The organism is Tateyamaria pelophila (genome assembly GCF_019966495.1).
GTDB lineage: Bacteria > Pseudomonadota > Alphaproteobacteria > Rhodobacterales > Rhodobacteraceae > Tateyamaria > Tateyamaria pelophila.
The window spans coordinates 1-56,766 of record NZ_JAIMIA010000001.1 but is presented as its reverse complement, the minus strand read 5'-3'; the positions used below and the strand labels follow the sequence as shown (position 1 = coordinate 56,766).

Genomic DNA, 56,766 nt, shown 5'->3' with positions numbered 1-56,766 from the left:
TTGCCCTGTCGGTTGCCCCACCTTCCCAGCGTTAGCCAGTGGCGCGGGGCCCCTCTCCGGTCACGGTCGCGGGGGCGGCTGCGGTTCCAAGATTATTCGTCGAATAATCTCGTCACACATTCCCTTTTCACCCGGAGTAGCCCCCGGGCACCAGCGCGACTGTAGTGCGCGTGGGGTGGATCGCTGTCAAGCGATTCATCTGCTCTGGCATCGCTCGGGATTGCATGGCACACCCTCAGGCGAATTGCACAACCGCCCGGAGGTCCCGATGGACGACGTCAACGCCCGCCACACTGCCAAGATGAAAAAGATCAAGGCCGCCCGCGACAAGATGATGGAAACAAAGACCGAAGAAAAAGGTTTGATCATGGTCCATACCGGGCCGGGCAAAGGCAAATCATCGTCCGGTTTCGGCATGATCATGCGCTGCATTTCGCACGGGATGCCCTGTGCCGTGGTGCAATTCATCAAGGGCAATTGGGCGACAGGCGAAAAAACCTTCCTGCGCGAACGCTTTGCGGATGAATGCCGCTTTTTCGTATCCGGCGAGGGGTTTACCTGGGAAACTCAGGATCGCGAGCGCGATGTGGCCGCCGCCCAAAACGGATGGAAAATCGCCAAGGAACAGATCTTGGACCCCGACATTCAGTTCGTACTGCTGGACGAGATCAACATTGCGCTGCGCTATGACTATCTGGATATCGACGAAGTGGTCGATTTCCTACTGAACGAAAAGCCTGCGATGACTCATGTCGTTCTGACGGGCCGGAATGCAAAGCCCGAACTCATCGAGGCCGCAGATCTGGTCACAGAGATGACTTTGCTCAAGCATCCCTTCAAAGAGGGCGTAAAGGCGCAGAAGGGTGTGGAGTTCTAGGATGGATGCCTCTGCTTGGTAGCCAATTTGTTCTCAGGTGGTCGCGCCGGTTCCGTATAAGGCCATCGGCTTGACGATCGTCAGTGTTTTCCAAGACTTTGGAATAGCTTTCCCGAGCAATCCGTTTACGATCAGACGATATGTAGGGGGGAACATCGATATGGCATTGAAAGTAATTGGTTCTGGGTTCGGTCGAACAGGTACCAAGTCAATTAAGGATGCTCTCGAATTTTTGGGCTTTGGTCCTTGCCATCACATGTATGAAATTGTCGAAAACCTCGATCAATTGCCAAGCTGGCAGGCGTTGGTAAAAGGGCAAAGGCGAGATTTGGAAAACATTTTTGAGGGTTACACCAGTCAGGTTGATTGGCCGGGGGCTCATTTTTGGCAGCAATCAATGACAGCTTTTCCAGATGCAAAGGTTCTTCATTCCGTACGCCCTCCTGAAAAATGGTGGGCAAGTTTTGACAAGACAATTGGTAAGCTGTTGGACACTTACCCCTCGATGGACATCCCTCCGCCGATGCGTGAATTACTCGACATGAGCCGGGATTTCATCGGCGCGCAAACCTTTGGCGGAAATTATCGAGACCGCGAAGCCGCAATCGCGGCATTTGAGCAGAGAACGGCGGACGTGCGTGCGACGGTCCCCTCCGAAAGACTGTTGGTCTTTGATGTAGCTGAGGGCTGGGAGCCTTTGTGTGCCTTTCTTGGCGTTGCTGTTCCGGACGTCCCGTTTCCTCACCACAACCTGAGAGCGGACTTCTGGGAAGTTTTAGGTGGAGAACCAACTTAGCCCTGCAAGCTGCCTCGGGTCTTGCAACGCTCAGGTTTGGTAAGAAGCAGTTGCTGGTGGAATAAACAGGGACGAGCGCAACACTGTCCGGCAGGCCGACAGTCCATTTCACCAGGTAAAAGTTGAAGCAGTGTAGCACCCGAGGCGACGGTTGCCGTGCGCGCGGAGGCGCCAGACGCGGGGGGTGTTCTCCCTTTTCCGTCTAGTCCCAGCATGAAAACTGAATTACCCCCCAAATGAAGAAAACTGCGGAAATGATCCTGAACGGCGTCAAGGCGGGTTGATGAGCAAATCTCTTATGGTCCAGGGCACTGGCTCCAATGTCGGGAAATCGATGCTTGTGGCGGGCCTGTGTCGCGCGGCGGTTCGGCGCGGCGTGTCGGTTGCCCCGTTCAAGCCTCAGAACATGTCCAACAATGCTGCGGTCACGGCAGACGGGGGCGAGATTGGCCGCGCACAGGCGCTGCAGGCGATGGCCTGTGGGCTGGCTCCGCACACGGATATGAATCCTGTGCTTCTCAAGCCGGAAACCGATGTCGGCTCTCAGGTGGTGGTGCAGGGCAAGCGCATTGCGACCGTCAAGGCGCGCGACTACGCCCGGATGAAACCGCAGTTGATGGCTTCTGTCCTCGACAGCTTCAACCGATTGAAATCCCGATACGATCTGGTTCTGGTCGAGGGGGCGGGCAGCCCGGCAGAGGTCAATCTGCGCCCGGGTGACATCGCCAATATGGGCTTTGCCCGCGCCGCTGACGTCCCGGTCATCCTTACCGGCGACATCGACAGGGGCGGCGTGATCGCGCAGATCGTGGGCACGCAGGCCGTGATCGACCCGGCCGACGCTGCGATGATTTCAGGCTTTATCATCAATCGGTTCCGGGGCGATCCGACGCTCTTTGACGATGGATACCGCATGATCGAGGACCAGACGGGGTGGCGTGGGTTTGGCGTGGTGCCTTGGTTCAACGATGCGTGGAAACTGCCGGCCGAGGATGCGCTGGACATCTCAACGCCGAACCGCAACGATGGCCTCCACGTCGTCTGCCTGAAACTGTCGCGGATCTCCAATTTCGATGATCTGGACCCGCTTGCACAAGAACCGGGCGTGCGCCTGACCATGTTGCATGCGGGCCAACCCCTGCCTGCCGATACGGATGTGGTGATCTTGCCGGGCAGCAAATCGACCCGGGGCGATCTGGCGTTCATCCGGGCGCAAGGTTGGGACGAGGATATGCGCGCGCACCACCGGCGTGGCGGGCATGTGCTCGGCATTTGTGGCGGTTTTCAAATGCTGGGCCACATGGTGTCGGATCCCGACGGCATCGAAGGACCCGCTGGCACGGCGCGTGGCCTTGGACTGCTCGACATTGCGACGGTGATGACCGCCGATAAACGGCTGTCCGAAACAACCGCAGTGCATGTGCCCACAGGCTGCGGAATCACCGGATATGAGATGCACAAGGGGTTCAGCGAAGGCGCAGATCGAGCGCGCCCTTTTGCCCGGATCGGTGGCCAGAACGAAGGCGCATTATCTGAGGATGGCCGGGTGGCGGGCACCTACCTGCACGGGATGTTTCGCAGTGACGCCTTTCGGCGCGCCTGGCTTGCCGGGTTCGGGACAGAAGCCGCAGATACTGCCTATGACAAGGCTGTTGAAGACGTCCTTGAGAATTTGGCCGATTGGCTGGAGCAACACTTGAACGTCGACGATCTGCTGGCCAGCGCCCGTTGACCTGTAGCGGGCACGCGAGCCTTCGGCAGCACGCGGCAAAACTCAGATCGCGCGGCGTGTCCCTTCTCTGTTCCAAAAAATCCCGGGGGAGGGCGCAGGCCGGGGGCAGAGCCCCCAAAAAACCAACCAACTGGAAACGGGCGTCGGCCTATTGCTGCTGTACCTGCAACGACACCGTCATGTCCTCGACCGCATTGCCATAGCGCATGCCGGAAATCGGCGCAGCGCCGCGATAATCCAGTCCGGTCGCCACGCGGACATAGCGACCGTCAGGCGATATGCCGTTCGATATGTCAAAGCCGACCCAGCCGAGGCCGGGCAAATTCGCTTCGGCCCACGCATGGCTGGCATCTTGTTCGGCGCGATCGTCCATCATCAAATAACCCGAGACATAACGCGCAGGAAAACCCAGTGCGCGGGCCACCGTGATGAAGACATGCGCATGGTCCTGACACACCCCACGACCTTCGCGCAGAACGTCCTCGGCGGAGAGTTCCGATGAAGACTGTGCCGTGGAGTAGGGCACGCGGTTCAGGATCTGGTCCGACAATCCATGCAGTGTTTCCAGAGCGTTGTCGCTGCGGGTCACGTCGTCAATCAGGCTCTGCACCAGTGGGCCGGTTTTTGTCAGGGCCGTGCTCCGCTGGAAGAGCCACATCGGAACATACCCGCTTTGATGGCCAACCACGCCTGCCATGTTTTCTACATCGACCGTACCGCGGCAGGTGATTTGAATCTCTGTCTGATTGGGCGCGAAACTGACCAGATCGACGGTATTGGCGTGTTCGTCCTCAAACGTGACTTCGACTTGCCCACCAACAACGTCAATCGCCCAGTCCTCGACAATCTGGCCGGGGCGCGACTTCGGACGCAAGCGGATTTGCTGCAGGCCGTAAGGCACCGGAGCGTCATAGGTGTAGTGGGTGCGGTGAGATACCGTCAGGCGCATGTGTTTACTCGCTAAACCTGTAGTCAATTTCAATCTGGCGGCCGAGTGAGGCACTGTCGCGCAGGAAATCGCCAATGAATTCATGCAACCCATATTCAAAAATGGCGTTCATGTCATCCGCTTTGAATTTTTCACAAATGTTAGACACAAGCTCATGGCATATGTGGCGCGTGCCATATTCATGTTCGAGGTAGCCGAGATTTTCGGATATCTTGCCGTAACAAAAGGCAAGACTGCGGGGCAGGCGGCGGTCGAGCAGCAGGAACCGTGCGATGGCGCGCGGATCGTTTTCGCCTTCGTGCAGCGTCTGGTAGGCACGGGTGGATGACGTTGCCCGCAGGATCGTTTCCCATTGCACGTTGTCCGAGGGACTGCCTACGAAACGAACAGACGGCAGCAGGATGTAGTATTTCTGATCCAGGATCCGTGCCGTATTGTCGGCCCGTTCGAAAAACGTGCCGATCCGGGCGAAGTTGTACATATCATTGCGCACCATCGTGCCGTGCGATGCACCGCGGACATAGGCGCTGCGCTGGCGAATGATCTGAAGAACGCGCGGCAGGTCGCGATCATCAATGGGGTGCGCGAGGGTCGTTTTAAGCACCATGTAGCATTCGTTCACCGCCTCCCACACCTCGCGGGTCAGGGCGGTGCGCACAAGGCGGGCGTTTTCACGGGCGGTTTCGATACCCGCCAGTATGCTGCCGGGATTGGCCGGATCACGCAGCAGAAAGTTGATGATTTGCGGCCCGTCAATGGTGCCATGGGTGGCATGATAGGCCGCCCGCAAGCCCGTCGAGGACAGGATCGAGGTCCATTCGCTTTCAGCAGCACTCGACCGCGTCAGCGAAATGCGCAACCCGGCATCGATCATCCGTGCGGTGTTTTCAGCCCGTTCAAGATAGCGGAACATCCAGAAAAGACCGCCTGCGGTTTTGCCCAGCATCGCGCTACTCCTCCAGCACCCAAGTGTCCTTGGTGCCTCCGCCTTGCGACGAGTTGACGACCAGTGATCCTTCGGACAACGCAACACGGGTGAGCCCGCCGGGGGTAACTTCGATCCCCTGGGGGGACACCAGAACGAAGGGGCGCAAGTCGACGTGGCGCGGCGCAAGGCCCGCTTCCGTCAGGATCGGCACCGTCGACAGCGCCAGCGTGGGTTGCGCGATATAGTTGTCAGGGTTCGACTCCAGCTTCTTGCGGAAGTCCGAGATTTCCTTCTTCGACGCGGCCGGACCCACCAGCATGCCATAGCCACCGGAGCCGTGGACTTCCTTGACCACGAGCTCTGCAAGATTGTCCAACACGTATTTCAAGGCGTCGGGCTCGGAACAGCGATGGGTCGGCACGTTGTTCAGGATTGCCTTTTCGCCGGTGTAGAATTCGACGATATCGGGCATGTAGCTGTAAATCGCCTTGTCGTCCGCAATGCCCGTTCCCGGCGCGTTTGCGATCGTGATGCCACCGGCCCGGTACACATCCATAATGCCCGGCACGCCCAGCATGCTGTCGGGGTTGAACGTCAGCGGATCAAGAAAATCATCATCCACCCGACGGTACAGAACGTCGATGGGATGGTATCCTTGTGTCGTCCGCATGGCCACGCGCCCGTCCACCACGCGCAAGTCATGTCCCTCGACCAGTTCCGCACTCATCTGATCGGCCAGAAAGGCGTGTTCGTAATAGGCAGAGTTATGGATGCCGGGCGTCAGCACGGCGAGCGTTGGCCGGCCACTGCACGCATCCGGCACGCAGCCGGACAAGGACCGCCGCAAACTACGTGGATACTGGCTGACCGGCTGAACTCTGATCTTGGAGAACAGTTCGGGAAACATGTGCAGCATCGTCTCGCGGTTTTCGAGCATGTAGCTGACGCCTGACGGCGTGCGGGCGTTGTCCTCCAGTACGTAGAATTCATTGTCATCGGTGCGCACCAGATCAGTACCGACGATATGGGTGTAGATGCCACCGGGGGGTGACATGCCGATCATCTCGGGCAGGAAGGCGTCGTTGAGCGCCAGCATCTCGGCAGGCAGTCGGCCTGCGCGCACGATTTCCTGCCGGTGATATATGTCGTGCAAAAAGGCGTTCAGCGCCCGCACCCGTTGTTCGATGCCCCGCGCGACTTTTGCCCACTCCTGCGCCGCAATGATGCGCGGCACAAGATCGAACGGGATCAACCGTTCGGACGCATCAGGATCGCCATAAACATTGAACGTCACGCCAATCAGTCGAAACAGGGCCTCGGCCTCGGCGGATTTCTCCAGAAGCCGGGCGTTGTTTTCGCCTCCGAACCATTTGGCATAGGCTTCGTATGGCGCGCGCGGCTCTGTGCCGCGTCCATACATCTCGTCAAAAAAATCGGGCAATTTGGCCATGGGACCAAACGTGCACATTCTCGCGCCCACCGCAACCGATTGGCGACCAGGAAAACGCGTTATCTGTGTTTTTGCACACAGATCAGGCGGTTGAGGGTTTGGATACGGGTGCGGATCGAAGGATTGCGGCTGTTCTGTCAGGTGTTCGGCGACTGGAAAGCCGACTCTGGCGGCGTTTTAGCCTGGACGCTGATCCGGTGCGGTCCGGTATTTTCCAAATGCTACGTGATGACGGCAATGAAACGCGCCGCAGCCCATCAGCATCCGGTGGACACTTGTTGCGTTTCGCGCCACGCTGCTGGAAATCAGTGAGGATGTGAGATGGACAAGAGCTTTATGGATATGAGCTTCGGCATGCGCGCGGAAAACCGCGACCTGCTGGAACGGGTTGCGACAATGATCCGAGATGACATCATGCCCGTGGAAGAAGACTATGCCGCAGAAGTCGGCAAAGGCGACCGCTGGCAATATACCGAACGCCAGACAGAGATCCTGGAAGGATTGAAATCAAAGGCAAAAGCAGCGGGTCTTTGGAATTTCTGGCTGACGGACAGCGACAAGGGCTTTGGCCTGAGCACCGTGGAATATGCCCATTTCGCCGAAGAAATGGGAAAGACGCCGCTGGGTGCGGAAACGTTCAATTGCTCCGCCCCTGATACGGGCAACATGGAAGTGTTCGAGCGCTATGGCACCGCGACCATGAAGCAAGATTGGCTGGCGCCTCTGCTCGAAGGCAAAATCCGTTCGGCCTATCTGATGACCGAACCGGATGTGGCCTCTTCGGATGCGACCAACATTGCAATGTCCTGCGTGCGTGACGGTGATGAATACGTGCTGAACGGAGAGAAATACTGGGCTTCGGGTGCCGGTGATCCGCGCTGCAAAGTGTATATCGTTATGGTCAAGACGGGCGGTGACGAGTTGCCCAAACACAAGCGGCAATCGATGATCGTTGTGCCTGCGGGCAGTGACGGCATTGAAGTTCTGCGCCCCATGCTGGTTTACGGCCATGATGATGCGCCGCATGGGCACATGCACCTTCGTTTTACCGACGTGCGGGTGCCTGTCGAAAACATTCTGCTTGGTGAAGGGCGTGGGTTCGAGATTTCGCAGGGTCGGCTTGGGCCGGGACGGATCCACCATTGCATGCGCGCGATCGGTCAGGCCGAGGCTGCACTCGAACTGATGTGTCGGCGGTCGCTCTCGAAGGAAGCGTTCGGCAAGCCCCTTGCTCAGCTTGGCGCCAATTACGATATCATCGCCGAAGCACGGATGGAAATCGAGATGGCGCGTTTGCTGTGCCTCAAGGCCGCCTGGATGATGGATCAGGGCGATGCACGGGCCGCCGCCCCTTGGATCAGTCAGATCAAGGTCGTCGCGCCCCGCGTGTCGTTGAAAGTGATCGACGAGGCCGTGCAGATGCATGGCGGTCAGGGGATCAGTCAGGATACGCCGTTGGCGCACGCTTGGACGCATCAGCGTACGTTGCGATTGGCGGATGGGCCGGATGCGGTTCATCGACGTCAAGTGGCCCGGGCTGAGCTGAAGAAATATACGCAGCAACCCATGTGATCATGTCAAAACCGGAAACCGACACGGTTTCCGGCAGGTTTCTGACGCAGAAACCCGCATCCACCCTTTGGCAGGTGCGCCAACTGGAAAGCGGTACGCTTTCCGGCCGTTTTTTGTGTCGAAAAACGCTTGCAAGACGAGGGTCAAACGCGGCTAACTGATGGTATGAGCGTTTTGAAATGCCAGCAGTGAAAGACATGGTGCCCGACATCGCGCCCTTACGGCCGCCGGAAGAGGTGATGCGGTTGTCGCGCTTTGGCGCCATGATGCCAACGCGCCTCAGTTTTCTGCGAGCCGTCGTGCGCCGTTTGTGTGCCGAACGCAGCAAGATCACGCGCACCGTCTGGACGATGGACGCGCTGGGACATGGCACGGCCGTCTACAGTGTCGACTTTGGTGGACATACTTATTCTCTCGTCGCCTTGTCTCACGACCTGCCCGAAGATCAACGCAGCGACCGCGTGATCGCAACGGCCTGGGACGCGGTTTTTGTGCTTTATGACGGTGTTCCTTCGTCGTCCGAGGTCGCGCGCATTGCCCGAAATGCGCCCCTGCAGGAAGCCGGCCGGTTCAGCCCCCGCGATCTGGTTTTGAGCCGGGCCAACAAGTCCGTTCGCATGTGGGACGCCACGGCGCGCGCCCTGCAAGCAGGGACGCAACCTGACGCCGCCATGATCCGCGACATCGGCTACCTGATGCGGACCACAGCGGTCTACGGCAATGGCAAGTTCGGGATTGCCGACCGCTATCTTATTGCCGATCGCAAGGGTCTCGGTGGTCCCTTTGCCGCCGAGATGCTGACGGTCTATCTGATCCGTCATTTCACGCTCGATCTGGTTCAGCATGTCGGGCAGGGCAGACTGGACCCGCAACTGGCCCGCCATCTGGGCATTGGCAATGCAACGGGGCTTGGAATGGCGCCGTTCTTGGTGAACCACCCGGTATTGCTGAACAATTGGATGATGGCCCGTGAAACCGCACTCGCGCGTGTGCGACAAATAGAGACGCTGAGCGAGGATCAACAGGCCCATCTCAAAGCGCTGGCAAAGCGCGCGGCGCAACATCTTTCCGAATGGCACGTCCCGGCTAGCGACCATGATGAGGCCTTGCGGCGTCTGGAGCGGGAATGGACCGGCTTCGCGCATCACTTTGATGCGCTCGACGCGCCGCGCCCTATGGATGCATTGTGGGCTGTCGCGCAAAACGCCAGCGTAGCTTTGCAAGAGCTTTTGCTCTCCCTCATCCTCGAACCTTTCGGTGATTTGATCGATGGATTGGCGGATTGCATGGGTGATCCTTTCGGCCCCCTGACCAGCCCCTTTGGCGGCACGCAGGCATTGCGGCATGCAATCGAGACGAATTGGCCCTGGGTCTTCGGGATTGATTACACGGACGCAGAGGCCTGTCGCCGTTTCTGGTATGTCAGTGCGGCCAAGCTGGAACCACGCCTCGGTGACCGGTATTTAGATGTGGGCGCGGAATTGGAAACGCCCCTGGATATCGGGCGGCGCGTAAAGGCACTGTATGAGAACTTGCCGACGACGGACGCTCCGGTCTCGGCGTTTCTGGAGGCCCACCCGGGCCATGCGTTGGCAATCTCAAGGGTCGCACTCACGGCGCGTTACCCTTACGCCGACATACGCGACAATCTCATCGCATCCACCTGCCGCCCAATCGATATGCTACGCTGCAAGCTCAGTTTCTTCGGGGCCACCAAATTCGACCCAAAGTCTGATCTCTGGACGCGGATCACCTTGGCGCAAGGTGCTCCACTTGGGGATGAACTGATGCCTGAAAACGATGATTGGTGGATGCCGGTACTCACATGACGACGCATTCTTGGACCGAAGTGCAGGCGCTGGGAATAAAAGCGGCAAGTGGTGCGGGCGTACCTCCTGCCCAGGCGCTGGCCTTTGGCGCAATGCTGGTGCGGCATCTGGCGGATGGAGGGGCGGAAGGTCCGCTTGCCGCCGCCCTGGAAACCCCGCAGACCATTATTTCTCTGGCCCTGCGCATAGAGCGCGTCGTCGAAGCCGCATCCTTGGGCGTAACGCCTATCAGCGTGATCGAGGACAATCCGGGCCAACGGGCCATGCTGATCAGTTGGCTGTTTGCGCTGCCCTGCCACGCCGACGTCAGGATCCAAGGCAACGCGATCGAAGCATCGTTGATGTTGACCGCACCCAGTCAGCGAAGCAGACCGGACCGGGTCCCCCTCGGTCCGACGCTGGAAACGCAATTGCAGACCCTTGCCGCCAAGACCTATGTGCCCGACAGCGATGCTTCGCGCAATGCTGGCGCAGGGGCGGGCCAGATGGAACTGGACTGAGCCTCAGGCGAACGGATCGTCAGGATAGACGACATGCGCGAGGTACAACCCTTGCGGCGGGCAAACGGGACCGCATGCGGACCGGCTCCGGGCCTCCAGCACAGTTTTCACATCTTCCGGCGCCATGGATCCGCTGCCGACCCGCGCAAGGGTCCCGACAAAGCTGCGCACCTGATTGTGCAGAAATGACCGGGCGCGCACGTCGAAACGGACTTCCGGTCCGTGCAGGCCCTCAACCCGCGTGACATCAAGCATATCGAGCGTCTTGACCGGGCTTTCGGCCTGACAAATGGAGGACCGGAAGGTGGTGAAATCGTGACGGCCGATCAAATGGGCGGCACCCGTGCGCATTGCATCGATGTCCAACGGGGTCTTCACATGCCATACCAGACCGTGCAGATGGGTCGCAGGGGCGCGGCGCATCAACAGGCGAAACTGGTATTGGCGCTCCAACGCTGAAAAGCGCGCGTGCCAGTCATCGGCAACGGCAGCGCACCCGACGATGGCAATGGGATCAGGCATAAGGTGATAGTTCAAGGCCTCCGACAAGCGGAACGGAGTCCAGTCGCGCTCCATGTCACAATGGGCCACCTGCGCGAGGGCATGGACACCGGCATCCGTCCGTCCGGCCGCTGCGATTGTGTGCGCCCGCGGCTCAAGCTTGGCCAGGGCGGTCTCTATGGCCCCCTGCACCGAGCGCTGCCCGCGCTGGCGCTGCCAGCCGACAAACGGCCCACCGTGATATTCGATTTTGAGCGCATAACGTGGCATGGCTGCTCCCCTAAACCCAAAGCAACCGGCAGACAACGGCAGGGCCTGCTTCAAACCGAGCCATAGGTGGCTTGCGCAGAGGCGCAGTCCACCCCTTCTCTCCCTTCTCTGTTCCGAAAAAATCCCCGCCGGAGGCTCCCGAACTCTGCCAAGCAGGCTGTCGCCTCTGGTGAAGCGCCGAAACCCGCCTTATGTTACGCACAACAACATCGGACTGCCGCGCCCCGCAGGCGCGCAAAAGGAGAGCACCGCGTGGTTCTAACGAAGATTGCCGACGGGGTGCTGGATCTGGCCCAGGGCGTTTACGACACCGGTGCGGGTCTGGTCGGGGATCCAACGATTCGTCTGGGCGTCACAGGGTTGGCGCGGTCCGGCAAGACGGTCTTTATCACGTCGCTGGTGGCCAATCTGCTCGACAGGGGCCGGATGCCCCATCTTCTGGCCGCAAGTGAAGGGCGCATTGTGGCGGCATATCTGCAGCCGCAGCCCAATGACACAGTGCCGCGTTTCGACTTTGAAGCGCATATGAATGCGCTCACGGGTGTGCCACCGCGATGGCCGGGAAGTACCCGCGCGGTGAGCGAATTGCGGGTGTCGTTGCGGGTCAAGCCGAACGGAATGTTGGCGGGGCTGCAAAGCCCGCGCACCGTGCATCTGGATATCATCGACTACCCGGGGGAATGGCTGCTCGATCTTGGTCTGCTTGATCAAAGCTATGATACATGGTCCGCCAGTGCGCTGGCGAGGACTGCGAAACGTCAAAGTGGCGCGCGGTATCAAACGCTGGTCGAGACCACGGACGGTGCGACGGACCTCGATGAGGTGCAGGCCAAGGCGCTGGCGGCCAGTTTCACCGAGTATCTGTCAGAGGCGCGAAAAGCAGGCTTTTACGACTGTACGCCGGGGCGGTTCTTGTTGCCCGGTGATCTGGCGGGTTCGCCCGCCCTGACCTTTGCGCCGCTGCCGCCCGGAGACGCGCCGCGCAGATCACTGCGCCGTGAAATGGCGCGTCGGTTCGAGGCTTACAAGGCGCGGGTCGTACGCCCGTTCTTTCGGGATCATTTTTCGCGGATCGACCGTCAGGTGGTGTTGGTAGATGCTTTGGGCGCGATCCATTCAGGCCCGGCAGCGGTCGAGGATATGCGGTACGCAATGGCCGAAATCCTGTCCGCGTTCCGACCGGGCCGAAACGCCTTTCTGACCCAGCTTTTTCGGGGCAAGCGGGTGGAAAAGATCCTGTTTGCCGCCACCAAGGCCGATCACCTGCATCATGCGCAACATGGCAAACTGACCGCGATCATGGAGGCTTTGACGCGCGACGCCCGCGACCGGGCGCGCTTTGCCGGGGCCAATACTCAAGCCTTGTCGCTGGCGGCGTTACGCGCCACGACTGAGGATACAATGATCCATGACGGCGTGCCGTTGGACGTGGTGCGCGGCACATTGCTCGACAGTGGCAAGCAGGCGGCCTTCTACCCCGGTGCGCTGCCTGATGATCCGGGACACATTTTGAACCCGGCCAAATCCGGGGCAACGAAATGGCTGGATGAAGACTACCAGATCATGCGCTTTGCTCCGGCTCCATTGAACTTGCGACCGGGCGACGGGCCGCCGCACATCCGAATGGACCGGGCGGCCCAGTTCCTGATCGGAGACCGATTGTGAAGACGATTGACCTGCGCGCGGCGCGTTCGACCGATGCGGGCAAGGTCGGCGGTATTCTGTCCGAGTTCATTGACCACACGGACTGGATGCCGCGGGTGCACACCCGGGCCGAGGATGTCGGCTTTGCCGGGGACCTGATCGAAAAGGATTGGGTGACGGTCGCGCAGGATGCAAACGAGGTGACGGGCTTTATTGCCTGTGACGGAGAAACGGTTCAGGCACTCTATGTTACCGCTGCGGCGCGACAACAGGGCGTCGGTACCGCGCTGTTGAACCACGCGCAAAATCATCGCGATGCGCTGACGCTCTGGACCTTTCAGGCCAATGTCGAGGCCAAGGCGTTTTATGCCGCGCACGGATTTGTCGTTGTGGAAGAAACGGACGGGGCACGCAATGACGAAGGTTTGCCGGACCTGCGCCTCGAATGGAAAAGGGAGACCGTGTGATGGCCAAAGGCCCGATCCTGATTGAGATTGATGATGACGAGGTCGGCCCGAATGTAGCGGATGCGCCACCCGTGCCAGACGGGCCGATGCCGACGGCCACAGGGGCGGCGATGCAGAACGTGGCGCGGATTGCGGCCCGCAAACCCTCACGATTGGGGCAGTTTTTCTGGGCTGTCGCGGGTGCACTTCTGACGGCGGTGATCAGCACGGCGGCGTGGGATTTCGCCCTTGGCTGGATTGAACGCGCGCCGCTTTTGGGTTGGACGTTTGCGGGGTTGGTTGCGGCCTTGGTTCTGGTGTTGCTGGCGATTGCGTTGCGCGAACTGGCCGCGTTGCGCCGTCTGACCCGGATTGACGATCTGCGCCATGCCGCGGCGACAGCGCTTGAGACACAGGACCTGATCGCGGCGCGGCATGTGACGGACCGGTTGGTGCAACTTTATTCATCACGCCCTGAACTGGAGTGGGGGCAAAACCGGTTGGCCGAATTGCGCGGCGATCAGATGGATGCGGCAAGCTTGTTGGCCTTGACCGAGGCCGAATTGATCGCACCTCTGGATCAGGCAGCTGAACGCGAGGTTGAGGCTGCTGCCCGCCAAGTGGCAACGGTCACGGCCCTTGTTCCGTTGGCACTGGCCGATGTGGTGGCGGCGTTGACAGCCAATCTGCGGATGATCCGCCGTGTTGCCGAGATCTATGGCGGGCGCGGGGGCGTTATGGGGTCATGGCGCCTGACCCGCGCCGTGATGACCCATCTGGTGGCGACCGGTGCTGTTGCGGTGGGCGATGATATGCTGGAGCCGATTGTCGGGGGATCAATCCTTGGCAAGCTGTCACGTCGCTTTGGAGAAGGGCTGGTCAATGGTGCGTTGACCGCGCGGGTCGGGGTTGCCGCGATGGAAGTGTGCCGTCCCGTTCCGTTTGATGCCGACAACCGTCCGCGTGCCAGGCGCCTGGTGAAACAGGCCTTGGGCGGTCTGTTTACCGGGGGCAAGACCGACAGCGCGGCGTGAGCACTTGGTTGGTTTGAACTTTGCCGGACGACTGTTGGGGGTGTTGCAAAGCGGAACGCCTGTCGGCGTACACGATGTTTTGCAGCCGCCTCCGGCAGCTGCGCTATTGGGTCTCTGCCCCAAAGCCCCAGGATATTTGACGCCGAAAGAAGCAGGGTCTTGTGAGCCTCGGCTGGCCTGCCTATAAGGCGACCATGACATATATGTCCATAATTCTGCGAATTATATCCCCGGCGCTCTGATCCAAATCATCGAGCCGCCGGGTAAAGGTGCTTGAGATGTCGCACCGAACCATGTCATTCCCCGATACGATTGATCCATGAAGGACGCCCCACATGTGCGCCGACACGCCTGAGTACAAACACACCCTGAATTTGCCCCGTACCGATTTTCCGATGCGCGCGGGCCTGCCCAAGCGGGAACCCGATTGGCTGGCGCGCTGGGCGAAGATCGGTGTTTATGACCGTCTGCGCGAAAAGACCGGTCGCAAACCATTTACGCTGCATGATGGCCCGCCCTATGCCAACGGCCACCTCCACATCGGTCACGCCCTGAACAAGACGATCAAGGATATGATCGTCCGGTCCCATCAGATGATGGGATTTGATGCCCGCTACATCCCCGGTTGGGATTGTCACGGTCTGCCGATCGAGTGGAAAATCGAAGAGCAGTATCGCAAGAAGGGGCGCAACAAGGACGATGTTCCGATCAATGAATTTCGCGCTGAATGCCGTGAATTTGCCGCCGGTTGGGTCGATATCCAGCGTGAGGAATTCAAACGTCTCGGGATCACCGGAAATTGGGATCGGCCCTATCTGACGATGGATTTCCATGCCGAGCGCGTGATTGCCGAGGAGTTCATGAAATTCCTGATGAACGGCACGTTGTATCAGGGATCAAAGCCGGTGATGTGGTCGCCTGTGGAGCAGACGGCCTTGGCCGAAGCTGAGGTTGAATATCACGACAAGGACAGCTTTACGATCTGGGTGAAGTTCAAGGTCGTCGATTTTTCGTTGCCGGATCTGAATGTTGCGGGCGAGGAAGCATCGGTGGAGGATCGTGCGCCCGCCTTGCAGGTCGAGGTCGACACAGCGCGGGATTTCGAAGGCGCCAAGGTGGTGATCTGGACAACGACGCCTTGGACCATGCCGTCGAACAAGGCGGTGGTCTACGGCGCGGGTATTTCCTACGGCCTTTACGAAGTCATCGGTCGACCCGAAGAATGTTGGGCCAAAATTGGTGAGCGGTTCATCCTCGCAGATCATCTTGCCGCCGATGTGATGGGCCGCGCGCGTCTGGACGAGACGATGTATCGCCGCCTGCGCGACGTGACCCCTTCGCAGTTGGCCGGGATGAAACTGGCGCATCCGCTTGCGGGTGCCGAAGGCGGCAACGGCGAATGGGACGATATCCGTGATTTCCGCGCGGCGGATTTTGTGACCGACACGGAAGGCACGGGTTTTGTGCATTGCGCGCCGTCTCACGGGCTTGAGGAATACGAGCTGTATCGCGATCTTGGGATGCTCGAACAGGTGATCACCTACAACGTGAACCCCGATGGGCGGTTTCGCGACGATCTGCCGTTCTTTGGTGGCAAAGCCATTCTGAAACCCAATGGCAAGGAGGGCAATGCCAACGCGGCTGTCATCGACAAGTTGGCTGAGGTCGGCGGGTTGCTGGCGCGGGGCAAGATCAAACACAGCTATCCGCATTCCTGGCGCTCCAAGGCGCCGGTGATCTATCGCAACACGCCGCAGTGGTTTGCCGCAATCGACAAGCCTGTTGGAGACGGCCTCGATACCCATGGCAAGACAATCCGCGAGCGCGCCTTGACCGAGATCGACAACGTCAATTGGACACCGAAGTCCGGGCGCAACCGCCTGTATTCGATGATTGAGGCACGGCCGGACTGGGTGTTGTCGCGTCAACGGGCCTGGGGCGTGCCGCTGACGTGCTTCACCAAAAAGGGTGCGTTGCCGACGGACGATGATTTCCTGTTGCGCAACCCGCAGGTCAACCGGCGCATCACCTCGTCGTTTGAAGCCGAAGGCGCGGACGCATGGTATGATGAAGACGCCAAGCAACGCTATCTCGAAGGGATCGTGAACCCGGATGATTACGATCAGGTCACGGATATCCTCGATGTTTGGTTTGATTCCGGCTCGACCCATGCGTTTACCCTGCGTGACCGGGAGGACGGCACCGAGGACGGCATCGCCGATGTTTACATGGAAGGCACGGATCAACACCGCGGCTGGTTCCATTCGTCGCTCTTGCAGTCCGTTGGAACCACAGGCCATGCGCCATACCGCAATGTGGTGACTCACGGGTTTACGCTGGATGCCAAGGGCATGAAGATGTCCAAATCCATTGGCAATACCATCGTACCGGAGGAAGTGGTGCGCCAGTATGGGGCCGATATTCTGCGTCTCTGGGTGGCACAGACCGATTATACCGCCGACCAGCGGATCGGGCCGGAAATCCTCAAAGGCGTGGCCGACAGCTATCGCCGTTTGCGCAATACAATGCGCTTCATGTTGGGCTCTCTGTCCGACTTCTCCGAAGAGGATCGCGTCGCGCAGGAAGATATGCCGGAATTGGAACGCTGGGTGCTGCACCGTCTGTCCGAATTGGATGAGGTCGTGCGCGATGGCTATGCAGCCTTCGATTTCCAACGTGTCTTCTCGGCTGTTTTCACCTTTGCGACAGTGGATCTGTCGGCCTTCTATTTCGATATCCGCAAGGATGCGCTCTATTGTGATGGCGACACGGAACAACGCCGCGCCGCCCGGACCGTGCTGGATATCCTGTTCCACAGGCTGACCACTTGGCTCGCACCTGTGCTGGTCTTTACCATGGAAGAGGTCTGGCTCGAGCGGTTCCCCGGCGATGAAAGCTCTGTGCACCTGATCGACATGCCCGAAACGCCAACGGCGTGGCGTGATGCGACGTTGGCGAAGAAGTGGGCGGGCATCCGAACCGCCCGTCGGGCCGTGACGGCAGCTCTGGAAGTGCAGCGGACGGACAAAGTGATCGGGGCATCGCTTGAAGCGTCGCCGGTGGTGCATGTGGATGATGTCGATCTGGCGGAGGTTCTGGGCTCCGTGCCCTTCCAGGATATCTGTATCACTTCATCGATCTCTGTAACGACGGACGCCGCCCCGGATGAGGCGTTTCGTCTGCCGGAAGTGAGCGGCATCGGCGTTGTCTTTGAAAAGGCTGACGGTGAGAAATGCGCGCGCTGCTGGAAAGTGTTGCCCGACGTGGGCACACACACGCACGCAGGCGTTTGCGGGCGTTGTGAAAAGGCACTCGGCTAACACCAATCGGGCCGCACTGCATCGCGGCCCGATACGTCCACGATCCGTATTCTCTGTTCTGAAAAATCCCGGGGGAGGCCGAAGGCCGGGGGCAGAGCCCCAAATCAAGGCGGAGGACACCTCCGCCTTACGGGAATTGTCTGCGCGCACTCTGACAACGTCTGGCGACGTCAATAAAAGCTCTGCGGATCAATATCCACGGCAAGACGTAAGTCACCTTTAAGCCGAACTTGCCCAATCCATTGCGCGATTGCGCCTTGCAGGGCGACACCTTTTCCAGCCTTCACCAACAGGCGCACCCGGTGGCGTCCGCGAATCCGCGCAATCGGAGCAGGGGCGGGGCCATAGACCTGTGCACCCACGCGGGCCAATGCGGCCGTGTTGCGTGCCAGCACATTGGCGACCTCAAAGACCTGGCCCACATCTGGTCCGCTGAGGATAATGCCCGCCATGCGACCGTAAGGCGGCACGCCAGCCTGTTCGCGTTCCGCCGCTTCTGCGCGCCAGAACCCTTCTTCGTCGCCTGCGAGGATCGCGCGGATCACAGGGTGGTCCGGCTGATAGGTCTGCAACAACGCAGTGCCGTGTTTTTCCGCCCGCCCCGCACGCCCGGCAACTTGCCGCATCAACTGAAACGTCCGTTCCGCCGCGCGCAGGTCTGATCCTTGCAAGCCCAGATCCGCGTCGATCACGCCGACCAGCGTGAGGTTGGGAAAATTGTGCCCCTTGGCGACAAGTTGCGTGCCGATGATGACGTCTGCGCCGCCCGCCGCGATCCCTTCTATTTCGGCCTTGAGCGCGCGCGCGCTGCCATACATGTCGGAGCTCAAGACCGCGACCCGCGCGTCCGGAAACAGCTTGACTGCCTCCTCGCCCAACCGTTCGACCCCCGGCCCAACCGCCGCCATGCGCCCTTCCGCGTCGCAAGACGGGCATTTGTCGGGCATCGGCTTGGTCTCGCCGCATTGATGGCACATCAGACGTTTCAGAAAGCGATGCTCCACCATCCGCGCATCGCACTGATCACAGCCGACTTGGTGGCCACAGGCCCGACACAGCGTGATCGGCGCATAGCCTCGTCGGTTCAAAAACAGCATGGCCTGTTCACCCGCATCAAGCCGCGCATCCACGGCGCGTTTCAGCGTGTCCGACACCCAGCGGTCCGAGGGCAGCTTTTCGTTGCGCATGTCGATGGTCTTCATCGTCGGCATCACCGCAGGGCCAAACCGCGCCTCAAGATCCAGCCGGGTGTATTTGCCGCTTTCCGCGTTGGCCCAGCTTTCCAGACTGGGCGTCGCCGACGCCAGAACCACCTGTGCACCCAGCAGCGAGGCGCGCAACACGGCCATGTCGCGTGCGTTATAAAGCACACCGTCTTCCTGTTTGTAGGAGGTGTCGTGTTCTTCATCCACGACGATCAGCCCGAGGTTCTGATAGGGTAGAAACAGGGCTGACCGGGCCCCGATCACCAGTTGCGCGTTGCCCTGACCCACCATGCGCCAGATGCGACGCCGTTCGGTCATGGTGGCCCCGGAATGCCATTCGGCAGGGCGCGCGCCAAAGCGGATTTCGACTCGCTTGAGGAACTCAGCGGTCAGCGCGATCTCGGGCAGCAGCACCAGCGCCTGACGTCCCGCCCGCAGCGCGGCCGCCACCGCTTCGAGGTAGACTTCAGTCTTGCCCGACCCCGTGACACCGCGCAGCAGGGTTGTGCCATATGCGCCACTGGCGACGGCGGCTGCAATCTTGCCTGCGGCGTCAGCTTGATCTGCGGTCAATGCCTTGCCGGGCAGGTTCGGGTCCATGGGCGGGAAGGGCAGGTCGCGCGGGCTGTCTTCCTCGGCGACGGCACCCTTAGTGACGAGCCCCTTGACGACCGATGGCGTGACCCCGGACAGCTCTGCGAGCTCCTTGAGGGTGAAAGACAAGTCGCCATAATCCGCGAGAAAATCCAAAACCCGGCGACGCGCGTCCGTCATTCGATCCGGTACGCCGAAGCCGCGCCGATAGATTTTGCGCATCGACGGCGGATCGCCCAACCCCGGCGCGCGGGTGGCCAGACGCAGCATCGCAGGCATCGGCGTCAGGGTATAGGCGGCCGCCTTTTGCAGAAAGTCGCGCATTTCCAAGCGCATGGGGGCGGCATCCAGCACCCGGATGACCGAACGGATCTTGGCGTAGTCATAGTCCCCTTTGCCCGGTCCCCAGACCACACCCAATACCTTGCGCGGTCCTAAAGGCACTTCGACAAAGGCACCCAGATGGCAGCCGCCCTCCGGCGCCTTGTAATCCAGCGCCCGGTCCAGCGGCTGCGTGGTCAGCACGGCGACCAACGCACCTTCGTCGAAAAACGAATGCGTCATGTTAGCGCCAACAGATCAGGGGTTTTCGCATCACGCTACATGAGGTAAACGCTGAGGGAGCAAACGCCAAGCCATCAAGAGAGGCAGCACATGAAATTTTTCGTAGATACCGCCGAGATAGACGCCATCGCGGAACTGAATGACCTGGGAATGGTCGACGGGGTGACGACGAACCCGTCGCTGATCCTGAAATCGGGACGTGACATCCTCGAAGTGACCAAGGAAATCTGTGATCTGGTCGACGGGCCGGTCAGTGCGGAAGTCGTGGCGCTGGGCGCGGATGAGATGATCGCGGAAGGGCGCAAGCTGGCCGAGATCGCCGAAAACATCGTCGTGAAACTACCGCTGACCTGGGACGGGCTGAAAGCCTGTAAAGTCCTGTCGAGCGAAGGCAAGATGCTCAACGTGACGCTGTGTTTCTCGGCCAATCAGGCGTTGCTGGCGGCCAAGGCGGGGGCGACGTTCATTTCGCCCTTTATCGGGCGGTTGGACGATATTCACATCGACGGAATGGACCTGATCGAGGAAATCCGCACGATTTATGACAATTACGGGTATGAAACCGAGATTCTGGCAGCCTCGATCCGGTCGGTGAACCACGTCAAGGAATGTGCCCTGATCGGGGCGGACGTTGTGACCGCACCGCCGGATGTCATCAAAAAGCTCGCGGGTCACCCGTTGACCAATGCCGGTCTTGATCAATTCATGAAAGACTGGGCCAAGACGGGTCAGAAAATCCTGTAATCGCAGAGCTTTCCAAGCTGCGACAAGATTCTTTGCCTTGCATGGTGCCCGGGGTCGATACCTTCGGGCATCGTTCATGGGTCACGGCGTGACGTGATACCGGCGCGAGAGGTGGCGCAAGCCGCTTCTTGGCGCGTGATCAAGCGGTTTCCACCCGGTCTGACGCCGGGATGCAACAGCCTCCAAAACCTGTTGAATTTAATGATTTTCCGGGCAGATTTTGCGCGGCCTCCATGCTATAGAACTCGAAAATAAAAATTGAGTATGGTATGAGCAGTCAGCCCAAGATCGAAGACGCCCTGCGCGAGGCGATCATTTCGCGTCCCGATGTGATCCTTGATGACAAGGATTTGATGCACGCGCTGATCGCGGCCAATGAACGTGCCATGGGCGACAACATCGTCGACCTGCGCGGTCTCGCGATGGAACGGTTGGAGGCGCGCCTTGACCGTCTCGAAGACACGCACCGGTCCGTCATCGCGGCGGCCTATGAAAATCTGGCCGGAACCAATCAGATCCATCGGGCGATATTGCGGATGCTCGACCCGTTGGAATTTGAGCCGTTCCTGCGCGATCTTTCCGGCGACGTCGCCGACACATTGCGCGTGGATGCGATCAAACTGGTTTTGGAATCCCTGCAAAATGACAACGATCCAGCCATCAATCGTCTGGGCGATGTGCTGAGCGTGGCGGAACCGGGGTTCATCGACAGTTACCTGACCCATGGGCGCGGCGGCACGGTGCGACAGGTGACTTTGCGCCAGGTGCAGGCGGTCGAGCCTGCCATTTATGGTGATAATGGCGACCTGATCGGGTCAGAAGCCTGTCTGAAGCTTGATTTTGGCGATGGGCGTTTGCCGGGGCTTTTGGTGCTGGGAGCAAAGGACCCGAATATGTTTGGCCCGCATCAAGGGACGGACTTGCTGGCTTTCTTTACGGGCGTCTTTGAACGCGCCATGCGGCGCTGGCTGGGATGAGCATGATCTCCCCCGCGGCCCGCGACGCGCTGGAAATGTTTCTGGCTTATCAGCGTGGTATCAAGGGGGCAGCGGGCAATACTATTACTGCCTATTGCGGCGATATTACCGAGTTCCTCGTTTTCATGACCGAGCATAGCGGCCAGGTTCAGGGCCTGGGCGCATTGGCCCGCATAACAACGCAGGATATGCGCGCCTGGATGGCACGGACCCGGACCGGCGGTGTCGGGTCCAGATCGCTGGCGCGCAAACTGTCCTCGGTCAAAGCGTTCTACAAATGGCTGGCCGGGCGTGAGGGGTTTGAACCCACCGCCGTTTTGTCCACCCGATCACCGAAATTCACCAAGAAATTGCCGCGCCCTTTGGCCGAAGATTCGGCGCGCGATGTTTTGGACATCGCATCGATGCAATCGGACAAACCATGGGTTGGGTTGCGCGACACGGCTGTTTTGACACTGCTGTGGGGGTGCGGTTTGCGGATCTCCGAGGCGCTCAGCTTGACGGGCGCGGACGCGCCGGTGCCTCAGGTTCTGCGGATTGTCGGTAAAGGCGGGAAAGAACGGATCGTGCCGGTCATCGACGCCGCGCGGGATGCCGTTGCCGCCTATGTCACCGCTTGTCCCTATGATCTGCCTGAAGACGGGCCCCTGTTTCGCGCGATACGGGGCGGGGCCTTGTCGCCGCGCACAATCCAGAACGTGATGTCTCAGGCGCGGATGCAATTGGGGTTGCCCGCCAGCGCCACGCCGCACGCAATGCGGCACAGCTTTGCCACACATCTGTTGAACGCGGGCGGGGATTTGCGATCAATCCAGGAACTGCTGGGCCACGCGTCCTTGTCAACGACACAAGCCTATACCGCCGTGGACACCGTCCGCCTGATGGAAGTCTATGCCAAGGCACATCCCAAGGCCTGAGCACTACGTCAAGATGCGTGAAAAGGGATGACACTCTGGCCGCTAAGTTCCCATGTTTGAAATGGATCACGACGAAGCACCAAGTGTCTTCCTCGGGTCTCCAGCCAAAGGGCAAAGTGACGAAGGTCAAGAAAGTGATACGCCAGGATTTTCACTTCGGCCGAGAATGTCTGAGTAGGCTGGTATATCCGGTCGGGGAACTGCGCCCGACGCAATAGTGCGGAACGCGGATGTGAGCATCGGCCAATGCTGCGCCGGTCGGTCGGCGCGGTTTTGCATTTGCATCACCCAGCATCTTATCGCATGACGTCACAATGAACGAAAAAACACGTGCATTAAGTGTTCATCTGCTGACCGCCACCGGGGCGGTCTTTGCAATGCTGGCGATGCTTGCAGCCGTAGATGAAAAATGGGACCTGATGTTTTTGTGGCTGGTCGTCGCTTTTTTCGTCGATGGGATCGACGGGCCGCTGGCGCGCAAATACGACGTCAAAACCAATGCGCCCGAGTTCGACGGGGTGCTGCTTGATCTCATTATCGATTACCTGACCTATGTCTTCATTCCGGCTTTTGCGCTGTTCAAGTCTGGTTTGATGGACGGGTGGACAGGTTGGTTTGCGATCATCCTGATCACCTTTGCCTCTGCCTTGTACTTTGCCGATAACAGAATGAAAACGAAGGATAATTCCTTCAACGGCTTTCCCGGATGCTGGAATATGCTGGTGCTGGTGATCTTTGCCCTCGAGCCGAATTTCTGGATTTGTCTTGCAATGGTGACGGTGCTGGCCGTCGCAATGTTTCTGCCGCTCAAGTTCATCCATCCGGTGCGGACCGAACGCTGGCGCGCGGTGAGTTTGCCCATTGCCATCGCCTGGACGGTCTTTGCCGGATGGGCGGCCTGGGTCGATTTTCATCCAGAAAGCTGGGCACATTGGGGGCTGGTCGTGACCTCGGTTTACCTGATGCTGGCCGGGGTGGCACAGCAACTCATACGCGAACGCTGGTAAAGCTGCCGTCATTCCTCCGCACCGCATTGCGCACCCGGAAATTACAGGCTTGGCCTAGATCAAAAAACCGCCAGCCCCTTCGTGTTTCAACAAGGCGACCTTGGTCTCCACGCCGCCAGCCCCTGAAAACCCGGTCAATCCCTTTGCCCCCATGACCCGGTGGCACGGTATGATGATCGGAATGGGATTGTTGCCGCAGGCTTGCCCAACCGCCTGCGCAGGTACGCAAAGGGCACGGGCGATATCACCATAGGTCACCGTATCGCCAAAGGGGATGGCCTGCATCGCGCGGCACACATCGCGTTGAAACTGCGATCCCCTGACAAAAAGTGGCAAGTCAAACGCCGTGCGTGTGCCTGCGTTATACTCTTCCAGTTGCAAGCACGCAGCGTCCAGAACGTCCGATGGGTCGCTGCGCTCGGACGTGCCCCATGTCAGGCGCGTGATTGCGCCATCCTCCTCGGTCACGATGAGCGGGCCAAACTGTGTATGAACATCTCGGTGCTGCAAGTCGCTAGTATCCAGCCACAACAGGCATCAGGACAACCCGAAACCTGCGCGTTTGCGATCTTCATCTTGCCAGGAAAACTCCCGCCGGAGGCTCCTGCACCATCAACTTGCGCCGTGCTCTGCGTCTGTAAGGCGCACTTGCAATGCGCACAAGCGCACATTCCCTCTCTCGCCTGGTCCGAAAAAAGGGCGTATGGCAGTTCCATGGTTCGTCTTGTTCGCCTTGCCGATGCATCTACGCTGCCCCTGTGGCGGCGGCCGATCTCGCTTTTGTTTCTCATGGCGTTCGCCATGCCGATCGCGTTTTCGGTGTGGTTGGCACTGCTCAACAACTTTGTGGTCGAAGCCGCGAATTTCGACGGGGCCGACATTGGCCTCTTGCACGCGATCCGCGAAATCCCGGGCTTTCTGGCGGTTGGCGTGATCCTCGTGATCATGTTTGTGCGCGAACAGGTGCTGGCTCTGTCGTCGCTGATCCTGCTGGGGGTCACCACGGCCCTGACGGCGCATTTCCCGCAATTGCAGGGCATCCTGATCCTGACCTTCCTCAGTTCCGTTGGGTTTCACTATTACGAAACGGTCAACCAATCGCTGCAATTGCAATGGCTGCCCAAGGACCGCGCGCCGCAAACGCTGGGCTGGCTGATGGCTGCGGGATCAATTGCGACCTTCCTCGTCTATTTCGTCATCATGATCCTGTGGGAACCGTTGGGCCTGACCTACAACATTGTCTACATGGTTGGCGGCGGCATCACGGTGTCCATCGCGCTCTTTGCCATGTTCGCCTATCCGCAGTTCGAAGCCCCGCATCCGCAGCTCAAGGCGTTCATTCTGCGCCGCCGGTATTGGCTTTATTACGCGCTGCAATTCATGTCAGGCGCACGTCGTCAGATCTTCATGGTGTTCGCAGGCTTCATGATGGTCGAAAAATTCGGGTTTCAGGTTCACGAATTGACTGCGCTGTACCTGATCAACCTGATGGTCAATATCGTCGTCGCACCGCTTCTGGGCAGGATCGTGGCGACTTACGGCGAACGCAAAGCGCTTGTCTTTGAATATGCGGGGCTCGTCGTCGTGTTCCTGTCTTATGGCGGGGTCTATTTTCTCGGCTGGGGGATCTTTGTGGCGGCAGCGCTTTATGTGATCGATCACATCTTTTTCGGCCTCGCGCTCGCGCTCAAGACCTACTTCCAGAAAATCGCAGACCCCGGTGATATTGCGCCAACGGCTGCCGTCGCCTTCACGATCAACCATATCGCCGCGGTTGGTCTGCCGGTGCCTCTGGGTCTGTTGTGGCTGGTGTCGCCTGCATCGGTCTTCTTCCTTGCGGCGGGCATGGCCGCGACGTCGCTGATGTTGGCCCTTCTAATTCCGCGCCATCCAGCACCGGGATACGAGACGCGCTTTGCCCGCGGCTTGCCGGCCCCTGCCGAATAGGATGGCAGAGGGGCGCTTTCTGACAGGTTCGACCATGGGGCATGTGGTGCGGATGACGGCTTCGGGGGCCGTCGGCATTACATTCGTGTTTCTCGTGGATGCGGCCAACCTGTTCTGGATTTCCCAATTGGGACAGCCGCAACTGGTTGCGGCCATCGGGTTTGCCTATGCCATCCAGTTCTTTTCTGTGTCCTCCGGCGTGGGTCTGATGATTGCGGGCACTGCGCTGGTGTCGCGCCGCATCGGCGAAGGGGACCGCGCAGGCGCGCGCCGTCAGGCCGGTGCATCCATCGCCATTTCGGCGTTTGTTCAGGCCTGTGTCGCGTTGGCGGTCATTCTGATGCGCCATGAACTGGTGCGTTGGGCCGGAGCAACGGGGGAGACGGCCGCGCTGTCAGCGCGCTACCTTGGCTGGACGATGCCGTCCTTGGTGCCTATGGCCGTTGCCTTGTCCACCTCAGCCACCTTGCGGGCGGAGGGGCTGGCGGCCAAGGCGATGTATGTCACCTTGTTCTCGGGGCTGTTCTTGATGATCGTTGACCCGATTTTAATCCTGTATCTGGGTTTGGGTCTGGACGGCGCGGCCTTTGGTTTGATCCTCTTTCGGTTTTGCCTGATGGGCCTCGCGGTGTTCTTTGCCGTTTATCAGCATGATCTGGTGGCGCGCCCGAATTGGGCATCCGTCAAGTCGACATGGCCGATTTATGCGGCCGTCGCTTTGCCCGCCATTGCCACCCAATTGGCGACGCCGGCGGGCAACTACATTCTGACCATGGTCATTGCACCCTTTGGCGATGACGCCGTGGCCGCCTGGGCCGTTGTCGGGCGTCTCACGGTGCTGGCCTTCGGCGGCATCTTTGCCCTCTCTGGGGCCATCGGTGGCATCTTTGGCCAGAACTACGGGGCCGGACACTATGACCGGCTGCGCAGCACCTACCGGGACGCCCTTATTTTCTGTGCGCTTTACACGCTGGTGATGTGGGGCGTACTGGTCGCGGCGACGCCGGTGGTCATCGACGCCTTTGGGCTGACGGGGCAGGGCGCCGAGGTTTTGCGGGCCTTTACTTCGGTCGGTGTCGGGGCATTTGTTTGCGTGGGCGCGCTGTTCGTGTCGAACGCGGCCTTCAACAATCTGGGCAAACCGGGGCGGTCCACCCTGTTGAACTGGCTGAAAGACGGAATGCTGAGTTGGCCCGCCGCCACATTGCTTGCGGGCAGTTTCGGCGCTGCGGGCATAATTTACGGTCAGGCTGTCGCAGGTATCATCATGGGCGGGCTTGCGGCGGTGTGGGGCTGGCACTATGTGGCGCGCCTGGGCCCGCAAAGTGAGATTATCCCGCCGCCGCCGCGCCCCTGGCCCAATTTCGACAGATACCGGAGACGATGATGCCCACCTGGACCGCCCTTACGACCCTTGACGGCAAAGCCGCCGCAACCGCCCTTGGCGAAGCGCTGGAACGGATGCAGCCCGAACCCACCGGTGTGGGGGTTTTCGAGGTCGAGGACGGTTCTGGCCTTTGGGAAGTGGGTGCGTATTTCACCGAAAGCCCGGATGACACAGCCCTGTTGATCCTGTCCACCGCATTGGGGGCCAAACCCTTCAGGGTCTCCGAACTGCCGGAAACCGATTGGGTCGCCCATGTGCGGCGCGAACTGGCACCGGTCGAGGCGGGTCGCTTTTTCGTCTATGGCAGCCACGACGCGGACAAAGTGCCGCCGGGCAAACACGCACTGCTGATCGAAGCGGCGATGGCCTTTGGCACCGGACATCACGGCACGACGCTGGGCTGTCTGCAGGCTCTGGACCGGCTGGCCGATGATGGTTTTCATGGCAAACGCGTCGTCGATATCGGCTGCGGTACTGCCGTGTTGGCGATGGCGGCGGCGGCGCTTTGGCCCGAACCCGTTCTGGCCAGCGATATCGATGCGCAAGCGGTCGAGGTGGCGGAGGCCAATTTGCGTGCCAACGCGATGGAAGCCCGGGTCAGCGTCGTTGAAGCGGCGGGATTTGATCATGCCGCGCTGGCCGGACCGTTTGACCTGATCTTTGCCAATATCCTCAAAGGGCCACTGTTGGCGCTCGCTCCGGATCTGGCTGCGCGGCTCGAGGATGGGGGATTCGCAATTTTGTCCGGCATTTTAAACGAACAGGCGGACGACGTGATCAACGTTTATGCGCAGGTTGGAAACAGTCTGGTCCACCGGGCGGAGATTGGTGACTGGACCACGCTGACGCTGCAGAAAAAGCGGTGAATAGGCGCGGTTTTAACTGCTTTTGATGTATTTGCCCAGATTTTGACAAAATTCAGATGCAGTCCTGTTGCATCGAACGGGTGGGGGCCTGTTTCGAAGTAACGAGGCTGTCATGGTTGACACGGAGGCAGATTTTCAAAAACGCTTGGCTTTGCTGGGTCGCAAACATGCTACGATGGCAAAAGGCTATGTGATGCGCATGCGTCCCGATGGGCTGGTGGTTGTTCACCTTACCCGCCCAAATGCGCGCCGTGTGTTTCCGCTCAGGGGCCTGATTTTTCTGGCTGTCGGGTTTTGCGTTTTTAAAGCGCTGATCCTCGTTTCGCTCGGAGACGCCACATATGACGCGCGTATAGACAAGCTGGCACAGGGCACGATCATTGAACAAAGCGGTGCCTGGCTCATGCATGTCGATCCTGTGACGGACCTCGTGGCAGGTGCCCTGAAATCGATTGCGCGCTAAGATTGATCGATAGTGTGCGGCATCTTGGAGGGAGGTTTCTTCCGTGACGCCAATCCCGAAACAAGAAAAAACCGCGACGCCTTGTTCAGGGTGTCGCGGTTTTGCCCGTACTGGGCCCCAGTCCGATTGGGAATGTGAATGGGTTCATTTGCCGATTGCAACACTTTCGATGTCGCCACGGACGAGGCCGATGTCGTTCAGTTCGCGGTCGGACAGGCCGGACAATGTGTTGCGGGTCACGCGGGCGTCGTTCCACGATACGATCGAAGCGATCAGCGATGTGAAAAAGCCGGAGACTTTGCCTGCAACAGGTGCAGCGCCATATGCGGAGTGAGTGGTGTCAAAAGCAGCCATTGCAATATTCCTCTTGGTTTGTCGTTTCCGCTGAACCATTCAGCGGGTTGAGGGGCATTTAGGCATAGTGCGAAAACTCCACAAGCCGTTAAATTTCATATGAGCCATGCGATTTTTGCATATCGATTTTCGGGCGATAACCTAAAGTAAATTAAACAAAAAGTTGTGATTTCGAGTGTCGTTTTCAGACCTTTCCGGACGCAATTGATCCATGCCGTGACACCTGTGTCGCGTTTGGAAAAGCCGGTGTCGGAAATTGGCTTTTGCGGTTAACGCTTGGCGGATGTTCGCCTTTCGTGCTACTGCGTTAAAAAAGCCACGAAAAGGCTGGAACGGGCAAAGGGCAGGTCACTTATATGCGAATTTTGGGAATCGATCCGGGGCTGCGCCATATGGGGTGGGGCGTGATAGATGCAGATGGCCCGCGATTGCGCCATGTGGCCAATGGGGTATGCCATTCGGTGGGGGATGATCTTCCGCTTCGGCTGCTGAGCCTTTTCGAGCAACTGACCAGCGTTGTAACCGCCTACGGTCCGGATGCCGCCGCGATCGAGCACACCTTTGTGAACAAGGACGGCGCAGGAACACTCAAACTGGGGCAGGCGCGCGGTGTGGCCATGCTGGCCCTGGCGCGGGCCGGGCTGAGCATTGGCGAATACGCGCCGAACGCCGTCAAAAAGACCGTCGTGGGTGTCGGCCACGCAGACAAACGGCAGGTGGCCCACATGGTCCGGGTTCAATTGCCAGGCGTCAGGCTTGAAGGGCCGGATGCCGCTGATGCGCTGGCCATTGCCATCTGTCATTCGCATCAGGCGGGCGGAGCATTGGCGGCAGCCGTTGCACGGGTGCGCATATGATCGGGAAGCTGACGGGCCGCATCGATTACCGCGCTTTGGACCACGTTCTGATCGATGTGCGCGGGGTCGGGTATATTGTCTATTGCTCTGACCGGACGATGGCGGGTTTGCCGGGTGTGGGTCAGGTCTGCGCGCTCTTTACGGATCTGGTTGTCCGCGAGGACTTGATGCAGCTGTTCGGCTTTCCCACACTTGCAGAAAAGGAATGGCACCGCTTGCTGATGTCCGTGCAAGGCGTGGGTGCCAAGGCGTCTCTCGCGATCCTCGGGACGTTGGGCCAGGATGGTGTCAGCCGCGCGATTGCGCTCGGAGACTGGAATGCGGTGAAAGCCGCCAAAGGCATTGGTCCCAAGATCGCGCAGCGCATAGTGTTGGACCTGAAGGACAAAGCGCCGTCCGTTATGGCCATGAGCAGTTCGGTGGCTGCGGCGATGGGCGATGCAGCGGCGGATGGCGATGTGATCGAGCCCGTTATCGCTCAGGCCGTCCCTGCGTCGTCTGCGCAGGCTGACGCTCTCTCCGCGCTCGGCAATCTGGGCTATGGTCCGTCGGATGCGGCGGCCGCCGTCGCGCAAGCGGCAGGCGAGACGCCAGAGGCCGAAACCTCTGCGCTGATCCGGGCCGCCTTGAAATTGCTGGCCCCGAAAGGCTGATCCATGTCCGAGCCTGACCCCACATTGCGTCCCGCGCCCATGCCCGAAGATCACGACCGCGCCTTGCGCCCACAAACTCTGGATGATTTCGTGGGACAGGCCGAGGCGCGCGCGAACCTGCGCGTCTTTATTCAGTCGGCGCGCCAGCGTGGCGAGGCGATGGACCACACGCTGTTTCACGGCCCCCCCGGTTTGGGCAAGACGACGCTGGCGCAGATCATGGCGCGTGAACTGGGCGTCAACTTCCGCATGACCTCCGGCCCCGTGCTGGCACGCGCAGGTGATCTGGCCGCGATCCTGACCAATCTGGAAGCGCGCGATGTGCTGTTCATTGACGAGATTCACCGCCTCAACCCGGTGGTCGAAGAGGTGCTTTATCCCGCGCTCGAAGACTTCGAGCTTGATCTGGTGATCGGCGAAGGGCCTGCGGCCCGCACGGTGCGGATCGAATTGCAGCCCTTTACGCTGGTGGGTGCTACGACCCGGATGGGACTGCTGACCACGCCACTGCGGGACCGTTTCGGCATTCCGACCCGGTTGCAGTTTTACACCGAAGACGAGTTGTTCATTATCGTGGATCGCAATGCCCGCAAGCTGGGCGCGCCGGCAGATGAAGGCGGCGCGCGCGAGATCGCGCGCCGTGCACGCGGCACACCCCGCATTGCGGGCCGGTTGCTGCGCCGTGTCGTGGATTTTGCCATTGTCGAAGGGGACGGGCGGGTGACACGCGCTTTGGCAGACAACGCGCTGACGCGTCTGGGGGTGGACGCCCTTGGGCTGGATGGGGCGGACCGACGGTATCTGAGCCTGATCGCTGAACATTACGGCGGTGGACCCGTCGGTATCGAGACACTGAGCGCTGCACTTTCCGAGAGCCGCGATTCACTGGAAGACGTCATCGAGCCGTATCTGTTGCAACAAGGCCTGATCCAGCGCACCCCGCGCGGGCGGATGTTGGCGGCGCGGGCGTGGCGGCATCTGGGGCTGGACGCCCCGCGGGTGGCGGGTGATCTGTTCGACTGAAGGCCGGAGGACGACGCGCGTTCTCCGGCCTGACGGCCTTGAACGACGCCCCGCCCGCCGTCCCATTCATGCGGCTATGGCGTGCAGAACCTGATCGAGGGGCCAGCCCTTCGGGCTGCCCCGGATGGTTTTGGCCAAGAGAAGCAGGTGGGGGCGATTGAGCTTGATTGGTCGGCGGGGTAGATCGATGTGCGGAATGGTTGGAGAAGCTTATGACAGCGGATGAGATCGAGGCGTTGTTTACGCGGGAAAGTGGTGACTATGTCTTTGCCCGATGGGGGCGGCCATTGGCGCCGGTGGTCTTTGGTGTCGAGGATCAGACCCTCGGGACCGTGAAAGGGGCGATCGAGGCGGTGTGTCAGCTTGCGGGCCATGAGGTGGTTGAAACCGACCCTGAATTGGGCGCGAATTTCATGTGGTTCTTTTTCACGGATTGGGCGGAATTGCCCGAAGTACCGGGGCTGGATCGCCTGATCCAGAATCTGGGACCCTTGGTGGAGCGCTTGCAGGCCGCCGATGCCAACCAGTATCGTGTGTTTCGATTTGATGATGCGGGCGCCATTCAGGCGTGTTTCGTATTTTTGCGGATGGACGCACATTTGTCGAAGGTGCCTGCAGAGACTTTGGCCTTGTCCCAGGTGGTGCAGTCCTTTCTGCTCTGGTCTGATCTGGCATTTCGCGCGCGCTCGCCTTTGGCCGTTGCAGGTGACACAACCGTTTTGCGCCCTGATATCGCCGGGGTGATCCGGGCTGCTTATGATCCGTTGATGCCCGTTGCGGCGATGGATGCGAGCCATGCCTTGCGTCTGGCTGCACGTGTCGCCCCTGTCAGTTGATCCACGCAGCGTTTCGGTGGGCCTGCATCGACCCGGCCGTTTTATGGGCCCCGTTGCGCCCCTTTTTCCCTGCGCAGCCGGCACGTATTCTGGACGTTGGCGCAGGCAGTGGGCGGGATGCGGCATGGTTTTTCCGTCTGGGCTATGCGGTCACTTGCGTGGAACCGGACCGGCGTTTGTGGCCGATTTCAGCGGATTGGGAGGCTGATGGCCTGCCTGCGTTGTCCGGTCTGAGCGGGCGCTTCGATCTGATCACGATCTCGGCGGTTTGGCATCTTCTGCCGGATCACGATTGGTCTGCCGCGTTTGAAAGACTTGCGGATCTGGCCAAGCCGGGGGCGCGGCTCATTCTGTCGTTGCGGCTGCCGCCCATGACTGGCGCCGACGACGTGGCTGCGCTTGCGCAAGGGGCAGGGTGGCAATTGCATGACGTCTGTCGAAGGGCATCTTTGCAAGCGGGCAACCGCACCGCTGGTGTCATGTGGGATTGGTGTGTGTTTGCGCGGGTTGCACCTGCATGAGGTCCGCGTAAACTCGATTCAGCATCCGGAGAACCGAAAGCATGGCGCATCTTTTTCCAATCACCGTCTTTTACGAAGACACCGATATGGCGGGTATCGTCTATTACGCAAACTATTTGCGGTATATCGAACGGGCACGCTCGACCATCGTGGAAGAGATGGGCGTCGACCAAAATGCGATGCGCGCGGAAGGCCTGGTGTTTGCCGTCACGCGGGTCGAGGCTGATTATATTGGCGCGGCGCGCCTTGGAGATCGGTTGGAAGTGGTGACGACACATCAGGCCGCCAGCCCGGTGCGCTGGACGTTTGACCAACAGGTGCGGCGGGGCGATGACCTGATCTTTCGCGCGCATGTTGTGGCAGTGTGTATGACGACAGCCGGAAAACCGACCCGACTTCCCGCGGAAATCCGCGCAATCATCGCGAAATAAAGCGGTTCTGACGTCGAAGTGATAGCATTCTGCGTGGTCGTCAGCTATGCTTTGACGCAATAAGGGCCACGAAATGCGCCCACAACAAAGAGCAGGCAAATGGAAGCAGAAACCCTCGCCCTGGCGCAGGAGATTGATTTCTCTATGTGGGGCCTTTTCGCGCGCGCCACCCTGACGGTGAAGTTGGTGATGATCATGTTGATCATCGCGTCTTTCTGGTCTTGGGGCATCATCATTCAGAAACTGATCGTCTATCGTCGGGCGCGGGCCGAAGCGGCACGCTTTGATCAGGCGTTTTGGTCTGGGGAGCCGTTGGACGGCCTCTTTGAACAGATCGGGCCAGATCCGGACGGGGCGGCCGAAAAGGTGTTTGCTGCCGGCATGGTCGAATGGCAGCGGTCGCATCGCGATGACGGCGGGTTGATTGCCGGGGCCACGGCCCGGATCGATCGCAGCATGGACGTGGCCATCAACAAGCAAAGCGAGAAATTGCAGAACGGATTGACCGTGCTGGCGACGGTCGGGTCCTCAGCGCCCTTTATTGGCCTTTTTGGTACCGTCATCGGCATCATGAATGCGTTCATCGAGATTGCAGAACAACAAAACACCAACCTTGCCGTCGTGGCCCCGGGCATCGCCGAAGCGCTTTTGGCAACCGGGCTTGGATTGTTGGCGGCGATCCCGGCGGTCATCTTCTACAATAAGCTCAGTGCGGACAGCGACGCGATTTCGTCCGGTTACGAGGCGTTTGCCGACGAATTCGCGACCATCCTCAGCCGCCAGTTGGACAGCTGAGCCATGGGCGCCGGGACCATCCAGAAGGACGAGAGCGGGGCACGGCGGCGCAGACGCGGTCGCACGCGCCCCATGTCGGAAATCAACGTGACGCCGTTTGTGGATGTCATGTTGGTGCTGTTGATCATCTTCATGGTGGCGGCTCCGCTGTTGACCGTGGGCGTCCCTGTCGAATTGCCCAAATCCGCGGCAGGTGCGCTTGCTGTCGATCAGGAAGAACCGCTGACCATAACCTTGACGGCAGACGGCGTGGTGCAGATTCAGACCACGGAAGTCGCACGCGAGGATCTTGTGTCCCGGTTGCGCGGCATCGCCGCCGAGCGAACAAGCGACAAGGTCTTTTTGCGGGCGGACGGATCCGTGTCCTATTCGGAAGTGATGCAGATCATGGGTGCGCTGAATGCCGGCGGTTTCGCCAATATCGGGCTGGTGACGGATATCGGTGGCCCGCCCCTGGATGGATCGCCTGACGGTGAAGGGCAGTAGACCGATGCGGGGCTGTCTGCTTTGAACACTGGTCAACTCATATCGGGTATCGGCCATGTGGGCTTGATTGGCTGGGTGCTCTTTGGCGGAGTATTCCAGTCCGAGCCGTTGCCGTTTGACACAACTGAAGTTTCGGTGATCTCGACCGAAGCCTTTGAAGCGCTTTTGACGACCGGGCCGCAGCCCGATATGGCGACAGATGTTGCTTTGCCCCTCGCCCCGGAGGTCGATCCGGACCCGGTGCAGACACCGACATCGGATGAGACAGTGACGACCGACGCGCCCGTTGTGGCACCGGAACCGGACACTGAAATTGCACCAACCGCCCCTGAGATCCCGACACCGCCTGTGCCGGAGGTCGTTGATGTCGCGCCCGAAGCGCCGCAACCACAGGATCTGGCGGCACTTGCGCCGGAAATTGCGCCTGTTCCCGTTCCGCGCCCGTCCGAACGCGTGGCGCCCGAGGCCGTTGCGCCGCCCCCGCCTGATGCCGCTCCCGATCCGGTGGAACAGGAGGCCGTAACGGCAGATGAGGGTGCCCAGACACCCGCCGAAGAACAGCAGGCGACAGCCCCTGAAGAGGCGGCCACAGAAATCGTAACCGAAGCAGAAGAGCCCGCGCGCGCCCCGCGCACGTCCCCGCGCCCGCCCAGTCAGAGGCCATCGCCCCCCACGCAGACCGCACAAACGCCCGCACCCAGCGCGCAGCCCGTTCCGGCCGACACGTCAAACGCCGTCAATGACGCACTTCGCGAAGCGCTGGCTGGTGGTGAGGCCGAAATCCCTGCCGGACCGCCTCTGTCAGCCGGAGAGAAGGATGCGTTGCGTGTCGCGGTATCGAGTTGCTGGAACGTCGGGTCCTTGTCGTCTGACGCGTTGCAGACCACGGTTGTCGTGGCCTTCGACATGTCCCGTGACGGGCGGCCCGTCGGATCGTCAATGCGCATGGTCTCAAGCTCCGGTGGCTCCACTGCCGGTGCAAATCAGGCGTATGAGGCGGCGCGTCGTGCAATCATCCGCTGCACCGGCGACGGATATCAGTTACCAATAGAAAAATACGGTCAATGGAAAGAGATCGAGATAACGTTCAATCCCGAAAGGATGCGTATCAAATGATGGTTCGAGTGCTTTGTGTCTTGCTGATGTTCATGGGCGTGGCCCCTGTTTTGGCGCAAAACGGCCCCTTGAGGATCGAGATTACCGAAGGTGTCATCGAACCCTTGCCCTTTGCTGTGCCTGATCTGGTGGCGGAAACGCCTGCCAGTGTGCAGATGGGTCAACAAATCGCCCGCGTGATCGCCGCAGACCTGACAGGCACCGGATTGTTCCGGGAACTTCCGGCATCCGCCCATATCAGTCGGGTCACCGATTTCGGCGCACCCGTTCAATATGCGGACTGGAAAGCGATCAATGCGCAGGCTTTGGTAACCGGGGCCGTGAACGTGCAGGGCGATCAGGTGGTGGTGAAATTCCGCCTTTATGATGTGTTTGCGGGCACGGAACTGGGCGACGGGCTGCAATTCGTTGGCACCGTCGATGGCTGGCGGCGCATTGCGCACAAAGTGGCAGACGCCGTGTACAGCCGGATTACGGGCGAGGGCGGATATTTTGACAGCCGGGTCGTCTATGTCTCTGAGACGGGCTCAAAAGCGGAGCGGCGCAAGCGGTTGGCGATCATGGATTACGATGGGGCCAATGTGCAATACCTGACCGGCTCCGAAGCGATTGTGCTGGCACCGCGCTTCTCCGCCAACGGCGATCGGGTGCTCTATACCAGCTACGAGACCGGATTTCCGCGCATCTACGTGCTGGATGTAGGCTCGGTTCAGCGCCGGGTGCTGGAAAGCCAGGAAGGCACGATGAGCTTTGCGCCACGCTTTGCGCCGAACGGTCGCACGGTGGTGTACTCGCTGAGCCAGAACGGCAACACCGACATTTATTCGATGGACATCGCCACCAGTCAGGCGCAGCGATTGACAAACGCACCGTCGATTGAAACCGCCCCCAGTTTCAGTCCGGACGGCAGCCAGATCGTGTTCGAGAGTGACCGCTCGGGCAGCCAGCAACTCTATGTGATGTCCGCAAGCGGCGGCGAGGCACGCCGCATTTCGTTCGGCGATGGCAGATACGGCACGCCCGTCTGGTCGCCGCGCGGTGATCTGATCGCCTTCACCAAGCAATCCAAGGGGCGTTTCCACATTGGTGTGATGCGTGTTGACGGCAGCGAAGAGCGCTTGCTGACGGCCTCATTCCTCGATGAGGGCCCCACATGGTCGCCCAACGGGCGTGTCATCATGTTCGCGCGCGAAACGCAGGGGGCCGCCGGACGCACGAGCCTTTACTCGGTGGATATCACCGGCCGCAACCTGCGCCCGGTGCGCACACCTGAGGGCGGGTCAGACCCCTCTTGGGGGCCGCTGCAACCGTAGCTACATTTTCAAGAGCCGCCGTTCGTGATAAACGGCAAGAAAAAGAACATAATCGAGATAGAAAGAGGCACTGGCCATGAAACTGAAAACTTCCATAGTGATGATCTGCGTCGCTCTAAGCCTTGGGGCTTGTTCCGGTGCCAACCGTTTCGGCAACGAGGCAGGTGGCACGGCAAGTGGCGCTGCGATCAACGGTGTCGTGCCGGGCAGTGCGTCTGACCCAAGATCGGCGGCGTATTTCCAGCAAGCGGTCGGTGATCGCGTTTTGTTCGCGGTCGACCAATCCACGCTGTCGCCTGCGGGCCAGGTCACGTTGGACGGACAGGCTGCGTGGCTTTTGACCAATACCGACTACACAGCCGTGATCGAAGGCCATGCGGATGAGCAGGGGACACGTGAATACAACCTCGCCCTTGGCGCGCGCCGCGCGGATGCCGCCCGGGCGTACCTGGTGAGCAAAGGGGTGGCGGGCAACCGTCTGCAAGTCGTGAGTTACGGAAAGGAACGTCCAATTGAGGTGTGCAGTGACGAAGCTTGCTATGCCAAGAACCGTCGCGCGGTGACTGTTCTTGCGGGCGGTCTGACGAGTTGATGTGACAGGATAACAGGTGTTTTTGATGATCCGTCTTTTTGCAATTGCCGCAGTGGCGCTGGCGCTGGTGAGCCCGCGGGATGCTTTGGCGCAGTCCGAAACGCTCGCCGATATCCGGCAGGAACTGACTGTGCTGAATGTTGAATTACAAAGGCTGCGCCGTGAATTGTCCACCACGGGGGGCGCGTCCGTTTCCACCGGGGGCGGCAGTACGCTGGATCGCCTCAATGCAATCGAGAGCGAATTGCAGCGCCTGACCAGCAAGACCGAAGAGATGGAATTTCGGATTGATCAAATCGTGAAGGACGGGACCAACCGCATCGGTGATCTTGAATTCCGTTTGGTCGAACTGGAGGGTGGCGACGTCACGCAGTTGGGGGACGTCTCGACCCTTGGGGGCGGTGAACTGCCGTCTACAGGGACAATCGCCCCCGCACCGCAACCGGTGACGCAACTGGCCGAGCAGGAAAAAGCCGATTTCGAGCGGGCGCAGGCGGCGCTCGCATCCGGTGACTTTCGTGCCGCTGCAGACCAGTTTGCGACCTTTAATCAGACCTACCCGGGTGGACCCCTCGCAGTAGAAGCCGAACTGCGTCGCGGGCAGGCTCTGGAGGGGCTTGGGGATGTGCGTGAAGGGGCGCGGGCCTATCTGGCGGCCTTCACTTTGAATCCGGAAAGCCCGATGGCCGCCGAAGTCCTGTTTCGGCTTGGGGCAGGGCTGGGACGACTTGGCCAAACCACCGAAGCCTGTCTGACCCTTCAGGAGGTTGCGCTGCGCTATCCTGCATCGCCCTTTGTTGCAGAGGCGGATGCTGCGCAGCAGAACCTCGCCTGCTCCTGAGCAGTGATAACCGCGCTGACCGATTGTGTGGCCGCAGTTCTGGGGCATGCACCCCCAAAACGGTTGGGCGTCGCCGTGTCGGGTGGTGGTGACTCCGTTGCCCTGCTGTCCGTTTTGGTCGCCTATGCGCGCGATCATGATATTGAACTGCATGTCATCACCATCGATCACGGCGTTCGGCCGGAAGCCGCACGGGAGATTGCGTTCGTCAGGGACCTCTGTGCGAAATGGAATTTGTCACACGATGTCGCGCACTGGACCGAATGGGACGAACAGGGCAATTTTCAGGCCGCCGCCCGCGCGGCCCGCTATGCCTTGATGGCTGACTGGGCACGTGATCGCAAGATTGCCCATATCGCGCTTGGCCACACCGCTGACGATCAGGCGGAAACCTTTTTGATGCGTCTCGCCCGCAGCGCCGGGGTCGATGGGTTGAGTGCAATGGCCCCGCGGCGGATAAGTCATGCCGTCACTTGGATCAGGCCATTTTTGCAAACCGACCGTGCGACATTGCGCGCGCACCTCAAAGCAAGTCAGTTGCAGTGGTGCGAAGACCCAAGCAATGAGAACCGGGATTACCAGCGTATCAAGGCGCGTGATGCCCTCAAAGTATTGAACACCTTGGGCATATCCGTCGAGAGCCTCGGTCAGGTGACGCAAAATATGGCAAGAGCGCGCGACGCTCTGATGTGGCAGACCTTTATTGCAACGCGGGACATGGTCAAAATTCGGCACGGTGTGATCGCGATCGACATACGTGGCTTTTTGGCGCAGCCCGAAGAGATTGGCCGCAGGCTGTTGACGCACAGCGTTCAATGGGTGTCGGGGAGCGTGTACGGCCCACGCGGCCCGGCCATCGCGCGCGCGCTCGCCTCAGTGAGGGCCGGAGCAACGACCACGCTGGATAGGTGCCAGGTGATGACGAAAAACGGGGTCGTGTGGGTCTTTCGCGAATACAATGCGGTCCGCGATACGGTTTGTGCAATAACGCAGAACTGGGATGATCGATGGCGCGTCACCGGACCACAGGAGGGTCGCGCGCTTGAAGTCCGTGCCTTGGGTTTTGAAGCGCTCAACAGGTTCGAGGACTGGCGGGGCATCGGCTTGCCCCGCGCGGCTCTCGCCTCTTCGCCGTCGGTATGGTACAAAGAAGAACTGATTGCCGCGCCCATCGTAATGCCTGATGCGGAATGGAAAGCAGAACTCGAATATGGCGTTGATACCTATTTCGCCGCACTATTATCGCATTGAACTAAGCCCGCTTATGTCTATCTTATGATAAACACTGTCGGCCTTGGGCCGTGGTTTGAAATTTATCGGGAGAGTTTCCTTGGGAAATGCACGCAATATCGCGTTTTGGGTCGTACTGTTTTTGCTGATCCTTGCGCTGTTCAACCTGTTTGGTGGATCGGGCAATACGCTTCAAAGTCGCGAAATCAGCTATTCTGAATTCGTCTCATCCGTCGAAGACGGCGCGGTGAGCAATGTGACGCTGGATGGGGAACAAGTGCGTTTCCGCCGCGGGACCGAAGACTTTGTGACCATCAAGCCCGAAGACGCCAAGGTGACCGACCTGTTGATCGCCAACGAGATCCCGGTGCGGGCAGAACAGCAGCAGCAATCAGGGTTCCAGACGTTCCTTGTGTCGCTGTTGCCCTTCCTGCTTTTGATCGGTGTCTGGATCTATTTCATGAACCGGATGCAGGGAGGCGGCAAAGGCGGTGCTATGGGTTTTGGAAAATCCAAGGCCAAGATGCTGACCGAAAAGCATGGTCGCGTGACATTTGACGATGTAGCCGGGATCGACGAAGCCAAGGAAGAACTGGAAGAGATCGTCGAATTCCTGCGAAATCCTCAGAAATTCAGCCGTCTGGGCGGCAAGATTCCCAAAGGTGCTTTGCTTGTCGGCCCTCCCGGGACTGGTAAGACACTGCTGGCCCGCGCGATTGCAGGCGAAGCGGGTGTTCCGTTCTTCACCATCTCGGGCTCCGACTTTGTCGAGATGTTTGTCGGTGTCGGTGCATCTCGTGTGCGTGACATGTTCGAGCAAGCCAAGAAAAATGCACCGTGCATCGTATTCATTGACGAAATCGACGCGGTGGGTCGCCACCGTGGGGCCGGTTACGGCGGCGGCAACGACGAGCGTGAGCAGACGTTGAACCAGTTGCTGGTCGAGATGGACGGTTTCGAAGCGAATGAAGGCGTCATCATCATCGCGGCCACCAACAGGAAAGACGTTCTTGACCCCGCGCTGCTGCGTCCGGGCCGCTTTGACCGTCAGGTCACCGTGGGCAACCCCGACATCAAGGGCCGTGAGAAAATCCTTGGCGTGCATGCACGCAAGACACCGCTTGGACCTGACGTCGATCTGCGCATCATCGCGCGCGGAACGCCCGGCTTTTCCGGTGCCGATCTGGCCAACCTCGTTAACGAGGCCGCTTTGATGGCGGCCCGCATCGGTCGGCGCTTTGTGACAATGCTTGATTTCGAATCTGCCAAGGACAAGGTGATGATGGGGCCAGAGCGCCGCAGCATGGTCATGACCACCGCGCAAAAGGAAATGACAGCCTATCACGAGGCCGGACATGCGCTGGTCGGGATGAAACTTCCCAAATGCGATCCGGTCTACAAAGCCACGATTATCCCCCGTGGCGGAGCGCTGGGTATGGTGATGAGCTTGCCTGAAATGGACCGCCTGAACATGTTCAAGGATGAATGTCACCAGCGTTTGGCCATGACCATGGCTGGCAAGGCGGCGGAGATTCATAAATACGGAGAAGATTCGGTGTCGAACGGCCCGGCTGGCGATATCCAACAAGCATCGGCACTGGCGCGGGCGATGGTCCTGCAATGGGGCATGTCGGATAAGGTCGGGAACATCGACTATTCCGAAGCCGCGCAAGGCTATACCGGAAACACGGGCGGCTTTTCGGTCTCGGCCAACACCAAGGAATTGGTGGAGCAGGAAGTGCAAAAGTTCATTCAGGACGGCTACGACTGGGCTCTGAAGATCGTCCAGGACAATAATGAGGAATTCGAACGCCTTGCGCAGGGTCTTTTGGAATACGAAACCCTGACCGGTGACGAGATTGAGCGCGTCATGCGTGGCGAGCCGCCCCAAGCGCCGGACGACGAGGACGGCGGTGCGACAGTCGAGGAGAAAAAACCAAGTCTCACGTCGATTCCGAAAGCCAAGAAAAAGCCGGGATCGTCTGGCGACGGCGGGATGGAACCGGAACCCTCCACCTGAGTGCAAAAGGCCCACCCCAGAGGTGGGCCTTTTTCGTTTCGGCACTGTGCACAAGTAGGAACGCCACATGGCCGGACTGGGTTTGGGCCGCGTTGAGGTGTGATTGTGTGCGGGTCGCCGTGTGCACGGCGGCAGTCTCCTTGCCCGGTTGGCAGCATAACCGCTTACTCGACGTCCTGACCGCGATTTGCCATTGGAAATCCCTGCGCTGGTGCATGTACATAGTTTCGACCAGCAGGAGAGTCTCATGCCCGCCTTGAAGCCCACAACGTCCAAAGCCCGGATTACATGGCTGGGCTTCGTGCCGGATCGCGACGCCAGTTTGCGCGCGGTTGCGACCGACGCCGTCGATGCGACGCTTGAAGGTTTTCCTGGCGAAGCACATGGCGGCGCGACGCGGCCGTCCTGCGTGCGGGTCAAGTCGCAGTATCCTCAAGACACAATCATACGAAATGTGCGGCAGCTCAGCGTCCTGAGCGCCGAAGAATTGGTTGCCACTGCGGCTGAGATGGGGATGGATGCCATTGATCCCGCTCTCGTCGGGGCATCCATGGTGATCGAGGGAATTCCTGATTTCACCCATGTCCCACCATCTTCCCGCTTACAGGCGCCGTCCGGGGCCTGTTTGGTGATCGATATGGAGAACCGCCCCTGTAACTTGCCTGCGCGTGAGATCGAACGCGAGGCCGTGGGCTTTGGCGGACGGTATAAACGAGCGGCAACGGGGCGGCGCGGGGTGACCGCGTGGATCGAACGGGCCGGGCGATTTGCTGTGGGGGACGTGCTGGTGCTTCATGTCCCGGACCAACGCGCATGGACCCATCTGGCGGATGCGCGGCGCTGAACAGAAACGGATGGCGCACCAAGGGTGCGCCTTACACTTCCTGCCTGAGCCAGCGCCTTTATCGTCTTGTTGGTCCAGTCGGCCAAACGCCGTTGATCCGCGTCCGATCCCGCATAACACCACTCTGGTACTGCGCCCGTAAGGCGGAGGCATCCTCCGCCAACCTGACAGGCTCAATCAGACATAGGTCGACCGCGCAATCGCAGGAACAGGCTCTCTTCATCATTATTCCTGAAATAGGGGACGCTGTCCGGCACAGCCCGATCTGCGACGCGGGCGTTGACCTCGCTTAGAACCACTTCGGTGATGAAGGGCATGTCAAAGGAGCGGACCTGGTCGAGATATACCCATTGCAGATGCGACAGCTCATCTGAGGCCTGATCGAAATTGTCCGGATCAGAAGCCAGATCCTCCGCATCAATCAGGAAAAAGCGGGCGTCAAAACGCCTTGGCCTGCCGGGAGGCGTCAGCGCACGAAACACAAATTGCAGGGGTTCGGCGTGAGGCAAATGCCCGGTGGCCGCGAAATCGCGCCAGTCCCGCGGCGCGTCCGTCCAGACCCCCGGTTGGCCCAGAACCTGCCCGGTTTCCTCGAACAGCTCGCGGATGGCCGCCGCGGCCAGCGCAGGTCCCAGGCCCGCCGGGCTGTCATCCTCAAGCCTTGCATCGTTCGGGGCCGCCAGTGGTGAGGCCAGCGGCACATTCTGGTCGGCAGTGTCCACCGCACCTCCGGGAAAGACAAACTTGTTGGGCATGAAGACGGCCTTGGCTCCGCGCTGTCCCATCAGGATGCGCGGGCGCGTTTCACGGTCCCGCAGAACGATGACCGTCGACGCATTGCGTACTTTCGTTTTGTCGATGTCAGTCATCGCTGTTTTTGCCCCTGTGATATGGGCCTGCGGCGCGGATATTATCCGGGCTGACCAAACCCACCCATTTGTCGCGCCCACTGAAAGGCGACGATCGCCCCCTTGAGCCTGGGCAGAAGGTAGAGCGACAGGGCGACGCAGCCAACCGCAAATATGGTGAATAGAACCAGGGGCTCGGGCCGCCACGTCACGAAGGTCAAATGCAAGAGCGGCGCCATCAGGTGCCCGACAATCAAGATCGTCAGGTAGGCGGGCCCATCATCTGCACGGTGATGGGAGTAATCAAGCTTGCAGACCGGGCAAGACTTGGCAACCTTGAGATAGCTTTTCAACAACGGCCCTTGTCCGCAGCGCGGACAACGGCGCCGCCATCCCCGCAAGAGCGCAGGCCGCATCGGGCGCGTGTCATCATTTTCGGCCAGCGTGGCATCCTGGGATGTTTGGTTTTCTGATAGCATAGCCAGATCCTTCGCGCGTTTGTAGTTAGATGGGCCTATGTCGCCGGAAACGAAATGGCGCAAACCGTCCTTGCGTCCCGATGTCGCGCCATTTCAGTTTGGGTGCTTTCCAAAAAATTTATTCGACGGAAAGTTTGGCATCTCTCGTTTGATGATCATACGGCGCCACAAAACAACGGGTCGCCGTGAGGCAATAACGGAGTACATCTCAATGAAACGTACAGCATTTATCATCACCGTCTTCTCCACCGCGCTGGCTCTGACCGCTGCGGCGGCCATCGCGAAGAACCGCGGGCCCGATTTCTCCATATTGGATATGGACGGGAATGGCGAAATCACCATCGAAGAAATGCAAGCCAGCGCGCAAAGCCGCTTTGACGAAGTTGATACGGATGGCGACGGGTTTGTGTCGCAGGCCGAGCTTGCCGCACACAGCAACGCCCGCGCGGCGGAGCGGGCAGAACGCATGATCTCGCGCATGGATGCCGATGACGACGGCAAGCTGTCGCCCGAAGAGATGATGCATCGCCGCAATCCCGAGCGTTTTTTCAGCCGGATGGACACGGACGACAGCGGCAGCATCTCGGCTGAAGAATTCAAAGAGGCGCGCGGCGGGATGAAGGACCGGGGTCGCCACCGCAAGCACGCGGACTGATCCGACATTGCCCCTTCCCCTTGTCAAACGGGGTAGGGGCACGTTAGCCCGCTTGCAGGATGACCATGCCCTTGGATGATCAGAACACGGTGGATGATGCGGCGTTGCTTGCGCGCTATGCGCGGGGTGATGCTGCGGCCGCGCGCGCGTTGACCGCGCGGCTGGTGCCACGGGTTCACGCCCAGGCGTTTCGCATGCTCGGAGACAGTGCGGAGGCCGAAGACGTGGCGCAAGAGGCAATGATGCGCCTGTGGCGGATCGCGCCGGAGTGGCGCAGTGGCGAGGCAAAGGTGACCACATGGTTATACCGTGTGGTTGCGAACCTGTGTACGGACCGGTTGCGCAAACGCCCGCGCGGCGCTGTGGCGATTGGTTCGATCGCAGAACCAATGGATCCGGCCCCATCAGTCGAAGCAAAGATGCAGGCCGATGCGCGATCTCATGCGCTGCGTCAGGCGTTGGTCGCGTTGCCGGAACGTCAGAGGTTGGCCGTGATGATGCGCCATTTCGAAGGGGCCACGAACCCGGAGATCGCGGTGCGACTGGATATTTCGACCGAAGCGGTCGAAAGCTTGACCGCACGGGGCAAACGGGCGTTGGCCACCGCTATGAAGGGGCAGGCAGCTGCTCTTGGATATGAGGATGAGTGACATGAGACATGAGTCAAAGAACGAGTCCGAAGACTGGCTGGACCAGATGCTGGACGACGTGGCGCGGATCCCGGTGCCGGACGCGCCGCCGGAACTGATGGCCCGCGTTCTTGCAGACGCGGAGCATTTGTTGCCGCAGCCCGGTGGTGTGCCTGTGCAGATGCCGCTCTGGCGACAGGTCGTAGGCGGGCTTGGCGGGTGGGGCGCGTTGGGCGGTCTGGCCGTCGCGGGCGTTACCGGCCTCGCCATTGGTCTCGGCGCTTTTGATGCAGCTGGCATCGACGCATTATGGTCTATCGCGCCGTTGGATGAATATGACAGCCAGGCAAGCCTCACGGCCTTTGGCTGGGATTATGAAGAGGGATGAACATGACCGATTCGACTGCCTCCGAGACACGGTGCCCCCGTTGGCTCAAAATCTTGTTGGGCCTGTCTCTCGCCTTGAATTTTGTCATTGCCGGAGTGGTGGCGGGACTCATGTTGCGTGGCGGCCCTCCGCGGGAAGGGCCTTCAGGAATGGGCTATGCGGCGCCGTATGTCATTGCCTTGCCGCGGGATGTCCGTCGCGATGTATTTGGTGCGATCCGCGCCGACGAGTCTTTGCCCAAACGGAGCGCGCGACGGGCGCGCTATGCCGATATGATCGAAGCGTTGCGCGCTGAGCCGTTTGATCGCGACCGCGTGCAGGCGATCCTGAGACGCCAGGGCAGCGAGGTCGGGCGGATACAGGATGCGTCTCAAGCGGCGTGGCTGTCTGCGGTGACCGAAATGGATGCGGCCGAAAGGTCCGCCTATGTCGCGCGGATTGAAGAGGTTTTGGAGCGTGGCAGACGCGGCAAGACTGGCGATCGGAACTAAAGCGGTCGTCCGGTACAAACCTATCTGTTTCAAATAAACATCGTTGGCTCGAATAAGCTCGACCTGCGCGGTCGAAGGCCAACAAGAAAGAGCCGACCCCAAATTCTTCGACTTGATCCGCGCCTGTTTGCACGCGCTACAGGCGACTTGTTCACGCTGCAGGGCGGTGAAGAACCACCCGATTGCGTCCGTCCGCCTTCGCGCCGTAGAGTGCCTTGTCCGCTCTGTCCAACAACGCTTCTGCGGTTTGCGGCAGGGTGGTTGTCGCCCCGGTGACTGGATCGCACACGGTCAGACCAATGGAGATTGTAGCGGAAAGGCTCACACCCTGGCCCGGCACCTCAAAGGGCGTTTTTCGGATGATGTGACACAGGCGCGTGGCCGCGTTTCGCGCATTGGCCAGGTCAGCACCGGGCAGCACGATCAGGAACTCCTCGCCGCCAATCCGGGCCAGGAGGTCAACCGCACGCAGGTTTTCTCGCAACCGTTTGGCCGTTTCCACCAGCACGGCATCACCGGCAGCGTGCCCATGAACGTCGTTGATTTGCTTGAAATGGTCCATGTCGGCGACCATGACGGCAAACGGTTTGCGATTGCTGGCCGCACGTTCGGCAATGCGGGCCAGATGTGGCATGGCATAGCGGCGATTGTGCAGTCCGGTGAGTGGATCACTCACGGCGGCCTCGACGCCCGAACGCACGGTGTCGCGCAACGCGTCACCCAGACGCTTGCGGGTCAGGAGTGTTTCGAGGCGTAACGCCAGTTCGGCGGGGTCCGGATCGCTGCACATCAGATCATTTGCGCCCATATCCAGCATTTGCGCACCCGAGGCCGCATCCGCCTCGACCTGCACCACCAGAATTGCGCTGTGGCGTGTGCGCGAATGGCTCCGGATCGTGGCAAGCAGACTGAGCATTTGGGGCCCTTTGCCCGGTTCCACTACCAAAACGAAAGCATCCGTTTCGTCGACATCTGTCTGATTGCCCACAGCGTCTGCGGGAGTACAGGTGGATATGTTCGCCGTGGAACGGGCGCAAAACGCAGGCTGCCACGGGCCGAGCTGATCGGGGCGGCTTGCCACAAGCTTGACCGTCTGAGCTGGACCGAAATGCACGCTCGGTTCGGCAAATCCAAGCGCGCGGGACGTGTCGTCGCGCAACTGCCATTCACTGGCCGAGGCATAGGCGCGAATGACACTGCGCGCCCGCGCGATCAACAAGGCATCGTCCAGCGGTTTTTGCAGCACATCCTCAAGGCCCGCCGCAAGCAGGCGCATCCGTTCGGCCGGGGCGGCCGAACAGCTGAGTGCGATCACCGGAACCTTGCCCGCTGCCTTTGTCTTTTGCAGGCGTGACATCAGGCGCAGCGGCCCGCCGTCCGGCATCTTGGTGGAACACAGGATCAGATCGGGCAATCCCGTGCGGATCACCTGCATGGCTTCGGCGATGCTGTCAGCCTGCACAACCTCATAATGGCAGGCGGCAAACTTGACGCGCAGGACAATGCGATTGGTTGCAATCGGATCTATAACCAGAACCTTTCCGTGCATCGCCCTCTTCCATTTTTTCAAAAAACCGTGCATTCGTTTTTTGATGGTTTAGGTTAACAAAGCGTTTCCAAGCGTCAGCAAAGGCAGATTTCCATGGCAATGTCGCAAGAATCCGCCGAGTTGGTCGGCCTCAAGGCCCTGACATGGATGGCAGGCAACGATGAATTGCTGCCGGTATTCCTCGGAGCGACCGGCGCCAGCGAGGCGGATATGCGCTCCGGCCTCTCGGACCCGGCCTTTCTCGGTGCACTTCTGGACTTCATCATGATGGACGATATCTGGGTCACCGCGTTTTGCGATGCCCAAGGGCTCGGATATGCTCAGCCCATGATGGCCCGCATGTCTTTGCCGGGTGGGGGCCAGGTCCATTGGACGTGAACGGAGTGCCTATCCGCGGTATCATCTTTGACAAAGACGGGACGCTGTTTGATTTCGGCACCACATGGGAAGCATGGGCAGCCGCCTTTTTGCTGCGCGCCGCCGCCGGAGACAGGGCGCGGGCCGCGGAACTGGGCAAGCAGATCGGCTTCGATTTCACTACGCAGGCTTTCGCGCGTGACAGTATTGTCATTGCGGGGACGCCGAACGACATCGCTGATGCGCTTGCGCCTCATTTTCCCGGACAAAGCCATGCCGCGTTGGTGCATCTTCTGAACGAAGAGGCCGCCAATGCACCACAGGCTGAAGCGGTGCCGCTGGTCCCTTTTCTGGGCGTGTTGCGGTCCCGCGATCTCAAGCTCGGGGTTGCGACCAATGATGCGGAAGCTCCGGCATTGACGCACCTGCATGCGGCGGGCGTGGTCTCCTTTTTTGACTTTATCGCGGGATCCGACAGTGGATACGGTGGCAAACCGGCGCCGGGCCAATTGCTGGGCTTTTGCGCCGAAACTGGCGTTTCACCGGATGCGGTTGTCATGGTGGGGGACAGCCTGCATGATTTGCGGGCAGGGCGTGCCGCCGGGATGCGCACATTCGGGGTGCTGACAGGATTGGCGACTCAATCCGAACTTGCGCCTTTTGCAGACGTTGTCCGGCCAGACATCGGGCACCTGCCGACATGGCTGGATCAGCAAAGCTGAACTGCTTGCTTCCCAAAACACCTGATCCGGCGATTTGGACCTGAAAAACGACATAGATCGTCGCAAACGGAAAGGCCAATGTGAGGGCGCTGCTGTGTCTTGGATATGAAATCCAACGGAGACTCAGATCATGGCAGACCAGGCAATCGCACGCAGATCCCGCGGTGGTGGTCGCGCAGGTGCCGCCGCCCGTCGGGGCGGGGCCGTGATCGAGCAGATGCCATGGAACCCGCCGATCATGACCGATCCCCCGGTAGAGCCGCTGCGCCCCGAAGGTGTCGAGGCCATTCATGACGGCGCGATGCGCATCCTCGAAGAGATCGGTGTGCAGTTCCTGAACGAAGAAGCGTTGGAGATATTACGCGAGGCCGGTTGCGCCATCGACGGCGACATCGTGCGGATGGATCGCGCATTCGTGATGGAGATGATCGGCAAAGCCCCATCTGAATTCACCCTGACGCCACGCAATCTTGATCGCAAGATCACCATAGGGGGACGGCACCTGAATTTCGGCAACGTGTCTTCGCCGCCCAATTACTGGGATATGCAGATCGGCACCAAAGTGCCAGGCAACCGCAAGATGTGCGCGGACCTGCTGAAGCTGACACAGTACTTCAACTGCATCCACTTTGCGGGCGGTTACCCGGTCGAGCCCGTCGACATTCACGCTTCCGTCCGCCATCTGGACGTCGTTTACGACAAGCTGACGCTGACCGACAAGGTCATGCATGCCTATTCATTGGGGAAAGAGCGGGTCGAAGACGTGATGGAGATGGTGCGCATCGCCGGAGGTCTCACCGATGAAGAGTTCGAAGCCACGCCGCGGATGTACACCAATATCAACTCGACCTCACCGCTGAAACACGACCATCCGATGATTGACGGGTGTTTGCGGATGGTGCGCAAGGGGCAGGCCGTCGTCGTCACGCCCTTCACACTGGCGGGGGCAATGGCCCCGGTGACCATGGCCGGCGCGGTTGCGCAATCGATCGCCGAGGCACTCTGCGCCATTGCGCTCTTTCAATATGTCCGGCCCGGCACGCCCTGCGCGATTGGAACGTTCACGTCGAATGTCGACATGAAAACCGGAGCACCCGCCTTTGGTACGCCTGAATACATGCGCGCCACCCAGATGACGGGGCAGTTGGCGCGATTCTACGGCTTGCCTCTGCGATCGTCGGGCGTTTGTGCGGCCAACGTACCGGACGGACAGGCGATGTGGGAGACGTCCAATTCGCTCTGGGCCGCGGTGCAATCGGGAACGAATATGGTCTATCACGCGGCCGGTTGGCTTGAGGGCGGCTTGATTGCCTCCCCCGAAAAGTTCATCATGGATTGCGAGATTTTACAGCAAATACAAAGGTATATGGACCCTTCCATTACGGCGACCGGCCCGGATGAGATCGCGCTGGACGCGATCAAATCCGTAGGCAATCAGGGGCATTTCTTTGGCATTCAGCACACGCAGGATCGCTACACCACCGCATTCTATCAACCGTTTTTGAGCGATTGGAAGAATTACGAAGGCTGGGAATTGGCAGGAGCGGTCTGGACGCCGGAACGCGCTCACGGATTGTTCAAGGAAATCATCGGCGCGTTCGAAGCCCCGCCGATGGATGAAGCGATTCGCGATGAATTGGCGGATTTCGTGGCGCGCCGCAAATCCGAAGGTGGCGCACCGACGGATTTCTGAACGGGCCAAAACGCGTGTGCGGCAAAATCTTTCAAATTGCATCTGTTATGGGATTATTTAGGCCTCAACGGGCACAGTGTTGACGTGGAATTGGGAATGATACGTCATGCATGGGCTGATAAATCGAGCAATACAGGGCTTTGTCACGGACAGTTACGGGGCCGATAAATGGGTCGAAGCGGCGCGCGTTGCGGATCTCGACTTTGTCGAATTCGAAGCGATGCTCGTCTACGACGATGCCGTAACGCCGCGTGTGCTGGACGCAGTGAGCACCGTATTGGGCCGCCCCCGCAACGACATCATGGAAGATATCGGGACCTACCTCGTGTCGCATCCCAATGTGGAAGCGTTGCGACGCCTGCTGCGGTTTGGCGGCGTCACATTTGTTGAATTTCTGCATTCGTTGGATGATCTGCCGGATCGGGCGCGGCTTGCGGTGGCAGATCTGCACTTGCCGCGCATTGAGTTGCGCGACCACGCTCCGGGTCGGTTCAGCCTTGTCTGTGAAAGCCCGATCGAGGGGTATGGTCATGTGATGATGGGCATTTTGCGGACGCTGGCGGATGATTACGGCGTGCTGGCCTTGCTTGATCATCAAGGCAGCGGCGGTGGAATCGAAACTGTTTCGATTTCCCTGATCGAAACCGAATTTGCGGAAGGTCGGGTGTTTGATCTCGGGGCGCGGGCAACATGAACGGCGATGATAATCTGTTGCAGATGCTGGACGTCCTCTGCCCGATGCATGTGGTGGTTTCGTCCACCGGTCATGTGTTGCATGCCGGGCCGACTTTGCGGAAACTGCGTCCGGATACGCCGATAGAAGGACGTCGCTTTCTCGAAGTCTTCGACCTCAAACGTCCGCGTGGGGTTTCGGACATGAAAAAGCTCCGGACATTGGCGGGATCCAAACTGCACTTGCAATTGCGCAATGACCCAAAGACGGAAGTGAAGGGAATATTGGTCCCTGGACCGGACGATGGGACCAGCATCATCAATCTGTCCTTTGGCATTTCCGTTGTCGATGCGGTGTCAGATTATGCGTTGACCAGTGCCGATTTCGCCGCCACCGATCTGACCATTGAGATGCTCTATCTGGTTGAGGCGAAATCAGCCGCGATGGAGGCGTCGCGTACGTTGAACCTGCGTCTGCAAGGCGCCAAGATTGCGGCTGAAGAGCAGGCCTTTACCGATACGCTGACGGGCCTCAAAAATCGTCGTGCTATGGATCATATCCTTGACCGGCATGCGGCCTGGGGCACCCAGTTTGGCCTGATGCAAGTCGATCTGGATTGGTTCAAAGCCGTCAATGACACCTTGGGCCATGCAGCTGGCGATCATGTCTTGCAAACCGTGGCCCGGGTCATGGTCGAAGAAACGCGGGAAAATGACACTGTTGCGCGTGTTGGCGGCGACGAATTTGTCATCGTATTGCCAAACGCCCATGATCGCGCAGCGCTGCGCAGTATCGGAGAGAGGATCATCAGCCGCCTGTCGCGGCCAATGCCATTCCAAGGACAGGAATGCCGCATATCGGCCAGTATTGGGGTCGCGATTTATGATCCTGGCGCGGGTGTGTCGATTGCGGATCTGATGGATGATGCAGACGTGGCGCTTTATGCGTCCAAGCATCGCGGTCGGGCGCAACAGACATTTTACACCCCGGATTTGCGCGCCTCCTCAGAGAATTTGGCACCGCCTACAGGCCGCGCAGAGCCCAAAAGAGCTTGAACATCAGTTCCGCATCAAGCGGTAAGTCCCGAAGGCGGAAATCCGGCTAAAGCAGATCGGCTGAAACCTGATCGGTCCCTGTCCAAATTCGATGAGAAGGCTATGACGCCAAAATGAAATGAGTATTCGCGCGAGGCAATCCACGCGCAGAATTCTTATTTCAAAGTGTAGGAGGCCAAATGGCATCCCGTAGGGGAATCGAACCCCTCTTTCCAGGTTGAAAACCTGGCGTCCTAACCGATAGACGAACGGGACACTTGGTGTGTGCGGTTCTTTAGGCAATCAACCTATCCTGCGCAAGCAGAAAAGACATATGGGGGCACAGAAAAAACGCCGCAAGCCATGGCTGTGGGTTTCACGCGGGCGCTGCGTCTTCCAAACGCAACTGCACGGATTGCTTGCCACGGAAGCTGTTGATTTCAAGACGACCAGCCAAATGAAAGGGGGCACCGCCATGATCGCTCAATCTTGGCCCCATAGCCCCGTCAAAAGCACCAAAGGCGATCCCGTCCAATCGTGTGCCACCCGGCGCGCCAAAGGTGATCTTAAGATGCGTTTCGCCAACCCGTCGGGCATTCAGAATACGCATGCCGGAAAATGCGTAGCGCGGAGCGGGGGCACCCGCGCCAAACGGCCCTGCGGCCTCGATCTGTTCGACCAGATCGATTGTCGCTGCATCCGGCATCAGCAAACCATCCAACCGGAGATCGGACGGGCCAAGCGCGTCTGCCCCCTGTTTGGCAAGCAACTCGCCCAATCGGGCCATCGCGGATTCGATCTTGTCCTCGGCCACTGTCAGCCCAGCAGCCATTTTGTGACCGCCACCCTTCAGCAACACACCTTCGGCGGCAAGCCGTTGAATCGGTGCACCCAGATCAATGCCCGATACGGATCGGCCTGATCCCTTGCCAATCCCATCCTCGACACCGATCACAACCGCCGGGCGGTGGGTGGCCTCCTTCAGGCGGGCGGCGACAATGCCGACAACGCCGGGATGCCATCCTTGACCGACAGCCCAGGCCAATGGGCCATCACTGCCGCGTTCTTCGCACTGCGCCAGGGCTTCGGCCCGAACCTTAGCCTCGATTTCGCGGCGTTCGGCGTTCAACTCATTCAAACGCTGCGCCAGGGCGTCCGCTTCGTTCGGATCCTGTGTCGCCAAAAGCCGAGCGCCGAGATCGGCCTGGCCAATCCGACCGCCGGCATTGATTCGCGGCCCCAGCAGATAGCCAAGGTGGTAAGGCGTGGGCGCTGTATCCATGCCCGCCAGATCCGACAGGGCCACCAGTCCGACGCGGTTTCGGCGGGCCATGATTTTCAAGCCCTGACGAACAAACGCGCGATTGATCCCGATCAAGGGGGCCACATCTGCCACCGTGGCGAGGCCCACGAGATCAAGCATGTTCATCAGATCAGGACCCGCTGCGCCACTTTCACGCAACTGACGGCCCGCTTCGACCAACATCAAAAACACCACCGCTGCGGCACACAGATGCGCCAACGCGCCATCCTCGTCCTGCCGGTTGGGGTTGACGATGGCATAGGCGGGCGGCAGGTCTTCGGCCCCAAGGTGGTGATCCAGAACGACGACATCCGCTCCAACAGCAGCTGCGATTGGGTCATGAGACAGCGTGCCGCAATCCACGCAGATGATCAGATCATGGCTGGCCGCCAAGTGCGCCATGGCGGCGTCATTGGGTCCGTACCCTTCATCGATGCGGTCGGGCACATATAGCGTGGCGGCCGATCCCAAATCACGCAACCAGGTGAGAAGAAGCGCCGCAGAGGCGCCACCGTCTACATCATAATCTGCAAAAACAGCGATCCGCTGGCGCGCAGAAACCGCTGCCAAAACGCGCCCGGCCGCTTTTTCCATATCTTTCAAGCTGCGAGGATCTGGCATCAGGTCGCGCAATGTCGGGGAGAGGTAAGCTTCGGCGCCGACGGCTGGGATACCCGCGCGGGCCAGAATCTGGCAGACGGCGGCGGGTAGCTGTGTCTGTTGCACCATCGCTTCGGCCTGACGTGCCGTTTCGGCATCCGGGCCGACCCATGCACGCCCGTTCAGCGATGCCTCAACTCCCAAAAATGCCACGGCAGTCCCCATTTCTTCCGGCGATAAATATCCCCGCCGGAGGCCAAAAAGTCACGCTCCGAACGCGAAAGCGCGCGCAGTCGCCGGAGTTCAGGCCCGTAAGGCGCACCCATGGTGCGCCCTGCCAACACCTATCATACGGTGTGGGTCGGCGTGCGATAGCTCATCCGGCGCACAGAGCCCGTCTTGGACCGCATAAGCAATGTCTCGCAGGTCAACCAGCCGGGCTCACGCTGCACGGCCGCCAACAGCGAACCGGATGTCACGCCCGTGGCTGCAAAGATAACGTCCTGGGTCACCATATCGTCCCGGCTATAGATGCGGTCGAGGTCGGTTATGCCGGCCTTGGCCGCTCGGCCCTTTTCGTTATCATTGCGAAACAGCAGCTGACCGTAAATCTGGCCGCCCATGCATTTGAGGGCGGCTGCCGCCAGAACCCCTTCGGGCGCGCCACCTGATCCCATGTACATGTCGATGCCGGTTGAGGCGTCGGCACAATGCATGACGCCGGCGACGTCGCCATCCGTGATCAGGCGGATCGATGCGCCGGTCCCGCGGACCGCTGCGATGACCTGTTCGTGGCGCGGGCGTTCCAGAATGCAAACTGTAATGTCGGATGTGGTGCAGCCCTTGGCCTTGGCCAGAGCCTGTACGCGTTCGGCAGGGTCCATGTCCATCGTGACGGTGTCGGGCGCGTAGCCGGGACCAATCGCCAATTTGTCCATGTAGACGTCGGGCGCATGCAGCATCGACCCTCGCGGCCCCATTGCGATCACTGTCAACGCGTTCGGCATGTCCTTGGCGGTCAGGGTCGTCCCTTCCAGCGGGTCAAGCGCGATGTCCACGCCGGGGCCGTTGCCTGTGCCCACTTCTTCACCGATGTACAGCATCGGCGCTTCGTCGCGTTCGCCTTCACCGATGACCACGACACCTGCGATATCGAGCAGGTTGAGCTGTTCGCGCATGGCATTGACGGCGGCCTGATCCGCGGCCTTTTCGTCGCCGTGGCCGACCAGACGTGCCGAGGCCAGGGCCGCGGCTTCGGAAACGCGGGCGAGGCCCAAGGACAAGAGGCGGTCTTGGAACTGGGCTGTGGCTGTCATGGAAATAGTCCTTTTGAGGTGGGGTTCTTTGAATGAGATAACTTAAACGGCTTCGATGCGCAGCACGACGGGCTCGGAGGCGAGAACGCCGGTGCCTTGCATCGCCTCCAGTGCCTGATCGACGGCAGTGCGGGTGCAGGTATGGGTGACAATCAAAACGGGGGCGGAGCCTTCTGCGTGCCCATATTGGCGCATCCGGTCGATGCTGACGCCAGCATCGCCCAAAACAGTGGCTATTTTGGCCAATGCGCCGGGTTTGTCATCAAGCGACATGCGCAAATAGTATGGGGCAGGGAGAACCGATTTGGCGGGCGTGCTGTGATCAAGGCTGGTCGCCGGTTGGCCAAAGACGGGCAAGCGTAACCCGCGCGCAATGTCACAGACGTCGCCCATCACAGCCGAGGCTGTGGGCCCTTCGCCAGCACCCGGGCCGCGCAGCACGATCTGTTCCACGGCGCTGCCTTCGATGGCGACCATGTTGGTGCCACCCTGAAGCTGTGCCAACGGAGAGGTGTCCGGTACAAGACAGGGCATCATGCGTTGCTCCAGTCCGCGTCCGGTCTTTTGAGACACGCCCAGAAGCTTGATCTTGTATCCCATGTCGGCTGCATGGCGGATATCTTCGATGCTGACGCGCTCGATCCCTTCAAGCTCGATCCCGTCGAAATTGACGCGCGTGCCAAAGGCAATCGCAGACAGGATTGCAAGTTTGTGCGCGGCATCGATGCCGCCCACATCAAGTTGCGGGTCCGCCTCGAGATACCCGAGCGCATCGGCTTCGGCGAACACTTCGGCATAGGTCAGGCCTGCGCTCTCCATCCGGGTCAGGATATAGTTGCACGATCCGTTCATCACGCCGACGATGCGTTTGATTTCATTGCCTGCGAGGCCTTCGGTCAACGCCTTCACTACGGGAATGCCACCTGCGACGGCCGCTTCGAACCGCAGTGACACCTGCGCGGCCTCAGCGGCTTCGGCCAAAGCCTGGCCGTGGATGGCCAGCATCGCTTTGTTGGCTGTCACGACATGTTTGCCAGCGTCGATCGCGGCTTCGGTTGCGTCCTTCGCGGGACCTTCGGTGCCGCCCATCAATTCAAGAAACACGTCTACATCATCGCGCCTGGCCAGTGCGACAGGGTCGTCTTCCCACGCATAAGAGTTAAGTGAAACGCCACGATCCTTGTCCCGATTGCGCGCGCTGATGGCTGAAATGGTAATGTCCCGCCCGGTGCGGGACGCAAGCAAAGCCGCATTCTGGCGCACGATCTTGACCACGCCAATGCCGACGGTGCCCAATCCTGCGATGCCGAGGCGCAAGGGAGTGTTCATGTCGCGATCCTTATGAGAACATGGCTGTCTTGGGCGATGTATCGGGTTCTGTCCAAGGGTGCAATTGCTGGGCGTGCAACAAGGTTCGGTTGGTGCCGTCGGTCATGATACACGGCAAATTTCTGTGCAAACCCTAAAGCGTTTTGTGTTTGATCTGAATCGAAAGGGATTCACAGGAAGCTTTTTGTCTGATTCACTTCCGTTGGGAGGTGGATCATGGGCAAACCATATTCTTTGGACCTTCGGGAACGGATTTGCACGTATGTGGC

General features: G+C 59.9%; 56 protein-coding genes, 1 tRNA gene and 1 riboswitch (1 of these 58 only partly in view). Of the genes, 43 read left to right on the top strand and 14 right to left on the bottom strand.

Annotated elements, in window-relative coordinates; translation table 11 throughout:
* Window positions 1-170: riboswitch (cobalamin riboswitch) on the bottom strand (it extends 50 nt beyond the left edge of the window).
* A 98-nt stretch (window positions 171-268) separates the two neighbouring features.
* The 3 genes from cobO (at window position 269) to LC354_RS00275 (ending at window position 3,405) form a co-directional block, all read left to right on the top strand.
* Window positions 269-877, top strand: a complete 609-nt coding sequence (gene cobO / locus LC354_RS00285) for a cob(I)yrinic acid a,c-diamide adenosyltransferase (RefSeq protein WP_223420774.1) — start codon at window positions 269-271, stop codon at window positions 875-877.
* A 70-nt stretch (window positions 878-947) separates the two neighbouring features.
* Window positions 948-1,673: a sulfotransferase family protein gene (locus LC354_RS00280; protein WP_223420773.1), complete on the top strand. Its 726-nt coding sequence runs from the start codon at window positions 948-950 to the stop codon at window positions 1,671-1,673.
* Window positions 1,674-1,956: 283 nt separating this feature from the next.
* Window positions 1,957-3,405 (top strand): cobyric acid synthase, encoded by a 1,449-nt coding sequence (locus LC354_RS00275; protein ID WP_223420772.1) that lies wholly within the window; start codon window positions 1,957-1,959, stop codon window positions 3,403-3,405.
* A 148-nt stretch (window positions 3,406-3,553) separates the two neighbouring features.
* Here LC354_RS00275 and LC354_RS00270 read toward each other — a convergent pair whose 3' ends face one another.
* From LC354_RS00270 to LC354_RS00260, 3 genes are read right to left on the bottom strand one after another with little or no spacing between them, the layout of a single operon-like run.
* On the bottom strand, window positions 3,554-4,354 hold the full coding sequence (locus LC354_RS00270) for a transglutaminase family protein (protein ID WP_223420771.1): 801 nt from the start codon (window positions 4,352-4,354) through the stop codon (window positions 3,554-3,556).
* A 4-nt stretch (window positions 4,355-4,358) separates the two neighbouring features.
* Window positions 4,359-5,300, bottom strand: coding sequence for an alpha-E domain-containing protein (locus tag LC354_RS00265; RefSeq protein ID WP_223420770.1), 942 nt, complete (start codon window positions 5,298-5,300; stop codon window positions 4,359-4,361).
* A gap of 4 nt (window positions 5,301-5,304) precedes the next feature.
* Window positions 5,305-6,732, bottom strand: a complete 1,428-nt coding sequence (locus LC354_RS00260; protein ID WP_223420769.1) for a circularly permuted type 2 ATP-grasp protein — start codon at window positions 6,730-6,732, stop codon at window positions 5,305-5,307.
* A 336-nt stretch (window positions 6,733-7,068) separates the two neighbouring features.
* Here LC354_RS00260 and LC354_RS00255 point away from each other — a divergent pair, with 336 nt between their 5' ends.
* The 3 genes from LC354_RS00255 (at window position 7,069) to LC354_RS00245 (ending at window position 10,633) form a co-directional block, all read left to right on the top strand.
* The gene (locus tag LC354_RS00255; RefSeq protein WP_223420938.1) at window positions 7,069-8,304 is read left to right on the top strand and encodes an acyl-CoA dehydrogenase family protein; all 1,236 of its coding nucleotides are present in this window, start codon (window positions 7,069-7,071) and stop codon (window positions 8,302-8,304) included.
* A gap of 179 nt (window positions 8,305-8,483) precedes the next feature.
* Window positions 8,484-10,133 (top strand): hypothetical protein, encoded by a 1,650-nt coding sequence (locus tag LC354_RS00250; RefSeq protein WP_223420768.1) that lies wholly within the window; start codon window positions 8,484-8,486, stop codon window positions 10,131-10,133.
* The gene (locus LC354_RS00245; RefSeq protein ID WP_223420767.1) at window positions 10,130-10,633 is read left to right on the top strand and encodes a hypothetical protein; all 504 of its coding nucleotides are present in this window, start codon (window positions 10,130-10,132) and stop codon (window positions 10,631-10,633) included. Before LC354_RS00250 ends, LC354_RS00245 begins: the two co-directional genes overlap by 4 nt.
* A 3-nt stretch (window positions 10,634-10,636) precedes the next feature.
* Here LC354_RS00245 and truA read toward each other — a convergent pair whose 3' ends face one another.
* Window positions 10,637-11,404: a tRNA pseudouridine(38-40) synthase TruA gene (gene truA, locus LC354_RS00240; RefSeq protein WP_223420766.1), complete on the bottom strand. Its 768-nt coding sequence runs from the start codon at window positions 11,402-11,404 to the stop codon at window positions 10,637-10,639.
* 252 nt (window positions 11,405-11,656) lie between these two features.
* Between truA and LC354_RS00235 the strand changes: the two genes are divergently transcribed.
* The 4 genes from LC354_RS00235 to ileS all read left to right on the top strand — a co-directional run bounded on the left by LC354_RS00235 (window position 11,657) and on the right by ileS (window position 17,848).
* Window positions 11,657-13,069 (top strand): YcjX family GTP-binding protein, encoded by a 1,413-nt coding sequence (locus LC354_RS00235; RefSeq protein ID WP_223420765.1) that lies wholly within the window; start codon window positions 11,657-11,659, stop codon window positions 13,067-13,069.
* Window positions 13,066-13,515 carry a GNAT family N-acetyltransferase gene (locus LC354_RS00230; protein ID WP_223420764.1) on the top strand — a complete coding sequence of 150 codons (450 nt, stop codon included), beginning with the start codon at window positions 13,066-13,068 and terminating at the stop codon, window positions 13,513-13,515. The genes LC354_RS00235 and LC354_RS00230 overlap by 4 nt, the downstream gene beginning before the upstream one ends.
* On the top strand, window positions 13,515-14,528 hold the full coding sequence (locus LC354_RS00225; protein ID WP_223420763.1) for a YcjF family protein: 1,014 nt from the start codon (window positions 13,515-13,517) through the stop codon (window positions 14,526-14,528). The genes LC354_RS00230 and LC354_RS00225 overlap by 1 nt, the downstream gene beginning before the upstream one ends.
* A 335-nt stretch (window positions 14,529-14,863) precedes the next feature.
* Entirely contained in the window at window positions 14,864-17,848 is a 2,985-nt protein-coding gene (gene ileS / locus LC354_RS00220) for an isoleucine--tRNA ligase (RefSeq protein WP_223420762.1), read from the top strand.
* Window positions 17,849-18,018: 170 nt separating this feature from the next.
* Here the strand turns inward: ileS and LC354_RS00215 are convergent, their stop codons facing one another.
* Complete coding sequence (locus tag LC354_RS00215) at window positions 18,019-20,211, bottom strand: primosomal protein N' (RefSeq protein ID WP_223420761.1); 2,193 nt, start codon at window positions 20,209-20,211, stop codon at window positions 18,019-18,021.
* Between the two features lie 90 nt (window positions 20,212-20,301).
* Between LC354_RS00215 and fsa the strand changes: the two genes are divergently transcribed.
* The 4 genes from fsa (at window position 20,302) to LC354_RS00195 (ending at window position 23,856) form a co-directional block, all read left to right on the top strand.
* A complete protein-coding gene (gene fsa, locus LC354_RS00210; RefSeq protein WP_223420760.1) occupies window positions 20,302-20,955 on the top strand; it encodes a fructose-6-phosphate aldolase in 654 nt (217 codons plus the stop codon).
* 269 nt (window positions 20,956-21,224) lie between these two features.
* Window positions 21,225-21,932, top strand: a complete 708-nt coding sequence (locus LC354_RS00205) for a DUF484 family protein (protein ID WP_223420759.1) — start codon at window positions 21,225-21,227, stop codon at window positions 21,930-21,932.
* A complete protein-coding gene (locus LC354_RS00200; RefSeq protein ID WP_223420758.1) occupies window positions 21,929-22,849 on the top strand; it encodes a tyrosine recombinase XerC in 921 nt (306 codons plus the stop codon). The genes LC354_RS00205 and LC354_RS00200 overlap by 4 nt, the downstream gene beginning before the upstream one ends.
* 314 nt (window positions 22,850-23,163) lie before the next feature.
* Window positions 23,164-23,856: a CDP-alcohol phosphatidyltransferase family protein gene (locus tag LC354_RS00195; protein ID WP_223420757.1), complete on the top strand. Its 693-nt coding sequence runs from the start codon at window positions 23,164-23,166 to the stop codon at window positions 23,854-23,856.
* Window positions 23,857-23,910: 54 nt separating this feature from the next.
* Here the strand turns inward: LC354_RS00195 and LC354_RS00190 are convergent, their stop codons facing one another.
* Window positions 23,911-24,366: a methylated-DNA--[protein]-cysteine S-methyltransferase gene (locus LC354_RS00190; RefSeq protein ID WP_223420756.1), complete on the bottom strand. Its 456-nt coding sequence runs from the start codon at window positions 24,364-24,366 to the stop codon at window positions 23,911-23,913.
* A gap of 204 nt (window positions 24,367-24,570) precedes the next feature.
* Here LC354_RS00190 and LC354_RS00185 point away from each other — a divergent pair, with 204 nt between their 5' ends.
* The 4 genes from LC354_RS00185 to LC354_RS00170 all read left to right on the top strand — a co-directional run bounded on the left by LC354_RS00185 (window position 24,571) and on the right by LC354_RS00170 (window position 28,519).
* Entirely contained in the window at window positions 24,571-25,803 is a 1,233-nt protein-coding gene (locus LC354_RS00185) for an MFS transporter (RefSeq protein WP_223420755.1), read from the top strand.
* 1 nt (window position 25,804) lies between these two features.
* Window positions 25,805-27,190: an MATE family efflux transporter gene (locus LC354_RS00180; protein WP_223420754.1), complete on the top strand. Its 1,386-nt coding sequence runs from the start codon at window positions 25,805-25,807 to the stop codon at window positions 27,188-27,190.
* Window positions 27,190-28,056, top strand: a complete 867-nt coding sequence (locus tag LC354_RS00175) for a 50S ribosomal protein L11 methyltransferase (protein WP_223420753.1) — start codon at window positions 27,190-27,192, stop codon at window positions 28,054-28,056. Before LC354_RS00180 ends, LC354_RS00175 begins: the two co-directional genes overlap by 1 nt.
* A 112-nt stretch (window positions 28,057-28,168) precedes the next feature.
* A complete protein-coding gene (locus LC354_RS00170; protein ID WP_223420752.1) occupies window positions 28,169-28,519 on the top strand; it encodes a hypothetical protein in 351 nt (116 codons plus the stop codon).
* Between the two features lie 144 nt (window positions 28,520-28,663).
* On the opposite strand, the gene LC354_RS00165 is transcribed toward LC354_RS00170, so the two are convergent.
* A complete protein-coding gene (locus LC354_RS00165; RefSeq protein ID WP_223420751.1) occupies window positions 28,664-28,873 on the bottom strand; it encodes a DUF1127 domain-containing protein in 210 nt (69 codons plus the stop codon).
* Between the two features lie 356 nt (window positions 28,874-29,229).
* Between LC354_RS00165 and ruvC the strand changes: the two genes are divergently transcribed.
* The 15 genes from ruvC (at window position 29,230) to LC354_RS00090 (ending at window position 42,431) form a co-directional block, all read left to right on the top strand.
* A complete protein-coding gene (gene ruvC, locus LC354_RS00160; protein ID WP_223420750.1) occupies window positions 29,230-29,730 on the top strand; it encodes a crossover junction endodeoxyribonuclease RuvC in 501 nt (166 codons plus the stop codon).
* On the top strand, window positions 29,727-30,383 hold the full coding sequence (ruvA, locus tag LC354_RS00155) for a Holliday junction branch migration protein RuvA (protein WP_223420749.1): 657 nt from the start codon (window positions 29,727-29,729) through the stop codon (window positions 30,381-30,383). The genes ruvC and ruvA overlap by 4 nt, the downstream gene beginning before the upstream one ends.
* 3 nt (window positions 30,384-30,386) lie before the next feature.
* Window positions 30,387-31,406 carry a Holliday junction branch migration DNA helicase RuvB gene (gene ruvB / locus LC354_RS00150; protein ID WP_223420748.1) on the top strand — a complete coding sequence of 340 codons (1,020 nt, stop codon included), beginning with the start codon at window positions 30,387-30,389 and terminating at the stop codon, window positions 31,404-31,406.
* Window positions 31,407-31,618: 212 nt separating this feature from the next.
* On the top strand, window positions 31,619-32,242 hold the full coding sequence (locus LC354_RS00145) for a hypothetical protein (protein ID WP_223420747.1): 624 nt from the start codon (window positions 31,619-31,621) through the stop codon (window positions 32,240-32,242).
* Between the two features lie 53 nt (window positions 32,243-32,295).
* Window positions 32,296-32,763: a class I SAM-dependent methyltransferase gene (locus LC354_RS00140; protein WP_223420746.1), complete on the top strand. Its 468-nt coding sequence runs from the start codon at window positions 32,296-32,298 to the stop codon at window positions 32,761-32,763.
* A 41-nt stretch (window positions 32,764-32,804) separates the two neighbouring features.
* Window positions 32,805-33,194 carry a YbgC/FadM family acyl-CoA thioesterase gene (locus LC354_RS00135; protein WP_223420745.1) on the top strand — a complete coding sequence of 130 codons (390 nt, stop codon included), beginning with the start codon at window positions 32,805-32,807 and terminating at the stop codon, window positions 33,192-33,194.
* Between the two features lie 99 nt (window positions 33,195-33,293).
* Window positions 33,294-33,989, top strand: coding sequence for a protein TolQ (gene tolQ / locus LC354_RS00130; RefSeq protein WP_223420744.1), 696 nt, complete (start codon window positions 33,294-33,296; stop codon window positions 33,987-33,989).
* Window positions 33,990-33,992: 3 nt separating this feature from the next.
* Window positions 33,993-34,475, top strand: a complete 483-nt coding sequence (gene tolR, locus LC354_RS00125; RefSeq protein ID WP_223420743.1) for a protein TolR — start codon at window positions 33,993-33,995, stop codon at window positions 34,473-34,475.
* A 21-nt stretch (window positions 34,476-34,496) separates the two neighbouring features.
* A complete protein-coding gene (locus LC354_RS00120) occupies window positions 34,497-35,591 on the top strand; it encodes an energy transducer TonB (protein ID WP_223420742.1) in 1,095 nt (364 codons plus the stop codon).
* Window positions 35,588-36,904 carry a Tol-Pal system beta propeller repeat protein TolB gene (gene tolB / locus LC354_RS00115; protein ID WP_223420741.1) on the top strand — a complete coding sequence of 439 codons (1,317 nt, stop codon included), beginning with the start codon at window positions 35,588-35,590 and terminating at the stop codon, window positions 36,902-36,904. The genes LC354_RS00120 and tolB overlap by 4 nt, the downstream gene beginning before the upstream one ends.
* A gap of 76 nt (window positions 36,905-36,980) precedes the next feature.
* Window positions 36,981-37,496 carry a peptidoglycan-associated lipoprotein Pal gene (gene pal, locus LC354_RS00110; protein ID WP_223420740.1) on the top strand — a complete coding sequence of 172 codons (516 nt, stop codon included), beginning with the start codon at window positions 36,981-36,983 and terminating at the stop codon, window positions 37,494-37,496.
* Window positions 37,497-37,521: 25 nt separating this feature from the next.
* The gene (locus tag LC354_RS00105; RefSeq protein WP_223420739.1) at window positions 37,522-38,337 is read left to right on the top strand and encodes a tetratricopeptide repeat protein; all 816 of its coding nucleotides are present in this window, start codon (window positions 37,522-37,524) and stop codon (window positions 38,335-38,337) included.
* A gap of 27 nt (window positions 38,338-38,364) precedes the next feature.
* Window positions 38,365-39,588, top strand: coding sequence for a tRNA lysidine(34) synthetase TilS (gene tilS / locus LC354_RS00100; protein WP_223420738.1), 1,224 nt, complete (start codon window positions 38,365-38,367; stop codon window positions 39,586-39,588).
* Between the two features lie 79 nt (window positions 39,589-39,667).
* A complete protein-coding gene (gene ftsH, locus LC354_RS00095; RefSeq protein WP_223420737.1) occupies window positions 39,668-41,587 on the top strand; it encodes an ATP-dependent zinc metalloprotease FtsH in 1,920 nt (639 codons plus the stop codon).
* A 247-nt stretch (window positions 41,588-41,834) separates the two neighbouring features.
* Entirely contained in the window at window positions 41,835-42,431 is a 597-nt protein-coding gene (locus LC354_RS00090; protein WP_223420736.1) for an MOSC domain-containing protein, read from the top strand.
* A gap of 173 nt (window positions 42,432-42,604) precedes the next feature.
* Here the strand turns inward: LC354_RS00090 and LC354_RS00085 are convergent, their stop codons facing one another.
* Together LC354_RS00085 and LC354_RS00080 are read right to left on the bottom strand one after the other, a co-directional pair.
* Window positions 42,605-43,300: an NUDIX hydrolase gene (locus tag LC354_RS00085; protein ID WP_223420735.1), complete on the bottom strand. Its 696-nt coding sequence runs from the start codon at window positions 43,298-43,300 to the stop codon at window positions 42,605-42,607.
* A 41-nt stretch (window positions 43,301-43,341) separates the two neighbouring features.
* Entirely contained in the window at window positions 43,342-43,758 is a 417-nt protein-coding gene (locus LC354_RS00080; RefSeq protein ID WP_223420734.1) for a DUF983 domain-containing protein, read from the bottom strand.
* A gap of 211 nt (window positions 43,759-43,969) precedes the next feature.
* Here LC354_RS00080 and LC354_RS00075 point away from each other — a divergent pair, with 211 nt between their 5' ends.
* From LC354_RS00075 to LC354_RS00060, 4 genes are read left to right on the top strand one after another with little or no spacing between them, the layout of a single operon-like run.
* Entirely contained in the window at window positions 43,970-44,413 is a 444-nt protein-coding gene (locus LC354_RS00075; RefSeq protein WP_223420733.1) for an EF-hand domain-containing protein, read from the top strand.
* A gap of 59 nt (window positions 44,414-44,472) precedes the next feature.
* The gene (locus LC354_RS00070; RefSeq protein WP_223420732.1) at window positions 44,473-45,063 is read left to right on the top strand and encodes an RNA polymerase sigma factor; all 591 of its coding nucleotides are present in this window, start codon (window positions 44,473-44,475) and stop codon (window positions 45,061-45,063) included.
* 1 nt (window position 45,064) lies between these two features.
* On the top strand, window positions 45,065-45,430 hold the full coding sequence (locus tag LC354_RS00065; protein ID WP_223420731.1) for a hypothetical protein: 366 nt from the start codon (window positions 45,065-45,067) through the stop codon (window positions 45,428-45,430).
* A gap of 2 nt (window positions 45,431-45,432) precedes the next feature.
* The gene (locus tag LC354_RS00060) at window positions 45,433-45,921 is read left to right on the top strand and encodes a periplasmic heavy metal sensor (protein ID WP_223420730.1); all 489 of its coding nucleotides are present in this window, start codon (window positions 45,433-45,435) and stop codon (window positions 45,919-45,921) included.
* A 151-nt stretch (window positions 45,922-46,072) separates the two neighbouring features.
* Here the strand turns inward: LC354_RS00060 and LC354_RS00055 are convergent, their stop codons facing one another.
* Window positions 46,073-47,470, bottom strand: coding sequence for a diguanylate cyclase (locus LC354_RS00055; protein ID WP_223420729.1), 1,398 nt, complete (start codon window positions 47,468-47,470; stop codon window positions 46,073-46,075).
* Window positions 47,471-47,563: 93 nt separating this feature from the next.
* On the opposite strand from LC354_RS00055, the gene LC354_RS00050 reads away from it, so the two are divergent.
* From LC354_RS00050 to LC354_RS00030, 5 genes are all read left to right on the top strand, one after another.
* The gene (locus LC354_RS00050) at window positions 47,564-47,848 is read left to right on the top strand and encodes a DUF3572 domain-containing protein (RefSeq protein ID WP_223420728.1); all 285 of its coding nucleotides are present in this window, start codon (window positions 47,564-47,566) and stop codon (window positions 47,846-47,848) included.
* Between the two features lie 5 nt (window positions 47,849-47,853).
* Window positions 47,854-48,549 carry an HAD family hydrolase gene (locus tag LC354_RS00045; RefSeq protein ID WP_223420936.1) on the top strand — a complete coding sequence of 232 codons (696 nt, stop codon included), beginning with the start codon at window positions 47,854-47,856 and terminating at the stop codon, window positions 48,547-48,549.
* A gap of 130 nt (window positions 48,550-48,679) precedes the next feature.
* On the top strand, window positions 48,680-50,242 hold the full coding sequence (locus LC354_RS00040) for a trimethylamine methyltransferase family protein (RefSeq protein WP_223420727.1): 1,563 nt from the start codon (window positions 48,680-48,682) through the stop codon (window positions 50,240-50,242).
* Window positions 50,243-50,348: 106 nt separating this feature from the next.
* Window positions 50,349-50,936 (top strand): heme NO-binding domain-containing protein, encoded by a 588-nt coding sequence (locus LC354_RS00035; protein ID WP_223420726.1) that lies wholly within the window; start codon window positions 50,349-50,351, stop codon window positions 50,934-50,936.
* Window positions 50,933-51,970 carry a GGDEF domain-containing protein gene (locus tag LC354_RS00030; RefSeq protein WP_223420725.1) on the top strand — a complete coding sequence of 346 codons (1,038 nt, stop codon included), beginning with the start codon at window positions 50,933-50,935 and terminating at the stop codon, window positions 51,968-51,970. The genes LC354_RS00035 and LC354_RS00030 overlap by 4 nt, the downstream gene beginning before the upstream one ends.
* Before the next feature lie 180 nt (window positions 51,971-52,150).
* On the opposite strand, the gene LC354_RS00025 is transcribed toward LC354_RS00030, so the two are convergent.
* The 4 genes from LC354_RS00025 to LC354_RS00010 all read right to left on the bottom strand — a co-directional run bounded on the left by LC354_RS00025 (window position 52,151) and on the right by LC354_RS00010 (window position 56,497).
* Window positions 52,151-52,225 (bottom strand) — tRNA-Glu (locus LC354_RS00025).
* A 100-nt stretch (window positions 52,226-52,325) separates the two neighbouring features.
* The gene (gene recJ / locus LC354_RS00020; protein ID WP_223420724.1) at window positions 52,326-54,065 is read right to left on the bottom strand and encodes a single-stranded-DNA-specific exonuclease RecJ; all 1,740 of its coding nucleotides are present in this window, start codon (window positions 54,063-54,065) and stop codon (window positions 52,326-52,328) included.
* Window positions 54,066-54,199: 134 nt separating this feature from the next.
* Entirely contained in the window at window positions 54,200-55,168 is a 969-nt protein-coding gene (glpX, locus tag LC354_RS00015) for a class II fructose-bisphosphatase (protein ID WP_223420723.1), read from the bottom strand.
* A gap of 42 nt (window positions 55,169-55,210) precedes the next feature.
* Window positions 55,211-56,497 carry a homoserine dehydrogenase gene (locus tag LC354_RS00010; protein ID WP_223420722.1) on the bottom strand — a complete coding sequence of 429 codons (1,287 nt, stop codon included), beginning with the start codon at window positions 56,495-56,497 and terminating at the stop codon, window positions 55,211-55,213.
* 64 nt (window positions 56,498-56,561) lie between these two features.
* Between LC354_RS00010 and LC354_RS00005 the strand changes: the two genes are divergently transcribed.
* Window positions 56,562-56,766, top strand: a 205-nt coding sequence (locus tag LC354_RS00005) for a hypothetical protein (protein WP_223420721.1), incomplete at its 3' end; no start/stop codon positions are given.

Excerpts from the sequence above, each read along its gene's own strand:
- LC354_RS00275 (WP_223420772.1), top strand. The coding sequence starts at position 1,957 with ATGAGCAAATCTCTTATGGTCCAGGGCACTGGCTCCAATGTCGGGAAA.
- LC354_RS00105 (WP_223420739.1), top strand. The coding sequence starts at position 37,522 with ATGATCCGTCTTTTTGCAATTGCCGCAGTGGCGCTGGCGCTGGTGAGC.
- LC354_RS00200 (WP_223420758.1), top strand. The coding sequence starts at position 21,929 with ATGAGCATGATCTCCCCCGCGGCCCGCGACGCGCTGGAAATGTTTCTG.
- ruvC (WP_223420750.1), top strand. The coding sequence starts at position 29,230 with ATGCGAATTTTGGGAATCGATCCGGGGCTGCGCCATATGGGGTGGGGC.
- LC354_RS00080 (WP_223420734.1), bottom strand. The coding sequence starts at position 43,758 with ATGCTATCAGAAAACCAAACATCCCAGGATGCCACGCTGGCCGAAAAT.
- LC354_RS00180 (WP_223420754.1), top strand. The coding sequence starts at position 25,805 with ATGGCAGAGGGGCGCTTTCTGACAGGTTCGACCATGGGGCATGTGGTG.
- LC354_RS00205 (WP_223420759.1), top strand. The coding sequence starts at position 21,225 with ATGAGCAGTCAGCCCAAGATCGAAGACGCCCTGCGCGAGGCGATCATT.
- LC354_RS00195 (WP_223420757.1), top strand. The coding sequence starts at position 23,164 with ATGAACGAAAAAACACGTGCATTAAGTGTTCATCTGCTGACCGCCACC.
- tolQ (WP_223420744.1), top strand. The coding sequence starts at position 33,294 with ATGGAAGCAGAAACCCTCGCCCTGGCGCAGGAGATTGATTTCTCTATG.
- ruvB (WP_223420748.1), top strand. The coding sequence starts at position 30,387 with ATGTCCGAGCCTGACCCCACATTGCGTCCCGCGCCCATGCCCGAAGAT.
- LC354_RS00225 (WP_223420763.1), top strand. The coding sequence starts at position 13,515 with ATGGCCAAAGGCCCGATCCTGATTGAGATTGATGATGACGAGGTCGGC.
- LC354_RS00085 (WP_223420735.1), bottom strand. The coding sequence starts at position 43,300 with ATGACTGACATCGACAAAACGAAAGTACGCAATGCGTCGACGGTCATC.
- LC354_RS00135 (WP_223420745.1), top strand. The coding sequence starts at position 32,805 with ATGGCGCATCTTTTTCCAATCACCGTCTTTTACGAAGACACCGATATG.
- LC354_RS00065 (WP_223420731.1), top strand. The coding sequence starts at position 45,065 with ATGAGACATGAGTCAAAGAACGAGTCCGAAGACTGGCTGGACCAGATG.
- LC354_RS00040 (WP_223420727.1), top strand. The coding sequence starts at position 48,680 with ATGGCAGACCAGGCAATCGCACGCAGATCCCGCGGTGGTGGTCGCGCA.
- LC354_RS00070 (WP_223420732.1), top strand. The coding sequence starts at position 44,473 with ATGACCATGCCCTTGGATGATCAGAACACGGTGGATGATGCGGCGTTG.
- tolB (WP_223420741.1), top strand. The coding sequence starts at position 35,588 with ATGATGGTTCGAGTGCTTTGTGTCTTGCTGATGTTCATGGGCGTGGCC.
- tolR (WP_223420743.1), top strand. The coding sequence starts at position 33,993 with ATGGGCGCCGGGACCATCCAGAAGGACGAGAGCGGGGCACGGCGGCGC.
- cobO (WP_223420774.1), top strand. The coding sequence starts at position 269 with ATGGACGACGTCAACGCCCGCCACACTGCCAAGATGAAAAAGATCAAG.
- pal (WP_223420740.1), top strand. The coding sequence starts at position 36,981 with ATGAAACTGAAAACTTCCATAGTGATGATCTGCGTCGCTCTAAGCCTT.
- LC354_RS00215 (WP_223420761.1), bottom strand. The coding sequence starts at position 20,211 with ATGACGCATTCGTTTTTCGACGAAGGTGCGTTGGTCGCCGTGCTGACC.
- truA (WP_223420766.1), bottom strand. The coding sequence starts at position 11,404 with ATGCCACGTTATGCGCTCAAAATCGAATATCACGGTGGGCCGTTTGTC.
- fsa (WP_223420760.1), top strand. The coding sequence starts at position 20,302 with ATGAAATTTTTCGTAGATACCGCCGAGATAGACGCCATCGCGGAACTG.
- glpX (WP_223420723.1), bottom strand. The coding sequence starts at position 55,168 with ATGACAGCCACAGCCCAGTTCCAAGACCGCCTCTTGTCCTTGGGCCTC.
- ileS (WP_223420762.1), top strand. The coding sequence starts at position 14,864 with ATGTGCGCCGACACGCCTGAGTACAAACACACCCTGAATTTGCCCCGT.
- LC354_RS00055 (WP_223420729.1), bottom strand. The coding sequence starts at position 47,470 with ATGCACGGAAAGGTTCTGGTTATAGATCCGATTGCAACCAATCGCATT.
- LC354_RS00255 (WP_223420938.1), top strand. The coding sequence starts at position 7,069 with ATGGATATGAGCTTCGGCATGCGCGCGGAAAACCGCGACCTGCTGGAA.
- ruvA (WP_223420749.1), top strand. The coding sequence starts at position 29,727 with ATGATCGGGAAGCTGACGGGCCGCATCGATTACCGCGCTTTGGACCAC.
- LC354_RS00170 (WP_223420752.1), top strand. The coding sequence starts at position 28,169 with ATGGTTGACACGGAGGCAGATTTTCAAAAACGCTTGGCTTTGCTGGGT.
- LC354_RS00245 (WP_223420767.1), top strand. The coding sequence starts at position 10,130 with ATGACGACGCATTCTTGGACCGAAGTGCAGGCGCTGGGAATAAAAGCG.
- LC354_RS00090 (WP_223420736.1), top strand. The coding sequence starts at position 41,835 with ATGCCCGCCTTGAAGCCCACAACGTCCAAAGCCCGGATTACATGGCTG.
- LC354_RS00185 (WP_223420755.1), top strand. The coding sequence starts at position 24,571 with ATGGTTCGTCTTGTTCGCCTTGCCGATGCATCTACGCTGCCCCTGTGG.
- LC354_RS00035 (WP_223420726.1), top strand. The coding sequence starts at position 50,349 with ATGCATGGGCTGATAAATCGAGCAATACAGGGCTTTGTCACGGACAGT.
- LC354_RS00060 (WP_223420730.1), top strand. The coding sequence starts at position 45,433 with ATGACCGATTCGACTGCCTCCGAGACACGGTGCCCCCGTTGGCTCAAA.
- LC354_RS00010 (WP_223420722.1), bottom strand. The coding sequence starts at position 56,497 with ATGAACACTCCCTTGCGCCTCGGCATCGCAGGATTGGGCACCGTCGGC.
- LC354_RS00145 (WP_223420747.1), top strand. The coding sequence starts at position 31,619 with ATGACAGCGGATGAGATCGAGGCGTTGTTTACGCGGGAAAGTGGTGAC.
- LC354_RS00260 (WP_223420769.1), bottom strand. The coding sequence starts at position 6,732 with ATGGCCAAATTGCCCGATTTTTTTGACGAGATGTATGGACGCGGCACA.
- LC354_RS00165 (WP_223420751.1), bottom strand. The coding sequence starts at position 28,873 with ATGGCTGCTTTTGACACCACTCACTCCGCATATGGCGCTGCACCTGTT.
- LC354_RS00270 (WP_223420771.1), bottom strand. The coding sequence starts at position 4,354 with ATGCGCCTGACGGTATCTCACCGCACCCACTACACCTATGACGCTCCG.
- LC354_RS00075 (WP_223420733.1), top strand. The coding sequence starts at position 43,970 with ATGAAACGTACAGCATTTATCATCACCGTCTTCTCCACCGCGCTGGCT.
- LC354_RS00030 (WP_223420725.1), top strand. The coding sequence starts at position 50,933 with ATGAACGGCGATGATAATCTGTTGCAGATGCTGGACGTCCTCTGCCCG.
- LC354_RS00175 (WP_223420753.1), top strand. The coding sequence starts at position 27,190 with ATGCCCACCTGGACCGCCCTTACGACCCTTGACGGCAAAGCCGCCGCA.
- LC354_RS00265 (WP_223420770.1), bottom strand. The coding sequence starts at position 5,300 with ATGCTGGGCAAAACCGCAGGCGGTCTTTTCTGGATGTTCCGCTATCTT.
- LC354_RS00250 (WP_223420768.1), top strand. The coding sequence starts at position 8,484 with ATGCCAGCAGTGAAAGACATGGTGCCCGACATCGCGCCCTTACGGCCG.
- LC354_RS00050 (WP_223420728.1), top strand. The coding sequence starts at position 47,564 with ATGGCAATGTCGCAAGAATCCGCCGAGTTGGTCGGCCTCAAGGCCCTG.